This window comes from Anaeromyxobacter sp. SG64 (genome assembly GCF_022690745.1).
GTDB classification, from domain to species: domain Bacteria; phylum Myxococcota; class Myxococcia; order Myxococcales; family Anaeromyxobacteraceae; genus Anaeromyxobacter; species Anaeromyxobacter soli.
The window spans coordinates 1-57,144 of the sequence record NZ_JALCZB010000006.1 but is presented as its reverse complement, the minus strand read 5'-3'; the positions used below and the strand labels follow the sequence as shown (position 1 = coordinate 57,144).

The 57,144-nt window shown below is 72.8% G+C and carries 47 protein-coding genes (1 of these 47 only partly in view); 24 read left to right on the top strand and 23 right to left on the bottom strand.

What is annotated here, in order from left to right:
• The 5 genes from MNZ29_RS03260 to malQ form a co-directional block, all read left to right on the top strand.
• Positions 1-475: the 3' end of a hypothetical protein gene (locus tag MNZ29_RS03260; RefSeq protein WP_242352829.1), read on the top strand. 986 nt of this gene lie to the left of the window's left edge; 475 of the gene's 1,461 nt are visible here — the last part of the coding sequence; its start codon lies off the left edge, out of view; the stop codon is at positions 473-475.
• 129 nt (positions 476-604) lie between these two features.
• Positions 605-3,934 carry a malate synthase A gene (aceB, locus tag MNZ29_RS24825; protein ID WP_374110776.1) on the top strand — a complete coding sequence of 1,110 codons (3,330 nt, stop codon included), beginning with the start codon at positions 605-607 and terminating at the stop codon, positions 3,932-3,934.
• Between the two features lie 88 nt (positions 3,935-4,022).
• Positions 4,023-5,246, top strand: a complete 1,224-nt coding sequence (locus MNZ29_RS03245) for a hypothetical protein (protein ID WP_242335043.1) — start codon at positions 4,023-4,025, stop codon at positions 5,244-5,246.
• A 10-nt stretch (positions 5,247-5,256) separates the two neighbouring features.
• A complete protein-coding gene (locus MNZ29_RS03240; protein ID WP_242334905.1) occupies positions 5,257-5,979 on the top strand; it encodes a hypothetical protein in 723 nt (240 codons plus the stop codon).
• A gap of 12 nt (positions 5,980-5,991) precedes the next feature.
• On the top strand, positions 5,992-7,512 hold the full coding sequence (gene malQ / locus MNZ29_RS03230) for a 4-alpha-glucanotransferase (protein WP_242334908.1): 1,521 nt from the start codon (positions 5,992-5,994) through the stop codon (positions 7,510-7,512).
• 17 nt (positions 7,513-7,529) lie between these two features.
• Here the strand turns inward: malQ and MNZ29_RS03225 are convergent, their stop codons facing one another.
• Both MNZ29_RS03225 and treS read right to left on the bottom strand, forming a co-directional pair.
• Positions 7,530-7,865 carry a hypothetical protein gene (locus tag MNZ29_RS03225; protein WP_242352827.1) on the bottom strand — a complete coding sequence of 112 codons (336 nt, stop codon included), beginning with the start codon at positions 7,863-7,865 and terminating at the stop codon, positions 7,530-7,532.
• 2 nt (positions 7,866-7,867) lie between these two features.
• Complete coding sequence (gene treS, locus MNZ29_RS03220) at positions 7,868-9,529, bottom strand: maltose alpha-D-glucosyltransferase (RefSeq protein ID WP_242334914.1); 1,662 nt, start codon at positions 9,527-9,529, stop codon at positions 7,868-7,870.
• Positions 9,530-9,763: 234 nt separating this feature from the next.
• Between treS and MNZ29_RS03215 the strand changes: the two genes are divergently transcribed.
• Positions 9,764-10,306: a hypothetical protein gene (locus MNZ29_RS03215; RefSeq protein WP_242334917.1), complete on the top strand. Its 543-nt coding sequence runs from the start codon at positions 9,764-9,766 to the stop codon at positions 10,304-10,306.
• A gap of 123 nt (positions 10,307-10,429) precedes the next feature.
• Complete coding sequence (locus MNZ29_RS03210; protein ID WP_242334920.1) at positions 10,430-10,849, top strand: cyclic nucleotide-binding/CBS domain-containing protein; 420 nt, start codon at positions 10,430-10,432, stop codon at positions 10,847-10,849.
• A 95-nt stretch (positions 10,850-10,944) separates the two neighbouring features.
• Here MNZ29_RS03210 and MNZ29_RS03205 read toward each other — a convergent pair whose 3' ends face one another.
• A complete protein-coding gene (locus MNZ29_RS03205; protein ID WP_242352825.1) occupies positions 10,945-11,091 on the bottom strand; it encodes a hypothetical protein in 147 nt (48 codons plus the stop codon).
• Between the two features lie 200 nt (positions 11,092-11,291).
• On the opposite strand from MNZ29_RS03205, the gene MNZ29_RS03200 reads away from it, so the two are divergent.
• The 4 genes from MNZ29_RS03200 (at position 11,292) to MNZ29_RS03185 (ending at position 15,278) form a co-directional block, all read left to right on the top strand.
• Positions 11,292-12,389, top strand: coding sequence for a Re/Si-specific NAD(P)(+) transhydrogenase subunit alpha (locus tag MNZ29_RS03200; RefSeq protein ID WP_242334926.1), 1,098 nt, complete (start codon positions 11,292-11,294; stop codon positions 12,387-12,389).
• A 12-nt stretch (positions 12,390-12,401) separates the two neighbouring features.
• Positions 12,402-12,704, top strand: a complete 303-nt coding sequence (locus MNZ29_RS03195) for an NAD(P) transhydrogenase subunit alpha (RefSeq protein WP_242334929.1) — start codon at positions 12,402-12,404, stop codon at positions 12,702-12,704.
• Complete coding sequence (locus MNZ29_RS03190; RefSeq protein ID WP_242334932.1) at positions 12,701-14,089, top strand: NAD(P)(+) transhydrogenase (Re/Si-specific) subunit beta; 1,389 nt, start codon at positions 12,701-12,703, stop codon at positions 14,087-14,089. Before MNZ29_RS03195 ends, MNZ29_RS03190 begins: the two co-directional genes overlap by 4 nt.
• Before the next feature lie 136 nt (positions 14,090-14,225).
• Positions 14,226-15,278: an NAD(P)-dependent alcohol dehydrogenase gene (locus MNZ29_RS03185; protein ID WP_242352823.1), complete on the top strand. Its 1,053-nt coding sequence runs from the start codon at positions 14,226-14,228 to the stop codon at positions 15,276-15,278.
• A gap of 91 nt (positions 15,279-15,369) precedes the next feature.
• On the opposite strand, the gene MNZ29_RS03180 is transcribed toward MNZ29_RS03185, so the two are convergent.
• A complete protein-coding gene (locus MNZ29_RS03180) occupies positions 15,370-15,828 on the bottom strand; it encodes an ester cyclase (RefSeq protein WP_242334937.1) in 459 nt (152 codons plus the stop codon).
• Between the two features lie 322 nt (positions 15,829-16,150).
• On the opposite strand from MNZ29_RS03180, the gene aceA reads away from it, so the two are divergent.
• Both aceA and MNZ29_RS03170 read left to right on the top strand, forming a co-directional pair.
• A complete protein-coding gene (gene aceA, locus MNZ29_RS03175) occupies positions 16,151-18,403 on the top strand; it encodes an isocitrate lyase ICL2 (RefSeq protein WP_242334940.1) in 2,253 nt (750 codons plus the stop codon).
• A gap of 204 nt (positions 18,404-18,607) precedes the next feature.
• Entirely contained in the window at positions 18,608-19,156 is a 549-nt protein-coding gene (locus tag MNZ29_RS03170; protein ID WP_242352821.1) for a hypothetical protein, read from the top strand.
• 184 nt (positions 19,157-19,340) lie between these two features.
• Here the strand turns inward: MNZ29_RS03170 and MNZ29_RS24820 are convergent, their stop codons facing one another.
• Genes MNZ29_RS24820 through MNZ29_RS03155 form a run of 3 tightly spaced genes read right to left on the bottom strand, consistent with a single transcriptional unit; the run spans position 19,341 to position 23,472 of the window.
• A complete protein-coding gene (locus MNZ29_RS24820; protein ID WP_242334946.1) occupies positions 19,341-20,063 on the bottom strand; it encodes a response regulator in 723 nt (240 codons plus the stop codon).
• Positions 20,060-22,279, bottom strand: a complete 2,220-nt coding sequence (locus MNZ29_RS03160) for a cell wall metabolism sensor histidine kinase WalK (RefSeq protein WP_242334949.1) — start codon at positions 22,277-22,279, stop codon at positions 20,060-20,062. The genes MNZ29_RS24820 and MNZ29_RS03160 overlap by 4 nt, the downstream gene beginning before the upstream one ends.
• Complete coding sequence (locus MNZ29_RS03155; protein WP_242334952.1) at positions 22,276-23,472, bottom strand: ABC transporter substrate-binding protein; 1,197 nt, start codon at positions 23,470-23,472, stop codon at positions 22,276-22,278. The genes MNZ29_RS03160 and MNZ29_RS03155 overlap by 4 nt, the downstream gene beginning before the upstream one ends.
• Before the next feature lie 210 nt (positions 23,473-23,682).
• Between MNZ29_RS03155 and MNZ29_RS03150 the strand changes: the two genes are divergently transcribed.
• Positions 23,683-25,146, top strand: a complete 1,464-nt coding sequence (locus MNZ29_RS03150; RefSeq protein WP_242352819.1) for a sigma-54 dependent transcriptional regulator — start codon at positions 23,683-23,685, stop codon at positions 25,144-25,146.
• 47 nt (positions 25,147-25,193) lie between these two features.
• Here MNZ29_RS03150 and MNZ29_RS03145 read toward each other — a convergent pair whose 3' ends face one another.
• Positions 25,194-25,589: a hypothetical protein gene (locus MNZ29_RS03145; protein WP_242334960.1), complete on the bottom strand. Its 396-nt coding sequence runs from the start codon at positions 25,587-25,589 to the stop codon at positions 25,194-25,196.
• 221 nt (positions 25,590-25,810) lie between these two features.
• Positions 25,811-26,449 (bottom strand): YafY family protein, encoded by a 639-nt coding sequence (locus MNZ29_RS03140; RefSeq protein ID WP_242334965.1) that lies wholly within the window; start codon positions 26,447-26,449, stop codon positions 25,811-25,813.
• Positions 26,450-26,555: 106 nt separating this feature from the next.
• Here MNZ29_RS03140 and MNZ29_RS03135 point away from each other — a divergent pair, with 106 nt between their 5' ends.
• Positions 26,556-26,945 carry a VOC family protein gene (locus MNZ29_RS03135; protein ID WP_242352817.1) on the top strand — a complete coding sequence of 130 codons (390 nt, stop codon included), beginning with the start codon at positions 26,556-26,558 and terminating at the stop codon, positions 26,943-26,945.
• A gap of 176 nt (positions 26,946-27,121) precedes the next feature.
• On the opposite strand, the gene MNZ29_RS03130 is transcribed toward MNZ29_RS03135, so the two are convergent.
• A complete protein-coding gene (locus tag MNZ29_RS03130; protein WP_242334971.1) occupies positions 27,122-28,111 on the bottom strand; it encodes an aldo/keto reductase in 990 nt (329 codons plus the stop codon).
• A gap of 82 nt (positions 28,112-28,193) precedes the next feature.
• Between MNZ29_RS03130 and MNZ29_RS03125 the strand changes: the two genes are divergently transcribed.
• The 3 genes from MNZ29_RS03125 to MNZ29_RS03115 all read left to right on the top strand — a co-directional run bounded on the left by MNZ29_RS03125 (position 28,194) and on the right by MNZ29_RS03115 (position 33,109).
• Positions 28,194-28,808: a TetR/AcrR family transcriptional regulator gene (locus MNZ29_RS03125; RefSeq protein ID WP_242352815.1), complete on the top strand. Its 615-nt coding sequence runs from the start codon at positions 28,194-28,196 to the stop codon at positions 28,806-28,808.
• A gap of 91 nt (positions 28,809-28,899) precedes the next feature.
• Positions 28,900-29,991, top strand: a complete 1,092-nt coding sequence (locus MNZ29_RS03120) for an efflux RND transporter periplasmic adaptor subunit (protein ID WP_242352814.1) — start codon at positions 28,900-28,902, stop codon at positions 29,989-29,991.
• Between the two features lie 25 nt (positions 29,992-30,016).
• Positions 30,017-33,109, top strand: a complete 3,093-nt coding sequence (locus MNZ29_RS03115; RefSeq protein ID WP_242334981.1) for an efflux RND transporter permease subunit — start codon at positions 30,017-30,019, stop codon at positions 33,107-33,109.
• 278 nt (positions 33,110-33,387) lie between these two features.
• Here the strand turns inward: MNZ29_RS03115 and MNZ29_RS03110 are convergent, their stop codons facing one another.
• The 4 genes from MNZ29_RS03110 to MNZ29_RS03095 form a co-directional block, all read right to left on the bottom strand.
• The gene (locus tag MNZ29_RS03110) at positions 33,388-34,671 is read right to left on the bottom strand and encodes an outer membrane protein assembly factor (RefSeq protein ID WP_242334983.1); all 1,284 of its coding nucleotides are present in this window, start codon (positions 34,669-34,671) and stop codon (positions 33,388-33,390) included.
• Positions 34,672-34,899: 228 nt separating this feature from the next.
• Positions 34,900-35,463: a DUF5666 domain-containing protein gene (locus MNZ29_RS03105; protein WP_242334985.1), complete on the bottom strand. Its 564-nt coding sequence runs from the start codon at positions 35,461-35,463 to the stop codon at positions 34,900-34,902.
• Positions 35,464-35,998: 535 nt separating this feature from the next.
• Positions 35,999-37,639, bottom strand: a complete 1,641-nt coding sequence (locus MNZ29_RS03100) for an AMP-binding protein (RefSeq protein WP_242334987.1) — start codon at positions 37,637-37,639, stop codon at positions 35,999-36,001.
• A gap of 78 nt (positions 37,640-37,717) precedes the next feature.
• Positions 37,718-38,689: a quinone oxidoreductase gene (locus MNZ29_RS03095; protein WP_242334990.1), complete on the bottom strand. Its 972-nt coding sequence runs from the start codon at positions 38,687-38,689 to the stop codon at positions 37,718-37,720.
• 119 nt (positions 38,690-38,808) lie between these two features.
• Here MNZ29_RS03095 and MNZ29_RS03090 point away from each other — a divergent pair, with 119 nt between their 5' ends.
• Complete coding sequence (locus tag MNZ29_RS03090; RefSeq protein ID WP_242334993.1) at positions 38,809-40,095, top strand: hypothetical protein; 1,287 nt, start codon at positions 38,809-38,811, stop codon at positions 40,093-40,095.
• A 94-nt stretch (positions 40,096-40,189) separates the two neighbouring features.
• Entirely contained in the window at positions 40,190-40,471 is a 282-nt protein-coding gene (locus MNZ29_RS03085) for a rhodanese-like domain-containing protein (RefSeq protein ID WP_242334996.1), read from the top strand.
• A gap of 170 nt (positions 40,472-40,641) precedes the next feature.
• Here MNZ29_RS03085 and MNZ29_RS03080 read toward each other — a convergent pair whose 3' ends face one another.
• The 4 genes from MNZ29_RS03080 to MNZ29_RS03065 all read right to left on the bottom strand — a co-directional run bounded on the left by MNZ29_RS03080 (position 40,642) and on the right by MNZ29_RS03065 (position 47,639).
• The gene (locus MNZ29_RS03080; protein WP_242334999.1) at positions 40,642-41,685 is read right to left on the bottom strand and encodes a 2-oxoacid:ferredoxin oxidoreductase subunit beta; all 1,044 of its coding nucleotides are present in this window, start codon (positions 41,683-41,685) and stop codon (positions 40,642-40,644) included.
• Position 41,686: 1 nt separating this feature from the next.
• Positions 41,687-43,549 carry a 2-oxoacid:acceptor oxidoreductase subunit alpha gene (locus tag MNZ29_RS03075; RefSeq protein WP_242335002.1) on the bottom strand — a complete coding sequence of 621 codons (1,863 nt, stop codon included), beginning with the start codon at positions 43,547-43,549 and terminating at the stop codon, positions 41,687-41,689.
• A 136-nt stretch (positions 43,550-43,685) separates the two neighbouring features.
• A complete protein-coding gene (locus MNZ29_RS03070; protein ID WP_242335005.1) occupies positions 43,686-44,081 on the bottom strand; it encodes a bacteriohemerythrin in 396 nt (131 codons plus the stop codon).
• A 108-nt stretch (positions 44,082-44,189) separates the two neighbouring features.
• Positions 44,190-47,639: a pyruvate carboxylase gene (locus MNZ29_RS03065; RefSeq protein WP_242352812.1), complete on the bottom strand. Its 3,450-nt coding sequence runs from the start codon at positions 47,637-47,639 to the stop codon at positions 44,190-44,192.
• 543 nt (positions 47,640-48,182) lie between these two features.
• On the opposite strand from MNZ29_RS03065, the gene MNZ29_RS03060 reads away from it, so the two are divergent.
• Positions 48,183-48,536: a hypothetical protein gene (locus MNZ29_RS03060; protein ID WP_242352810.1), complete on the top strand. Its 354-nt coding sequence runs from the start codon at positions 48,183-48,185 to the stop codon at positions 48,534-48,536.
• Positions 48,537-48,808: 272 nt separating this feature from the next.
• Positions 48,809-49,324 carry a transposase gene (locus tag MNZ29_RS03055; protein ID WP_242352808.1) on the top strand — a complete coding sequence of 172 codons (516 nt, stop codon included), beginning with the start codon at positions 48,809-48,811 and terminating at the stop codon, positions 49,322-49,324.
• Positions 49,325-49,386: 62 nt separating this feature from the next.
• Here MNZ29_RS03055 and MNZ29_RS03050 read toward each other — a convergent pair whose 3' ends face one another.
• From MNZ29_RS03050 to MNZ29_RS03030, 5 genes are all read right to left on the bottom strand, one after another.
• Positions 49,387-50,736 carry a TRAP transporter large permease gene (locus MNZ29_RS03050; protein WP_242335018.1) on the bottom strand — a complete coding sequence of 450 codons (1,350 nt, stop codon included), beginning with the start codon at positions 50,734-50,736 and terminating at the stop codon, positions 49,387-49,389.
• The gene (locus tag MNZ29_RS03045) at positions 50,733-51,293 is read right to left on the bottom strand and encodes a TRAP transporter small permease (RefSeq protein WP_242335021.1); all 561 of its coding nucleotides are present in this window, start codon (positions 51,291-51,293) and stop codon (positions 50,733-50,735) included. The genes MNZ29_RS03050 and MNZ29_RS03045 overlap by 4 nt, the downstream gene beginning before the upstream one ends.
• On the bottom strand, positions 51,290-52,318 hold the full coding sequence (gene dctP, locus MNZ29_RS03040; protein WP_242335024.1) for a TRAP transporter substrate-binding protein DctP: 1,029 nt from the start codon (positions 52,316-52,318) through the stop codon (positions 51,290-51,292). The genes MNZ29_RS03045 and dctP overlap by 4 nt, the downstream gene beginning before the upstream one ends.
• A gap of 20 nt (positions 52,319-52,338) precedes the next feature.
• Positions 52,339-53,883 carry an AMP-binding protein gene (locus MNZ29_RS03035; RefSeq protein ID WP_242352806.1) on the bottom strand — a complete coding sequence of 515 codons (1,545 nt, stop codon included), beginning with the start codon at positions 53,881-53,883 and terminating at the stop codon, positions 52,339-52,341.
• A gap of 113 nt (positions 53,884-53,996) precedes the next feature.
• The gene (locus MNZ29_RS03030; protein ID WP_277957204.1) at positions 53,997-54,983 is read right to left on the bottom strand and encodes a bile acid:sodium symporter family protein; all 987 of its coding nucleotides are present in this window, start codon (positions 54,981-54,983) and stop codon (positions 53,997-53,999) included.
• A gap of 92 nt (positions 54,984-55,075) precedes the next feature.
• Here MNZ29_RS03030 and mdcA point away from each other — a divergent pair, with 92 nt between their 5' ends.
• Both mdcA and MNZ29_RS03020 read left to right on the top strand, forming a co-directional pair.
• Positions 55,076-56,740 (top strand): malonate decarboxylase subunit alpha, encoded by a 1,665-nt coding sequence (gene mdcA, locus MNZ29_RS03025; RefSeq protein ID WP_242352802.1) that lies wholly within the window; start codon positions 55,076-55,078, stop codon positions 56,738-56,740.
• A 4-nt stretch (positions 56,741-56,744) separates the two neighbouring features.
• Positions 56,745-57,144 (top strand): triphosphoribosyl-dephospho-CoA synthase (locus MNZ29_RS03020; protein ID WP_242352800.1); only part of this gene is annotated, 400 nt, incomplete at its 3' end.

Genomic DNA, 57,144 nt, shown 5'->3' with positions numbered 1-57,144 from the left:
CGCCGCGACCGCGCCCAACCGGCTCGCCCATGTGGCGCTCCTCGCCATCGTCCCCTTCGCGGGCGCCCTCCTCGTCCGGGTCGCGGGGCGCCTCCAGGCCACCCGCGACGCCGCCCTCGACGCGGCCCTCGCCTGGGATCGCGCCCTCGCCCGCGACGTCTCCGAGCGCGCGCGCCGGATCGAGATCGTCGAGCAGGCCCGCGCCGACCTGGAGCGGATCGAGTCCGACCGCGCCGACGCCCGCCGCCGCATCCGCGCCCTCGAGCAGAGCGCGGTGAATGCCGAGCGGGCCTCGAGCGAGCGCAGCCGGCTCGAGGCGCGGCGCCTCGAGCGGCTCGCCGAGTCGCTCGCGGGCGCGCTCGAGCTCGACCGCTACGCCTTCCTGCGGCTCGCCACCGGCGCGACACACGACGCGCTCGTCCGTCCGGTGCGCCGGCTCGAGCGCTCGTCCGAGCGGTTCGGCGTGGCGGGCTAGCGGGCCCTCGCGGCCTGCTGGCCGCCCCCAGCCTGGCTCGGGCCGTCCGGGCGGCCCGAGCGTCTCGCGCGCTCCGTATTGAGCTTGATCGAAATCAGGACAACCTTTCGATCAGGAGGAGCCTCCCGGATGCCCACCCCCGAGACCCCGCCGCTCGATCTTCCGCCCGGCATGGAGATCCGCGGCGCCCTGCCGCGACGCGCCGAGGAGGTGCTCACGCGCGAGGCGCTCGCGCTCGTCGCGGACCTCGTGCGCCGCTTTCGCCCGCGCGTGGAGCAGCTGCTCGAGCGGCGCCGCGAGCTGCAGCGCCGCTACGACGCCGGCGAGCGGCCGAGCTTCCTCTCCGGCACCGAGCACGTCCGCGCCGGCGACTGGACCGTCGCGCCGCTCCCGGCCGATCTGCAGGACCGTCGGGTCGAGATCACCGGCCCGCTGGACCGCAAGACGATCATCGACGCGCTCGACTCCGGCGCGAACGTCTTCGTGGCGGACTTCGAGGACTCGAGCTCCCCCACCTGGCGCAACGTCGTCGAGGGCCAGGTGAACCTCCGGGACGCGGTCGAGGGCACGATCGAGCACGACGCCCCCGAGACCGCCGAGCGCCACCGTCTCGGGGACCGGACCGCCGTCCTCATGGTGCGCCCGCGGGGCTGGCACCTGCTCGAGAAGCACGTGCGCGTGGACGGGAGGCCCGTCAGCGCCGCGCTGTGGGACTTCGGCATCTACCTCTCGAGCGCCGCGCGGCGGCTCCTCGCGAAGGGCTCCGGCCCGTACTTCTACTGCACGAAGCTCGAGAGCCACCTCGAGGCGCGCGTGTGGAACGAGGTGTTCACCCTGGGCGAGGAACGGCTCGGCCTCCCGAGGGGCTCGATCAAGGCCACCTGCCTCATCGAGACCCTCCCCGCCGCGTTCGAGATGGACGAGATCCTGTGGGAGCTGCGCGAGCGCTCCGCGGGCCTCAACTGCGGGCGCTGGGACTACATCTTCTCGACCATCAAGCGCTTCCGCGCGGACGCGAAGCACGTCATGCCGGACCGCGCGCACATCACCATGGACAAGGGGTTCTTGCGCGCGTACGTGCAGCTCCTCATCCAGACGTGCCACCGGCGCAACGTCCACGCCATCGGCGGCATGGCCGCGCAGATCCCGATCGAGGACGATCCGGCGGCGAACGAGGCCGCGCTCGCCGAGGTGCGCGCCGACAAGCTCCGCGAGGTGACCGACGGCCACGACGGCACCTGGGTGGCGCACCCCGGCCTCGTGCCCATCGCCAGGGCGATCTTCGACCAGCACATGAAGACGCCGAACCAGCTCCACCGCAAGCGCGAGGACGTGCGCGTGACGGCGCGCGACCTGCTCGAGGTGCCGGACGGCCCGCGTACCGAGGCGGGCCTCCGCCACGACATCCGCGTCTCGGTCCAGTACCTCGAGGCCTGGCTCCGCGGGACCGGCTGCGTCCCGATCTACGGCCTCATGGAGGACGCCGCGACGGTGGAGATCTCCCGCTCGCTCGCGTGGCAGTGGATCCACCACGGCGCGACGCTCGACGACGGCGCGCCGCTCACGGTCGAGCGGTTCCGCACCGTGCTCGCCGACGAGATGGATCGGATCCGCCTCGAGGTCGGGGACGCCGCGTTCCAGGGCGGCCGCTTCGAGGAGGCGCGCGCGCTCTTCGAGCGCATCAGCACGCAGGGGGACTTCGTCGAGTTCATCACCCTCCCCTCCTACGAGCTGCTCGAGGCCGAGGGCGAGGAGAAGGCGCGCATGCTCGCCGGCGGCACGGAGGGCCTCGCCGACTCGCCCGCGCCGCACCACCCCGACCCGCGCCGCTGGGAGGGCATCGTCCGCCGCTACACGCGGGAGGACGTCGAGAAGCTCCGCGGCTCCGTGCGCATCGAGTACACGCTCGCGCGGCTCGGCGCGAACCGGCTGTGGGACCTCCTCCACGGCGAGCCGTACGTGAACGCGCTCGGCGCGCTCACCGGCAACCAGGCCGTGCAGATGGTGAAGGCGGGCCTCCGGGCCATCTACCTCTCGGGCTGGCAGGTCGCGGCCGACGCCAACTCCGCCGGTCAGACCTACCCGGACCAGAGCCTCTACCCGGCGAACTCGGTCCCGGAGGTGGTCCGGCGCATCAACCGCGCCCTGCAGCGCGCGGACCAGATCGAGCACTCCGAGGGGAAGGACGGAACGTACTGGTTCGCCCCCATCGTCGCCGACGCCGAGGCCGGCTTCGGCGGCCCCCTCAACGCCTTCGAGCTCATGAAGGCCATGATCGAGGCGGGCGCCGCCGGGGTGCACTTCGAGGATCAGGTCGCCTCCGAGAAGAAGTGCGGCCACCTGGGCGGCAAGGTGCTCGTGCCGACCTCGACGTTCGTCCGCACGCTCAACGCGGCGCGCCTCGCGGCCGACGTCATGGGGGTGCCGACGATCCTCGTGGCGCGCACCGACGCCGAGGGCGCGAAGCTCGTCATGAGCGACGTCGACCCGTACGACGCGCCGTTCATCGAGAAGGGCGAGCGCACCGCGGAGGGGTTCTACCGGATGCGGCCCGGCGTCGACACGGCCATCGCCCGCGGCCTGGCCTACGCGCCGTACGCGGACCTGATCTGGTGCGAGACCCAGACGCCGGACCTGCGCGAGGCGCGGCGCTTCGCGGAGGGGATCCACGCGAAGTTCCCGGGCAAGATGCTCGCCTACAACTGCTCGCCCTCCTTCAACTGGAAGAAGAACCTCGACGACGCGACCATCGCGAGGTTCCAGCGCGAGCTCGGCGCGATGGGCTATCGGTTCCAGTTCGTCACCCTCGCCGGGTTCCACGCCCTGAACCACGGGATGTTCCAGCTCGCCCGCGGCTACCGCGAGCGCGGCATGTCGGCCTACACCGAGCTGCAGCAGGCCGAGTTCGCCTCGGAGCGGCACGGCTACACCGCGACGCGCCACCAGCGCGAGGTCGGCACCGGCTACTTCGACCTCGTCGCGAGCGCGGTGTCGGGCGGCACCGCGTCGACGCTCGCCCTGGAGGGCTCCACCGAGGCGGCGCAGTTCACCGCCGCGGGCAGGACCGGCGCGACCCACGCCGCCGAGCAGGTCCAGGCGGCCCTCCACGAGGACCACGGGCGGATCGAGGCGGTGGTGGACCGGCTCGGCGAGGCGAAGGACGTCGCCGCCATCACCGCCGCCCTCGAGTCGCTGGCGGAGCTCCTCACCGAGCACTTCGCGCACGAGGAGCACCAGAAGGGCTTCTACGGGCTCCTCGCCGCCTCCCCCGAGTACCGCGCCGAGGTGCTGCGCATGACCGACGAGCACCGGGAGCTCATCGCCGCGCTCCAGCAGGTCCGCGAGCGCGCGAAGGGCCAGGCGACGGCGTCGGACCTGGCGCCCCTCACCTGCGCCCTCGGCGGCCGGATCCGCGACCACGAGGCGCGCGAGATGGTGCTCGCCCGGGCGCTACATTAGGGGCCGCCGGCGCCCGGCGTCCGGGCGCCCCTCCGGACGCCCGAACTTGGCGCGCGACGATCCCGCGGGAGGGGTTACCTTGTCTCTCGTGCTCGAGCCGTCGTCGCGCCCCAGCGAGCCCTCCGGGCCCGACGTGGTCGTCGGCGTGCCGGCCGAGCCGGACCGCATGGCGGCCACCGAGGCCGCGATCGCGCTGGAGACCGGGCTCAAGGAGGCCTTTCCCGGGCGTCCCGCGCTGGCCGTCGTCCTCACCGGCGATCCGAGCGGCGCGGCGACGCCGGAGACGGTGCTCGCGCTCGTCGAGCGGGATCACCCCCCGGCGATCTACACGGGGGGTCACACCGGCCCGCAGGCCGCCCTGCCCACCCTGCTCGAGATCGCGGTCGCCCGCGACGCGCCCGCCTGCGCGCTCCTCCAGCCCCTGCCCCGCCCGAGCGACCCGCGGTGGCTCCGCGCGCTGCTCGAGCCGGTGCTCACGGGCGGGTTCGACCTCGTGGTCCCGTCCTACGCGCGCGGCCGGCTCGACGGCGTGCTCGTCACCGGCATCGTCTACCCGCTCACGCGCGCCCTGTTCGGGCAACGCCTGCGGCAGCCGCTCGGGCGCGAGCTGGTGCTCTCGCGCCGCCTCGCCCGGCACCTGCTGGCGGACACCGAGTGGCGGACGGATCCGGCGCACGCGGGCGAGGACCTGTGGTGCGTGACGAAGGCGCTCGCGCGCGAGGTGCGCATCGCGCAGGTGTTCATCGGTCCCCGGCCCCGCCCGGCGCCCCAGCCCTCCGACGTGTCCCAGGCCCTCGCCGGCGTGCTCGACACCCTCTTCCACGAGATGGAGGTGCACGCGCACTACTGGCAGCGGGTGATCGGCTCGCAGGTGGTCGCGACCTTCGGGGAGGAGCGGCTCGCGGAGGAGCCCGCGAACGCGCCGGCGGTGGCGCCGCTCGTGGACGCCTTCGCGCTCGGCTGGCGCGACCTGCGACCGCTGTGGAGCAGCGTCCTGCCGCCGCACACCCTGCTCGCGCTGCAGCGGATCCCGCGCGCGCCCCCGGAGGCGTTCCGCATGCCGGACGCGATCTGGGCGCGCGTGCTGTACGACTTCGCGGTGGCGTGGCGCTTCAAGCTGATGGAGCGCCGCCAGCTCCTGCGCTCGCTCACGCCCATCTACCTGGGCTGGGTCGCGAGCTACGTGAACGAGGTGGGACCGCTCGGACCGGACGCGGCGGACGAGCGCGTCGAGCGGCTCTGCTCCGCGTTCGAGGACGAGAAGCGGTACCTCATCTCGCGCTGGCGCTGGCCGGACCGCTTCAACCCGTGAGGACGAGGCCATGTGGGAACAGGTACGAGCAGTGCTGGGCGAGGCGTTCGAGCGGCTCGGGGCGGTGATCGCGGCGGACCTGCCGGGCATCGTGGCGATGCTCATCGTGCTCGTCTCCACGACCGTCGCGGCGTTCGTCATCCGGGCGATCCTGCGGGCGGTGCTCGGGCGCACCGGCTTCGATCGGCGCGCGCGAGAGTGGGGCGTGACCACCGGCCGCGACCTCGGGCCGCGCCAGGAGCCCTCCGCGATCGTCTCGCGGTTCGCGTTCTGGCTCGTGGTGGTGGCCGGCATCGCCCTCGCGCTCGAGGTGCTCGGCGCGAGCACGGTGAGCGCGTTCGGCCTCTCCCTGCTCGTGTTCCTCCCGAAGCTCGTGGTCGGGGCCATCATCCTGCTCGTCGGGATCGGCGCCGCCCGCTTCCTCGAGCGGAGCACGCTCATCAGCGCGGTGAACCAGCAGATCCGCCAGGCGCGCCTCATCGCGCTCGCGGTGAAGTGGCTCGTCCTCGTCCTCGCGGCGGCGATGGCCCTCGAGCACGTCGGCATCGGCGGAGAGCTCCCCACGCTCGCGTTCGCGCTCGTGGTCGGCGGCATCGTGCTCTCCGTCGCCCTCGCCGTGGGGCTCGGGGCGCGCGACGCCGTGTCGCGCGCGCTCGACCGGGAGACCCGCGGGGAGCCGCGGCCGGGCGAGCCGGGGCCGACCGGCCCCGAGGACAAGGTCCAGCACCTCTAGCCCGAGCGCCCCTTGCCCCGCGACCGCCGCAGCGGAATCCTGCTCCACCCGACCTCGCTCCCCGCCCCGCACGGCGTGGGCGATCTCGGCGCCGGGGCCCATCGCTTCGCCGCCTGGCTCGCCGAGGCGGGCCAGCGGCTGTGGCAGGTCCTCCCGCTCGGCCCGACCGGCTTCGGCGACTCGCCCTACCAGGCGCTCTCGTCGCGCGCCGGCAACACCCTGCTCGTCTCGCTGGAGACGCTCCGCAACGAGGGCTGGCTCGAGGACGGCGATCTCGCCGGCGCGCCCGCCGCCGATCCCGAGCGCGCCGCGTACGACGAGGCGGGGCCCTGGAAGCGCGAGCGGCTCGAGCGGGCCGCGCAGGCCTTCGGGGCGCGCGCGGGCGCGGAGGCGCGCGCCGAGCTCGAGGCGTTCCGCGCCCGCGAGGCGGGGTGGCTCGAGGACTGGGCGCTGTTCTGGGTCCTGAAGCAGGTGCACGAGGGGCGGCCCTGGACCGCCTGGGCGGAGCCGCTCGCCCGCCGCGACCCGCGCGCGCTCGACGCCGCCCGGGCCCGCTACGCGCGGGCGGTCTTCGCGGAGGTGTTCGCGCAGTGGTGCTTCGCGCGGCAGTGGGACGCGCTCCGCGCGCGCTGCCGCGCCCTCGGGATCGCGCTCCTCGGCGACGTCCCCATCTACGTTGCGCACGACTCGGTCGAGGTCTGGTCGCGCCGCGAGCTGTTCCGGCTCGACGCCGCGGGACGGCCCGCCGCCGTCGCGGGGGTGCCGCCCGACTACTTCAGCGCCACCGGCCAGCTGTGGGGGAACCCGCTCTGGGACTGGGACGCCGTCGCGCGCGAGGGCTTCGCGAGCTGGATCGCGCGCGTCCGCGGCGCGCTCGCCCTCGTGGACCGGATCCGCCTCGATCACTTCCGCGGCTTCGAGGCGTACTGGGAGATCCCCGCCGGCGCGGCCACCGCCGAGGAGGGCCGGTGGGTCCCGGGGCCGGGCGCGCGGCTGTTCGAGGCGCTCGAGGCCGCGCTCGGGGCGCTGCCGTTCGTGGCCGAGAACCTCGGCGTCATCACCCCCGAGGTGGAGGCGCTGCGGCGGCGCTTCCGCCTGCCCGGCATGGCGGTGCTCCAGTTCGCCTTCGGCATCGATCCGCAGGCGCCCACGTTCCTGCCGCACAACTACGAGCGCGACACCGCCGCGTACACCGGGACGCACGACAACGACACGGTGACGGGCTGGTGGGCGGGCGGCGCCGGTGACAGCGTCCGCACCCCGGAGGACGTCGCGCGCGAGAAGGCGCACGCGCGCGCGTACCTCGCGACGGACGGTCGGGACATGAGCTGGGTGATGATCCGGGCGGTCCTCTCCTCGGTGGCGGACACCGCGATCGCGCCGATGCAGGACGTGCTCGGGCTCGGCTCGCCGGCGCGCATGAACACGCCCGCGACCCTCGGCGGCAACTGGCGCTGGCGAATGCGGGAGGAGGCGCTCGGGCCGGAGCGCGCGGCGCGCCTCGCGGAGCTCACCCGGCTCTACGGTCGGTGACGCCTCCGCCGCGCCGGCTACCCCGCGCGGAAGGTCCGGACGCCCATGAGCGCCGACACGAGCCAGGACAGGACGGTGAGCGCGAGCGCGACGAGGAGCGCCCGCCAGAACCCGATCCCGTACGCGCCCATGATCACCGCGAGCCAGATCATCGCGTAGAAGAGCCACGGCAGGAGGAGGAACCAGAGGAACTTCGCGAGCGTGACGTAGTACGCGATCGAGAGGACGACCGAGACCGCCACCGCGCGCCCGAAGGTGTTCGCCGGGTTCGCCGGAGACACCCAGGCGACGGCGAGCCAGAGGACGCCGGCGGAGAGGACGAGGCGGAGCAGGAACGCGACGAGGTGGGCCATGGTCAGTGCGGCTTCCTGAGCTCGAACCAGTAGAAGCCGTACGGGCCGAGGGTGAGGAAGTAGGGGAGCTTGCCGATCCGCGGAAACTCCGTGTAGCCCAGCATCTCCACCGGGACGTAGCCCTCGAAGGCCGCGAGGTCGAGCTCCGCCGGCTGCGCGGAGCGGGACACGTTCGCGACGCACAGGATGACGTCCTCCTCCCAGCGCCGGACGTAGGCGAGCACCTTCCGGTTCGCGACCTGCAGGAACTCCATCGTCCCCCGCCCGAAGGCCTTGAAGAGCTTCCGGAGCGCGATGGTGTTCCGCATCCACTGGAGGAGCGAGGACGGATCGCGCGACTGCCCCTCCACGTTCACGGCCTGGTAGCCGTAGACGGCGTCGGAGATGGGTGCGCTGTAGAGGCGGCTCGGGTCGGCGCGCGAGAAGCCGGCGTTGCGGTCGGGGGTCCACTGCATGGGCGTCCGCACGCCGTTGCGGTCGTGGAGGTAGATGTTGTCGCCCATGCCGATCTCGTCGCCGTAGTAGACGACCGGCGTGCCGGGGAACGAGAACAGCAGGCTGTTCAGGAGCTCCATGCGCCGGCGGCTGTTCTCGACGAGCGGCATGAGGCGGCGGCGGATCCCGACGTTGAGCTTCATGCGCGGGTCCTGGCCGTACGCGAGGTACATGTAGTCCCGCTCGTCGCTCGTCACCATCTCGAGCGTCAGCTCGTCGTGGTTGCGCAGGAAGAGCGCCCACTGGGCGGTGTCCGGGATGGGCGGCGTGCGCCGCATGATCTCGACGATCGGCTCCACGTCCTCGAGCCGCAGCGCCATGAAGATGCGCGGCATGAGCGGGAAGTGGAACGCCATGTGGCACTCGTCGCCGTCGCCGAAGTACGGGCGGACGTCGTCGGGCCACTGGTTCGCCTCCGCGAGGAGCATGCGGCCGGGGAAGTGCTCGTCCACGTGGCGCCGGATCTGCTTGATCACCTGGTGCGTGCCGGGGAGGTTCTCGCAGTTCGTCCCGTCCTGCTCGATGAGGTACGGCACGGCGTCGAGCCGGAACGCGTCGACGCCCAGCTCCGCCCAGAAGCTCAGGGCGTCGAGCACCTCCTGGAGGACCGCCGGGTTCTCGAAGTTGAGGTCCGGCTGATGGCTGAAGAACCGGTGCCAGTAGTACTGCTTCGCCTCGGGATCCCAGGTCCAGTTCGACTTCTCGGTGTCGGTGAAGATGATGCGCGCGTCGCGGTACTTCTGATCGGTGTCGCTCCACACGTAGAACGCGCGCTCGGACGAGCCCGGCAGCGCGCGCCGCGCCCGCTGGAACCAGGGGTGCTGGTCCGAGGTGTGGTTCACCACGAGCTCGATGAGGACCCGGATGCCGCGCGCGTGCGCCGCCGCGACGAGCTGGCGGAAGTCGTCCATCGTCCCGTAGTCGGGGTGGACGCCGCGGTAGTCGGCGATGTCGTAGCCGTCGTCCTTGAGCGGCGACGGGAAGAGCGGCAGCAGCCAGAGGCAGTTGATGCCGAGATCCTGGAGGTAGTCGAGCTTCTCCACGAGGCCGCGCAGATCGCCGATCCCGTCGCCGTTGGAGTCGTAGAACGACTTCACGTGCGTCTCGTAGATGACCGCGTCCTTGTACCAGAGCGGATCCTGGCCGCGCCTTCGCTGGAAGATTGCCATCCGGCGTCCGTGACCTCCTGCCAGTTCTAAGATCGCACCGGGCACCCGCAAGCGGAGGATTCCGCGAGGGGTCCCGGCTCCCGCCGCGCTCCCGTGTATACGCCCGGACGGGCGGACGGGCGAGGGACCGCCGTCCCGGTTCTCGGAGCGTGAACGGGGCCGGGGCGCCGGCCGGGCGCGGGCCACGATGGGCCGGGGCGTTCGCGGCGGAGGTGGCGAGTCCTAGCTTCAGACGTGGTCGCTGCGCGGGGCGGGGGCATCGTGCGGATCTGGGCGGCGGCGATCGCGGCGGCGCTGTGCCTCGGCGCGTGCGAGCCTTGGCACTGCGACTTCTACGTCCGCGACGCGTGCATCGAGTTCGTGAACGATCCGGCCGATCTGGCCGACGCGGAGCAGCGGGTCTCCTCCCTGCTCGACCGCGAGCTGCCGTTCTGGGGGCTCGCGAACCTGGGCGGCTGGCGCATCCAGTTCCGCGAGGACGCCGAGTACGCCTGCTACCTCGCGTCGCACAACGACGGCTGCACCGACTACCTGGAGAAGACCCTCTCGGTGCGGGTGCCGCCGGACGCGGAGGGCTGCTTCGAGGCGTCGGAGCTCCTCCACGAGCTCGGCCACTACAAGCTCGGCGACCCCATGCACTCGAACTCGCGCTGGGAGCAGGTGGACGCGCAGTTCGCGCCGATGGTGTGGGACCGTCCCGACGCCGCCCCGTCCTGCGTTCGGCGCTACACCGGGGTCGAGCGCGGGATGTGGCCGGTGCGGATCGACAAGTTCTGAGCGTCACGCACGCGGCGCCGCCCCGGGTCCCTCGCGGGCGGGCCCCGCTTTTTCCACGCTGCGTCGCGGCGCCTCGCCCCGCCCGCTCGTTACGGACCCATCCTCCCCAGAGAGGAGCGGCGCATGGCCTCGATCCACAAGCACGTGACCCGCGACGTCGTGGCGCTCGACGCCACGGCCCCCATCCGCCAGGCGGCGCAGCTCATGGCCGATCGGAGGATCGGCTCCGTGGGCGTGAAGGACGCCGGCGGCGTGGTCGGGCTCGTCACCGAGCGCGACCTCGTCATGACCGTGCTCGCCCGCGGCGGCGACGGCGGCCTCCCCATCCGCGAGGCCATGCGGACGGGCCTGCCACACGTCCCGTCGAGCGCGAGCGAGGCGGAGTGCGCGGCGCTCATGCGCGACCACTACACCCGCCACCTGCTCGTCGAGGAGGAGGGGCGCGTGGTGGGCATCGTCTCGATGCGCGACATCATCCAGCTCATGCTCGACGAGAAGCAGTTCGTGATCGAGCAGCTGCAGGACTACATCACGGGGAGGTAGCCCGGAGCCCGGTCGCGCGAGGTCGCGCCGGCTCGAGGCGGTCCCTCCACCCTGGCCGCCGGGCGTTCCTGCGCCGTCCCGCCCGCCGGGCGCCTTCACTCCCCGGGAGCGTTGGGATCCAGCGGCGCCTCCGGCCGCTCCGGCCGGCGGCCGGGGAGCTCGGGCTCCGGCCGGGGGATGCCCGGCACCTCGCGGTCCGGCTGCGCGCCACGCCCCGGCAGCTCCGGTCGCGGAGGTGGCACGCGGGGGATCTCCGGCGCGTCCTGTCCTGATCTCCGTTCTCCCATGGTGTCCTCCTCGGCGCGGCGCGTCGCTTTGCCCGGGCCTTTGCACCTTGCGCCGCGCCGTTGCCCGGTTAGAGGCTCCCCCGGCGACCGTGCGGCCTCCAGGAGGGGCCGGGCGGCCGCGTGTCGCCGCGGCGGACGCGGCGCGCGAGGAAACCATGCGCATCGCAGTGGCGAGGGAGACGTCGCCGGGGGAGCGTCGCGTGGCGCTCGTGCCGGAGAACGTGGCGCGGCTCGTGAAACAGCAGCACGAGCTCCGCGTCGAGCGCGGCGCCGGGGTGGCGGCCGGCTTCCCCGACGCGGCCTACGAGGCCGCGGGGGCCGTGCTCGCGGACGGCCCCGCCGCGCTCGAGGGCGCCGAGGTGGTGGTGCGCGTGCAGCGGCCGTCGGAGGCGGAGGCGGACCTCCTGCCGCAGGGCGCGCTCCTCGTCGCGCTCCTCGCGCCGCACCAGGGCGGGCCGCTCCTCGCGCGGCTCGCGGCGCGGCGCGTGTCGGCGCTCGCCATGGAGAAGGTGCCTCGCACGACGCGCGCCCAGTCCATGGACGCGCTCAGCTCCCAGGCGACGCTCGCCGGGTACAAGGCGGTCCTCGTCGGCGCGAACGCGCTGCCTCGCATCCTCCCCATGATGACCACCGCCGCGGGCACGCTCGCGCCGGCCAAGGCGTTCGTCGTCGGCGCGGGGGTCGCCGGCCTGCAGGCCATCGCCACCGCGCGCCGGCTCGGCGCGGTGGTCTCCGCCTTCGACGTGCGCCCGGTGGTGAAGGAGCAGGTGCAGTCGCTCGGCGCGTCGTTCGTGGAGGTCCAGGAGGTCGCCGCGGAGGGCGCGGGAGGCTACGCGAAGGAGCTCGGCGCCTCGGAGCAGGAGCGCGTGCTCGGCGCGATCGCGGCGCACGTGAAGGACATGGACCTCGTCGTCACGACCGCCCAGATCCCCGGCCGGCCGGCGCCGCGGCTCCTCACCGCGGACATGATCCGCTCGATGCGGCCCGGCTCGGTGGTGGTGGACCTCGCGGCGGAGTCGGGCGGCAACTGCGAGCTCACGCGCCCGGGCGAGGCGGTGGTCGAGGCGGGCGTCACCGTGCTCGGCCCCCTGAACCTCCCCTCCACGGTGCCGTTCCACGCGAGCCAGATGTACGGCCGCAACGTCACGACCCTGCTGCAGCACCTCGCGAAGGACGGCCGGCTCGTGCTCGACCCGCAGGACGAGATCACCGGCGCCATGCTCGTCGTCCACGACGGGCAGGTCCGCGGCTAGGGAGGATCATCCATGCCAGGCCTGGAGCTCATCGAGATCTACGTCTTCGTGCTCGCCGGGTTCGTGGGGTTCTTCACGATCACCCGCGTGCCCGCCCTCCTCCACACGCCGCTCATGTCGGCGACGAACGCCATCAGCGCGATCTCGCTCGTCGGCTCGCTCGTCATGGCGGGCGCGGACCGCGGCGCCCTCCCGACCGTCCTCGGGTTCATCGCGGTGACGAGCGCCACCATCAACGTCGTCGGCGGCTTCATCATCACCGACCGCATGCTCAAGATGTTCAAGCGGGCCGACCGCGGGGGGCCGCGCAAGTGAGCCCCCGCACCGTCTTCATCGAGGCCGCCTACCTCCTCGCCTCGATCCTCTTCATCCTCGGCCTGCGCAGCCTCACCCTCCCCGATCGCGCCCGGCGCGGCATGCAGCTCGCCGCGCTCGGCATGCTCGTCGCGATCGTGGGCACGCTCGTGAACCACGAGATCGTGCGCTACGAGTGGATCATCGCCGGGCTCGTGCTCGGCTCGCTCGTCGGCTACCCGCTCGGCGTCTACGTGCCCATGACCGCGATGCCGCAGCGGATCGCGATCTCCCACATGTTCGGGGCCGTCGCGGCCACGCTCGTCGGCGTCGCGGAGTACTGGCACCTCGGCAACGGGGCGGAGGTCTCGCGGTCCGTCATGGCCGCGCTGGGCTTCGAGGTGCTGTTCGGCGCGCTCACCATCACCGGCAGCTTCATGGCGTTCGGGAAGCTCCAGGAGCTGCTCCCCTCCCGGCCGGTGACGTTCAAGGGCCAGAACCTCGTCTCGATCGGCATGTTCGCCGCGGCCGCCGCGCTGTTCGCCTGGCTCGTCGCCGACCCGGCGAACCCGGGCGCGTTCTACGCGATGGTCGTGCTCGGCCTCGTCTTCGGCGTCTCCCTGGTGCTGCCCATCGGCGGCGCCGACATGCCGGTCGTCATCTCGCTCCTCAACTCGTACGCCGGCCTCGCCTCCTCGGCGACGGGGTTCGCCATCGGCAACAACGTCCTCATCATCGCGGGGGCGCTCGACGGCGCCTCCGGCTTCATCCTCTCCATCATCATGAGCCGGGCGATGAACCGGTCGTTCGCGAACGTGCTCTTCGGCGCGTTCGGCGCCGCCCCCGAGGCCGCGCAGAAGACCGCGCAGGGGCTCACCGTCCACGCGATCACCCCCGAGGACGCCGCCATCCAGCTCGCCTACGCCCGGCTCGTCATCGTGGTGCCGGGCTACGGCATGGCCGTCGCGCAGGCGCAGCACCAGGTCCGCGAGCTCGCGGCGCTCATCGAGAAGAACGGCGGGACGGTGCTCTACGCCATCCACCCGGTCGCCGGCCGCATGCCCGGCCACATGAACGTGCTGCTCGCCGAGGCGGACATCCCCTACGAGAAGCTGAAGGAGATGGACGAGATCAACGACGAGTTCAAGAACGCCGACGTGGCGCTCGTGATCGGCGCGAACGACGTCGTGAACCCCGCCGCCCGCACGGACAAGGCCTCGCCCATCTACGGGATGCCCATCCTGAACGTCGACGAGGCGAAGCAGGTCATCGTGATGAAGCGCTCGATGAACCCCGGCTTCGCCGGCATCGAGAACGAGCTCTTCTACCGGGAGAACACCGCGATGCTCTTCGGCGACGCGAAGGCGTCGCTCGCGAAGCTCGTGCACGAGATCAAGCAGGCGTGAGCCCTCTTCCGCGGCCGTCGTGAAGAGAAGCTGGATGACGCATGCGGGAATTTGCCGTTTCCTCGCGCGGCGGTCCGGCGCACATTACCTCCCGTTCCCCGGAGCGCTCCTCGCGGAGCCGTCGAAAGGAAGCCCGATGTCGAAGACCCCCGCCTACGCCGCCCCCTCCCCCGGAGCGCCGCTCGCTCCCTTCACCGTCGAGCGCCGCGACCCGGGGCCGCACGACGTGCTCATCGACATCCTGTACTGCGGGGTCTGCCACTCCGACATCCACCAGGCGCGCGACGAGTGGGGCGGCGGGATCTTCCCCATGGTGCCGGGCCACGAGATCATCGGCCGCGTCCGCCAGGTCGGGAAGGCCGTGACGAGGCTCGCGCCGGGCGACGTCGCGGGCGTGGGGTGCATGGTCGACTCCTGCCGCGAGTGCGATCCCTGCCGGCACGACAGCGAGCAGTTCTGCGAGAAGGGCGCCGCCTTCACCTACAACGGGACGGAGATGGACCGGCGCACGCGGACGTACGGCGGCTACTCGACGCGCGTCGTCGTCGACGAGCGGTTCGTCCTGAAGGTCCCGGCCAGCCTCGATCCGGCCGGCGCCGCGCCGCTCCTCTGCGCCGGCATCACCACCTACTCCCCGCTGCGCCAGTGGAACTGCAAGCCCGGCGACCGCGTCGCCGTGGTCGGCCTCGGCGGCCTGGGCCACATGGCCGTCAAGCTCGCGGCCTCCATGGGCGCCGAGGTCACGATGCTGAGCACGTCCGCCTCGAAGGAGGCGGACGCGCGCCGGCTGGGCGCGCACGGGTTCGCGTCCACCAAGGACGCCTCCACGTTCTCCAGGCTCGCGGGCCGCTTCGACCTCATCGTGGACACCATCTCGGCGCCGCACGACTACAACGCGTACCTCGGCCTCTTGCGCCCGAAGGGCGCCATGGTGCTGCTCGGCGTGCCCCCCGAGCCGACCCCCGTCGCCGCCTTCTCCCTCATCTCCGGGAACAAGCGGCTCGCCGGATCGCTCATCGGCGGCATCGCGGAGACCCAGGAGATGCTCGACTACTGCGCCGCGCACGGCATCGTCTCGGACGTCGAGATCATCCCGATCCAGAAGATCAACGAGGCGTACGATCGCATGATGCGCGGCGACGTCCGCTACCGGTTCGTCATCGACGTCTCGAGCCTCGAGCGCGCTTGAGCCGACCCACCCGGGGGTGAGCCGTGGCGGCTGCGCAGCCGCCACGGACCCACCCCGGGCGCGGCCGACGCGCGGCGCTCGGCCAATCCCGTCACGCGTGCGGCCGCTTCTCGGTGGCGCGCGCCCCGGCGCCGGCCTGCGGCGCGGTCGCGACGCCGAGCTGGCGCATGAGCCCGAGCGCGTCCCACTGGGTCCACTCCTCGACGAGCTTCGCGCCCTTGAACTTCCCCACCGTGATCCCCTCGACCGTGCAGCGCGTCCCGGTGGGCTCGATGCCCATGAGCGCCGCGCGGTGCGTTCCCGTCATGCGCCACCGCGTGATCACCGTGTCGTGATCCGCGAAGGAGCCGAGGATCGTCGGGGCCATGTCGGGGAAGGCGTCCCGGTACTGGCGGCACAGCTCGCGCGTCTTCTCGAGATCGGTGTCTCCGGCCAGCGGATCGTGGCTCCGGTACTTGGGGTCGCAGAGCTCGTCGAAGATGCCGAAGTTCCCCTTCCCCCAGGCCTCCTCGAACATCCTGCGGTGAGACTGCTTGATGTCCACGGCCATGACTCGCTCCCTTCCACCTCCCCTGAAGACCTTCGAGGGGGAGGCGGGACTGACGTAGGCAACGGCCCGGTGGGGCGCGCGGTCAACGCTCGCTGACCCCCGAGATCACGGGGCGGTGGAGCCCAGCCGTCGGGGGCACGGCGGATGGACGCCGGTCCCGCGCGGGCGCCGCCCCGCCCGGCTGCTTCACGGCGCGCCCCTCGCGCAGCACCTGACGGAGCCGGCCGCGCCTGCCGCGTGGGCCTCGTCGTCCTCCACACGCAGCACTAAGAAAAGGTTTGCCACGGTCCGCCGCCTCGTTCGCGGCGCGAGGGAGAGAGAGATGGATCTCGAGAAGGAGGTCGCCGAGCTTCGCCGCTGGTTCGAGAGCCCCCGCTTCGCGGGCATCAAGCGGATCCACTCGGCGCGCGAGGTGATCGAGCAGCGGGGCACCATCCGGCCGGACTACACGGTGGCCCGGTCCGCCGCCGAGGCCTTCCACGCGCGCCTGCGCGAGCTGTTCGAGCAGAGGCGGTGCATCACCACCTTCGGCCCGTACTCGCCCGGGCAGGCGGTGGCGATGAAGAAGATGGGGATCGAGGGCATCTACCTCGGCGGCTGGGCCACCTCCGCGAAGGGCTCCTCGCACGAGGACCCCGGCCCCGACCTCGCGAGCTATCCGCTGAGCCAGGTCCCCGACGAGGCGGCGCCGATCGTCCGCGCCCTGCTCACCGCCGACAGGAACCAGCTCCACGCCCGCGCGCGCATGACCGAGGAGCAGCGCAGGGCGACGGCGGCGGTGGACTTCCGGCCCTTCATCATCGCGGACGCCGACACCGGCCACGGCGGTGACGCGCACGTGCGCAACCTCATCCGGCGCTTCGTCGAGGTGGGCGTGCCGGGCTACCACATCGAGGATCAGAAGCCGGGCGTGAAGAAGTGCGGCCACCAGGGCGGCAAGGTGCTCGTCTCCGAGGACGAGCAGCTGAAGCGCCTCTCCGCGGCCCGCTTCCAGCTCGACATCATGGGCGTGCCGGGCATCCTCGTCGCCCGCACCGACGCCGAGTCGGCCACCCTGCTCGACGGGCGCGGCGACGACCGGGACCAGCCGTTCATCCTCGGCGCCAGGAACCTCGCGCTGCCCACCTTCAAGGCCGCCTTCCTCGCCATCCTGCGGCAGTTCCAGCGGGCCGGCGTGGAGGAGCTCTCCGGCCACGAGCTCTACGCGCTCTGCGAGGAGGAGCTCGCGGCCGCCGACGCCTGGCTCGAGCGGACCGGGTTCGCGAAGGGGATCGCCGCCGCGGCCGCAGGCTACCTCCGGGGAGCGATCCGCTCCGTGGACGCCGCGCTCGACGAGGTCTTCGACGCGTTCGTCGACGCCTGGCAGCAGGAGGCGGGCATCTCCACCTACGCCCAGGCGGTGGGCGAGGCGATCGCCTTCCGCGAGAACGAGGGCGACCCGCCGGCGATGAGCAAGGCCGACTGGCTCGCGTTCGCCGAGCGCGCCCCGTTCTACCGGGCGCGGGAGCGGGCGCGCTCGATCGGCCTCGACGTCACCTGGGACTGCGAGCACGCGAAGACCCCCGACGGCTACTACCAGGTGCGCGGCGGCCTCGACTACGCGATCGCCAAGTCGCTGGCCGCGGCGCCGTTCGCGGACCTGCTCTGGATGGAGACCAAGACGGCCGACCTGCACGACGCGAGGCGGTTCGCGGACGCCATCCACGCCGCCTTCCCCGACAAGATGCTCGCCTACAACCTCTCCCCGTCCTTCAACTGGGACACCACCGGGATGGACGACGAGCAGATGCGGCGCTTCCCCGAGGAGCTCGGGAAGCTGGGGTTCGTGTTCAACTTCATCACCTACGGCGGGCACCAGATCGACGGCCTCGCCGCGGAGGAGTTCGCGAGCGCGCTCCGCCAGGACGGCATGCTCGCGCTGGCGCGCCTGCAGCGGAAGTTCCGCCTGCTCGAGTCGGGCTACCGCACGCCGCAGACGCTGGTGGGCGGGCCGCGCGCCGACGCCGGGCTCATGTCGATCTCGGGCCGCACCGCCACCACCAAGGCGATGGGCCAGGGCTCGACGCAGGTCCAGCACCTCGTGCAGACCGAGGTGCCGCCCAAGCTGCTCGAGGAGTGGCTCGACGCGTGGCGCGAGCACCACGGGGTGCAGGGCAAGCTGCGCGTCGCCCTCCGGCCGCACACCGCGGAGTCCGATCTGCTCGAGCTCGCGCTCGTCTCGGCGGACGGGGAGAAGAAGCTCGACGTGATCTTCGCGAGCATCCACGACCGGCGCGGGCGCAGCATCCTGTCGGTGCGCGACCAGAACAACTTCGATCTCGGCCTGCGCAAGAAGCGGCTGATGACGCTCGTGCTCCTGTTCCTGTTCCACCGCTACAAGGTGGACTCGGTGCACTTCGTGACGCCCACCGAGGACAACCAGCGCCAGGCGGAGGGCATGAGGGCGCAGGGGCTGTTCGGCACGGTCGTGCAGGAGGTCGGCGAGATCATCGTCGCCGACGTGAACAAGGCGCGGGTGAAGGAGCTGCTCGCGCCGGACCGGGCGGCGCTCAAGGCGCTCATCGCGAGGCGATAGGCGGGAGACCGGGCGAGCGCCCGTTCCGGATCGAAACGGCTTCCCCTCCCGGATCGGAACGGTCGCACGGGTTCGGAACGGTTCCGGCGCGGCCGCGTGTCGCGATCCGGCGCCGGACCCGCGATCTCGCCGGCGAGCGGGGCGTGGCACGACGCGCGCAATGGCGTCGTCCCGTCTCACTCACGACGAACGACGAAAGGCCCGGTGACGAAGATGACCGTTCAGAATGCCCAGCAGTCCGCTCGCGTCCGCTCCAGCCTCCTCCGCAGGATCTCCTTCGCCCTCGCAGCGCTCGCGCTCGCGGGCTCCGCCGCGGCGGACGTCACGTTCAATCCCGCGACCGGCCAGGGCTTCGTGGGGAAGGGCGACGTGCAGACCCCCTTCGCCTGGAACAACGCCATGCTCCAGTCGTACGCCAACGCCATCGCGTTCAGCTACGAGTCCGAGGCGGTCTACGACGTGACCTGCGAGAAGGAGGGGAAGAAGACCACCCTGACCAAGCAATTCAAGCGGAGCCGCGCCTCGGAGCTGAGCATCCAGTTCGAGACCCGCAACAACAAGAAGCAGGTGACCGGCTTCTTCCTCATCGGCTACGGCGACGAGGTCGAGAGCACCGTCGACGGCAGCGACATCTGCCCGGCCTCGGACAACGACATCGCCTGGGTGGAGGTGCCCGGAACCCGCGTGACGCTCTCCACGACGCCGGCCCGTCTCTACGTGACGTTCGGCGCGTCCCGGGCCCTGCTGTACTGAACGTCGGTTCGTGATTCGCGATCACCTTCGGTGATGAATCACGCTGGTCCCCTGCGCCGCCGCGAGCGGCGTCGCCCCAGCGGGCTCGCTGCACTCGCCGCCGCGCCTTCGCTCGACGCCGCCCCGGCCCGCCAGGCCGGGGCGGCGCTGCGTTCGCCGCGGGCCTCGAGGCCTCCGGCCCAGCTCAGCACGGGCCGAGCAGGCGTTCGCGCAGCCGCGCGACCTCGGCCGCGAGGGAGCCCAGCTCCCTCCCCGCCAGCAGCGCGTCCTCGAGCGCCGCGGCCGCTTCCGAGAGCGCGGGGAGCCCGAACGTCCCGGCGGTCCCCCGCAGCCGATGGGCGAGCCGACCCGCCGCGTCCGCCTCACCCGCGGCCACCTTCGCCTCGAGCTCCTGGGCCACGGCGTCGAGCGAGGAGACGAAGCCGGCGCGCAGCGACGCGACGTCCACGCGCGCGGCGGCGGGACGAGGAGGCGGCGCAGCCGGCTCCGCCGGCTTCTCCGGGAGAGCTCGCGGCGGCGCCGCTCGCTCCCAGATGGCCAGCACCTCGGCCGCGAGCGCCAGCGGATCGAAGGGCTTCGTCACGACGCCCGCCGCACCCATCGCGCCGTAGGCTGCCACCTCCCCCGGCTGCACGCGCGCCGTGAGGAACACCACCACCGGTGCCTGCGTCCCCGCGCACGCGCGCAGCGCGGCCAGCGTCGCCGGACCGTCGGTGCCCGGCATCATCACGTCGAGCAGGATCAGGTCGGGGCGGAGCTCGTCGAGGCGAGCGATGGCATCCGTCCCGCTCGCGCACTCCGCCACCTCGAAGCCGCCCACCGCCTCGAGCGCGATCCGCGCGACCGTTCGGATGTCGCGCTCGTCGTCGACGACGAGCACCCTGCGGAGCGGCCGCGCGGCGCTCACGTGGCCTCCGCGGTCGCGGCGCGCACCGCCGCTGGCTCCGCCGGGAGCTCCACGAAGAACGTGGTGCCCTCCCCGGCGGCGGAGACGTAGTCGATCCGGCCGCGCATGCGCTCCACGAGGGACCTCGCGATGGAGAGCCCGAGCCCGGTCCCCTCGCGCGCGCGGGTGCTCGACGCGTCGGACTGCGAGAAGCGCTCGAAGATGTGCTCCCGGAACGCCTCGGGGATGCCGGGGCCGCGGTCCCGCACCTCGATGCGGACGGTCCCCGCGCCGACGTCGACGGCGCGGACCTCGACGCGGCCGCCCGGGGGCGAGTACTTGCACGCGTTCGACAGGAGGTTCGACATGATCTGCTGGAACCGGTGGCGATCCACCGAGACGACGATCGGGGGGAGCGCACCGACCGTCGCGATCTCCACCTGCAGCCGCTGCGCGAACGCCTGGTTCAGCGCCACGGCCTCTCTCAGGAGCTCCGGGACGGGCGCCGGCTCGAACCTGAACTGCATCGCGCCGGACTCGATCTTCTGCACGTCGAGGAGGTCGTTGATGAGGCGCGACAGACGCTCGCCGTTCTCGTCGGCGATCGTGACGAGCTGGCGCTGCTTCTCGTCGAGCGCGCCGACGACCCCGCCGCGGAGGAGCCCGAGCGCGCCACGGACCGCGGTGAGCGGCGTCCGGAGCTCGTGGCTCACGACCGAGACGAACTCGCTCTTCATGCGCTCGATCTTCCGCCGCTCCGTGAGGTCGCGCACGAGGCCGACGAAGACCGGACGACCCCGCAGCCGCACCTCGCTCACGGACAGCTCCATCGGGAACGGGTCGCCGCTGCGGCGAAGGCCCTCGACCTCGCGGCCGCTCCCGATCACCTTGCGCTCGCCCGTCTCGAGGTACCGTCGAACGTAGCCGTCGTGGTGCGAGCGATCGGGCTCCGGCATGAGGCACGAGACGCTCCGCCCGAGGACCTCCGCGGCGCGCCACCCGAAGATCCGCTCCGCGCCGTGGCTGAACGACTCGATCCGGCCGTGCTCGTCGATGGTGACGAGCCCGTCGAGCATGTGATCCACGATCTCCCGGAGGCGCGACTCCGCGAACTCGAGCTCGAGGGTGCGCTCCGCCACCCGCGCCTCCAGCGACCCCTGCGCCGCGCGCAGGCCGTCCACCATGTGCTGGAGTGTCCGGGCGAGCTGGGCGGGCTCGTCCTCGCCCACGGTCTCGAAGCGCACGTCGTCGCTGCGCCCGCGCTGGACCGCGTCGGCCGCGAGGGAGAGGCGTCGAAGCGGAGCCAGGAGCCGGCGCGCCGAGATCCACGAGGCCGCGCCCGCCAGGACGAGGACGACCGCGCCGCCGATCGCGTACATGAGCGCGAGCCGGGAGAGCGGCGCGAGCGCCGTCGCGCGCTCCGTCTGGACCGAGACCGTCATGTCGAGCGGCAGCGCGAGGCCGGCCGTCCCCAGCGCGACGGCCACCTCCAGGGGATCGCCCGGGCGCGGCGGACCGGGGGCGACGATCTCGTTCAGCCGGTCGCCGCTCGTGACGCGCAGCGCGGCGACGTGGCCCGCCGGCAGCATGCGCGCAGCCCGCCCGAACACCGCCGAGATCGGCAGCTCCAGCACGAGCGCCCCCTCGGGCAGGCGGGTCGCGGGGTACACCACCGGATATGCGAGGACGAGCGTGGGCTCGCCGTGCTCGCCCTCGTCGAGCATGCCGGCGTGCTCCACGCCTCGCTCGACGAGGGCGCTCCACCACGGGCGACCGCCGAACCGCCCCGTCAGCTCGGCGCTCGAGGCGATGACCTTCCCGGTGTGGTCGGCGAGCCCGAGGCGATACGGCGTCACGTCCAGCGGGGCCGGGAGGCGATGGTCCCGAAGGAAGGGCTGGAGATAGCTCGCCCTCCCCGCGGAGTCGACGAGCCCGTTCGCGACGAGCGGGCTCCGCGCCAGCCCCGCGACGTCCGACTGCACTGCGAGCAGATAGCCCTCGAACCGCTGCGCGACGAGCGTCGCCTCGCTGGTGAGCGACGCCCGGACCCCGTCGACGACCACGGCGCGCGTGACGAGGAACGCGAGGGCCCCCGTGACCACGACGAACGAGGCCGCCAGCGCAGCGCCCAGGATCACGATGCGGTTCGCGATGCTCCGCCGGATCCAGCGCGCCGCGCGAGCGGTGACGCCGAGACGCTCCGTGGCGGTCCTGCGAAGGCGACCGGACGCGCTCATCTGACGGGCCCGTCCGAGCGCACGAGGGCGCCATCGGGCGCGAAGCGGGCGAGGAAGACGTCCCCCGGCCCGAGGGCCTCGTGACGGGTGGCCGTGAAGGGGTGGCGGTACGTCTTCACGAGGCCGTCGTACTCTCCGAGCTGCTCGAGGGCCCTGCGTATGGCTTTCCGGTCGGTGCTGCCCGCCCGGTCGATGGCCCTCGCGAGCAGGTGGACGAGGTCGTACGCGTGCGCGACGCCGACCGGGGCCTCCACCGCGCGCGGCCCGTGGACGCCGAACTCGTCGCGCAGCGCCCGCAGGACCCGCCGCGCGTTCGGATCGCGGGCGCCGACGAAGCTGTACGTCTGCACGACGTGGAGGGACACCTGCTGCAGCGCATCGCCCGCGAGCCTGGTGAACTGCCCGCCCGTGAGGCCCCAGTGGCAGAACAGGGGACGCCGCTCGTCCGGCGGGAGGCCCGCCATCTCCTTCACCAGGATCGAGCCCTCCCCCTCGTTCGCGACGAGCACGACCGCCTCCGCCCCGGCCGCGAGCAGCGTGCGGTATGGCGCCTTCAGCGAGGCGTCGCCCCAGTTGTACCAGGCGGTCGCGACCAGCGAGGACCGCCGGCTTCGCTGCGTGTACCGCTCGGCCGCGGCCAGCGAGCTGCGGCCCCAGCTGGTGTTCGGGAGGACGAGCCCGACGCGTTTGAGCCCCTGCCGCTCGATGCCTCGGAACAGCGCCTCCATGGCCCAGGTGTCGTTGAGCGACAGCCGGAACACGTAGTTGGGCGTGCGGCCGTTGTGGACGATCGCGTCCGAGGCGGACCAGGCCGCGAGGAGCGGGATGCCGAGCTCGTGGACGACCGGGATGAGCTCCTCCACGACGGGGCTGAACTTTCCCGTCATCACGGCGACCACGTCCGGGTTGGCCGCCACCTCCCTCACGTTCTCGATCGCGCGCGACGGGACCGAGCGGTTGTCCCGGGTGACGAGCTCGAGCGGACGTCCGTCCAGCACGCCGCCCTTCGCGTTGACCTCGGCCGCGGCGATGAGCGCGCCCCTGCGGATTGCCTCGGCGGAGGTGCTCGTCGCGTGCCCGAACTCGAGATCGAGGGCGAGGAGCACGGGGCGCGTCGAGGGGCCGCCCGCTCCGTGGCCGGGCGTCGTCGCGAGGGCGAGCAGCAACGCCACCACGCGATGCAGAGGAACCATGGCCTGCCTCTGCGCGGGCGAGGTCCCCGCGTCATCGCCACTCTACGCGCCAGGGCGCGCTCGAGCGCGCCAATCCTGGGAACCGGACGGAGTGGGCCGAAGGGGCGGCCACGGCGGACCCGGTCTCCGCGACGGTGACTCCGCGGCATTCAGCGCGGTGGCGGACGCCGGGGCGCCGTGCTGGAATGTCGGTGCGCCGGGGGCGGACCGATGGGCGAGGTTGAGCCGGTCAGGGTGTTCGTGGTCGACGACGACCCGCACCTCCGCGCGCTCGTCGGCGCGTGGCTCGAGGCCGCAGGCCTCTCCCCTGCCCTGGTGGACAGCGGCGAGAGCTGCCTGCTCGCGCTCGCGGACGAGACCCCCGCGGCGGTGCTGCTCGACCTGTCGATGCCGGGGCTCGGGGGGATCGCCACCCTCGAGCGCATCCGCGCCCACCACGCGCACGTGCCGGTCATCGTGCTCACGGCCGCGGCGGACGTCGCGACGATCGTCGAGACCATGCGCAAGGGGGCCTACGACTTCCTGTCGAAGCCCATCGAGCGGACGAAGCTCGTGACCACCGTCGTGAACGCGATCGAGAAGCACGCGATGGAGCTGCGCATCGCCTCGCTCGAGCGGGACGCGGCGGGCGCGATGCCGGGGTTCACCGGCGAGTCTCCGCCGATGCGCCGGCTCTACCACCTCATCGACCGGGTGGCTGCGACGGACATCTCGGTGTTCATCCACGGCGAGAGTGGAACGGGCAAGGAGCTCGTCGCGCGCGCCATCCACGCGCGGAGCGGGCGCGCCGAGGCTCCCTTCGTGGCGCTCAACTGCGCGGCCATCCCGGAGTCGCTCCAGGACTCGGAGCTGTTCGGCCACGAGAAGGGGGCGTTCACCGGGGCGGCCGCGCGCCGTCTCGGGAGCTTCGAGCAGGTGGCGGGCGGGTCCCTCTTCCTCGACGAGGTCGCCGAGCTCTCCCCGGCGACGCAGGCGAAGCTGCTGCGCGTGCTGCAGGAGCGGCGCCTGCAGCGCGTCGGCTCCTCGCAGGAGATCCCCGTCGATTTCCGGCTCATCTCGGCGACGCACCAGGATCTCGGCGCCGCGGCGCGCGCGGGGCGGTTCCGCGAGGACCTGTACTACCGGATCGTCGTGTTCGAGCTCGAGGTGCCGCCGCTGCGGCAGCGAGGGGACGACGTGGTGCTGCTCGCGCGACGGTTCCTGGCGCAGGCGGGCCGCGAGCTGCGGGGGCGCGAGGTGACGATCTCGGAGGAGGCCCTGGCGCGGCTGCGCGCGCACCGGTGGCCGGGGAACGTCCGCGAGTTGCAGAACGTCTGCCAGCGGGCGCTCGTCACGTGCGAGGACGGCGTCGTGCGCCCCGGGGATCTGCCGGGCGGGCTCGGGCTGCCCTCCGCGCCGAACGGCCCGAGCGAGGGCGCCGCGGCGCCGGCCGCGCTCTCCCCGAGCGCGGAAGAGCTCCCGACGACCTCGGCGCCTTCGACCCTCGCGAGGGCTCCCGCGGAGCCCCTCGGATCCGCCGGCGAGGACGCCGGGCTGTCGCTCGCGGGAATGGAGAAGCAGGCCATCGTCGAGGCGCTGCGGCAGTACGGGGGCAACCGGGCGCGCGCCTCGAAGCAGCTCGGCATCGGCCGGACCACGCTCTACCGGAAGCTGCGCGAGTACGGGATCGAGTGATCGCGGGGGCGAGACCGGCCGGTCGTCGCGAGCGCTCCCGTGCACCGTCATCGCCCCGTCGCCCTGGCGACGGCCGGCGTCACGGACCGTGACGCGCCCGGGCGTCGGGCCGTGACGAGGAGCCCGACGGCAAGCAGCGACAGGATCGCCGCGTGGTAGGCGAGGTCGGGCGCGGTGCGGGGGCCGACGCCGACGGCGATGGTGAACAGGCCCACGAGCGTCCCCAGGAGCGCGAACGCCTGGGCCGCGAGCCCGATCGCGCGCGTGCGCGGCGCGCTCGCGAAGGTGAGCGCGAGCGCCGCGAGCAGCACCCCGCCGATCACGCTCTCGGCCGTGCCCGCCTTCTGGTGCTCGTAGCCGCGGGCGAGCACGCCGAAGTGAACGAGCGCCGCGGCCACGAAGCTCGTGCCCTCGAGGACTAGGAGGAGTCGAATCCGTCTCATGATCGTGCCTCGCCCGGGAGTCTGGCGAGCGAGTGCGTCCCGCGCTTTTCGCGATGACGAAGTTTCATTGCGCGCGGCGGCGAGGAGTCCGCCGCGCGGCGCGCTCCCCGCCCCCGGCGGACGCGCCCGCGCCCCCGGGCGTGGCGCAGGCGCATGCCCTGCGGTCAGGTGCCGGGGAGCCGCCCGTGCGCTCACTCCGCGAGCGCCCCGGTGCGCTGCCCCTACGGCCCCCGCTCGAGCGCCGCAGAGTCGATGCGGTCGAGGCGCAGGTGGCGCTCCTCCCCGGTGCTCGAGTCGACGCAGTGGACGAGCGTGGTGTGCCTCTCCATCACCACCCCGACCACCCGCACGACCCGCTCGCCGACGCCGCCGTCCGCGCGCCGGTAGCGGACGCGCAAGGGCCGGCGCGTGAACCACGCCTCCTCGACCGCTGCGCGCACGGGCGCCGGAGCCGGCAGCGCGGGGACGCCCACGAACTTCAGCTCCGCCACCACCGAGAGCAGCTCGCGCTGCGCCGACACCGACAGCGCACCTCGAACCTTGTCGAGCGCGGCCTCGAGCGTCTCGCCGAAGGGGAGCAGCCGCATGGCGCTCGCGTAGGCGCCGAGCGCGACGAGCACGGCCGCCTCGCGCGCGTTGAGGTTGACGGGCGGCAGCGAGTAGTGCCGGTCGAGCGCGTACCCGCCGCCCCGGCCCTGCTCCGCGTGCAGCGGCAGGTCTCCCGCCCGCAGCGCGTCGAGGTCGCGGTAGACGGTGCGGACGGTGACGCCGAAGCGCTCGGCGATCCGCTGCGCGGTCACCCCGGTGCGGCGGCCGCGCAGGTACTCGGCGATGGCGAACAGGCGAGCTTGTCGCGTCACGGGGCCTCGACGTGAAACCTGACATAACGATGACACCCCCGGCGCGCATCTTATAGCCACGACGACGGATTCCTCCGTTCGTCCTTCCAAGGGAGACGAGGCGATGATGAGCGCGATCAACTGGTTCGAGCTGCCGGTCGAGGATCTGGAGCGGGCCCGGAGGTTCTACGAGACGGTGCTCGCCACCCCGCTCGGAGGTGGGGCCCGCGTGAACGACGGTGGCCTGCCGATGGCGTTCTTCCCGAGCTCCGACGGCGTCGGCGGCGCGCTCGTGAAGGACCCGCGCTTCAGGCCGGCCTCGGACGGGGCGGTGGTGTACCTGAACGCCGACGGCGTGCTCGACGCGTGCGTGCGGCGCGTCGAGGCGGCGGGCGGCAAGGTGCTCGTGCCGAAGACGGACATCGGCGAGCACGGCCACTTCGCGCTGCTGCTCGACACCGAGGGCAACCGCGTCGGCCTGCACGACCGGACCCGCCGCGCTCCCGAGCGGGCCTGACCCACGTCGGGCCGCGGCTTCGCGCGGGACGCCGCTCGGTGCCCGATCCCGGAACGCACGCCCCGGCGCCCGTCCGGCGCCGGGGTCTTGCGCCTCGAGAAGGTGAACCCGGCGGCGACCGGCTGAAGTGAAGCTCTCGAAGCCACGTGCGCGCCGGTGAATACGCGACCCGTCGTCTAGCGGTCCACCGTCCGCATGCGCTCCTCGTCGTAGCGCGGCCCCGACACCTTGTCCGGCGGCAGCGCCGCGTCGAGCTCGGCCAGCTCCGCGGGGGACAGGGAGAGCGCCGCAGCGGCGACGTTCTCCTCGAGGTAGCTGCGCCGCTTCGTCCCCGGGATGGGCACGACGTCGTCGCCCCTGCGCAGGAGCCACGCGAGCGCGAGCTGGCCGGGCGTCGCGCCCTTGCGCGCCGCGAGCGCTCGCACCGCGTCGGCGGCGCGGACGTTCGCGTCGAAGTTCGCGCCCTGGAAGCGCGGGTCGCGGCGCCTGAAGTCGGTCTCCGGGTACTCCTCCGCGCGCCGCACCGCGCCGGTGAGGAACCCCCGGCCGAGCGGGGAGAAGGGGACGAGGCCGATGCCCAGCTCGCGCAGGAGCGGGATGATCTCCGGCTCGAGGTTGCGCTCCCAGAGCGAGTACTCGCTCTGCAGCGCCGAGATGGGGTGGACCGCGTGGGCCCGGCGAAGGGTCCGCGCGCCCGCCTCGGAGAGCCCGAGGTAGCGCACCTTGCCTTGCCGCACCTGCTCCGCCATCGCCCCGACGACGTCCTCGATCGGCACCGCCGGATCGACCCGGTGCTGGTAGAGGAGATCGATCCGGTCGGTGCGCAGCCTGCGCAGCGAGGCCTCCACCACCTCCCGGACGTGCTCCGGCCGGCTGTCGAGGCCGACGCTCTGCCCGTCCTCGATCCGGAACCCGAACTTCGTGGCGATCACGGCGCCGTCCCGCCTCCCCGCGAGCGCACGCCCGAGCAGCTCCTCGTTCCGGAACGGCCCGTAGACCTCGGCGGTGTCGAAGAAGGTGACGCCGAGCTCGAGCGCGCGGTGGATCGTGGCGATGGACTCCGCCTCGTCCGCCGCGCCGTACGACTGGCTCATCCCCATGCAGCCCAGCCCGAGCGCCGACACCTCCAGCCCTTGCCGTCCCAGCCTCCGCCTCTCGAGCGCCATGCGTTCCCTCCTCCTGGTCCTGGCGTTCTTATGCCCGTGTTCCCCTTGACACCGGGCCCCGCATGCGCCAAATACGCATTCGGTGGCACCGAATATCAAATCAGCCCGTCGGGCACGAGAGATCGAGCACACCCGCCGCGACATCATCGACGCCGCGGCGCGGGTGTTCGCGCAGGCGGGGTTCCACGAGGCGACCATGCAGGCGATCGCCCGCGAGGTCGGCTTCACGGCGGCGTCGCTCTACACGTACTTCAAGAGCAAGGACGAGATCTACGAGGCGCTCGTGGACGAGTTCAGGGGCGCGTTCCTCGCGACCTTCGACGCCCACCTGCCCGCGGGACTCACCTTCGAGCAGCGGCTCGAGCTCCTCGTCCAGCGCCAGTTCGAGCTCGCCTTCGCGCGCCGCCAGGCGCTCCGCATCATCTTCGACCTGGGCCCCCGCCACCGCTGCCGCAACGACGAGGACGGCCCGCTTCCGCTCCTCCGCCGCATGACCGAGTTCCTCGCCGCGTCCGGGGCCAGGGAACACCTGCGCTTCCCGCCCGAGGAGGCGGCGCGCGTCCTCTTCGGCATCACCCAGGCGCTCTTCCTCCCCTGGATCGTCGCGGGCGCGGCCGCGGCGCCGGACCCGGCACGGGAAGCCGCGCACGCCGTCGAGCTCTTGTTGCGGGGGGCAGGCCGCCCGGCCGGCGGCTAGGGCCCCCACACTCGCTCCCACCGCAGCGCCTTGTCCGACCGGGCGCAGCGTGCTAAACGCCGCTTCAATTTGCCGAATGGAGATTCGGACGATGACTCGTACCCTCCCCCGTCTCGCCGTCCTCGCCGCCCTCACCCTCGCCTGCGGCCGCGGCGGCGGCGCCGCCCTCCCCGCCGCCGCGCCGAGCGACGCGCACCCCGACGCCATCGGCGTCCGGACCGTGAAGCCCCACGCCGGCTCCGCCCAGGTGACGCGCGCGACCGGCGAGCTGCGCGCGCGCCACGAGGCCGTGCTCTCCGCCGAGACCTCCGGCCGCATCCAGCGCTTCCTCGTGGACGTCGGGTCCCGGGTGAAGAAGGGCGACGTGCTCGCCGAGCTCGACGCCTCGACGGCGCGCATCCAGGTGCAGCAGGCGGAGGCCGCGCGCGCGGCCGCCGCCGCGGCCCACAAGGGCGCCGAGTCCGATCTCCGCCGCGCGCGCGAGCTCGCCCGCGGCGACGCGGCCTCGCCCGCGGCGGTCGAGCGGGCGGAGACCGTGGAGCTGCAGACGGCCGCCGCGCTCCAGCAGGCGAGCGCCGCCGTCGCGGCCGCGCAGGACCAGCTCTCGAAGCACGTGCTCCGGGCGCCGTTCGACGGCGTCGTCACCGCGCGGACGAAGAGCGCGGGCGAGTTCGTCGCGATGGTGCCGCCGACCCCGGTGCTCGCGATGGTGGACCTCGGCTCGCTCGAGGTGCGCGCGGGCGTGCCGGAGGCGGTCGCGGACCTCCTCGCGCCCGGCGCCGAGCTCGCCGCCACGGTCAGCCCGTCGGGCAAGCCGTTCAAGGCGCGGATCCGCTCGGTGGGCGCGGTCGTCGAGGCGGGCACCCGCACCGTCGACGTGCGCGCCGACCCCATCGGCGGCCCGCTGAAGGAGCTCCGGGCGGGGGCCATCGTCGAGATCGCGCTCGGCGGGAGCGCCGCCGCCGAGGGGCTCTTCCTCCCCGCGGGCGCGGTGGCGGAGGAGGCCGGCGCGCAGTTCGTCTGGACGGTCGAGGCCGACAAGCTGAAGCGCCAGCCCGTCAAGGTCGAGAAGCTCGGGCCCGGCACGGTCCGCGTCCTGTCCGGCGTCGGTCCCGACGCGCTCGTCGTCGCCGAGAGCGGCGCGGCCCTGAAGGACGGCGCGTCCGTCCGCGTCCTCCAGTGATCCGACAGAGAGCCGAGGCACGCACGTGAGCCCCATCCGAACGTTCATCCGCCGCCCCATCTTCACGAGCATGCTCCTGCTCGCGGTGGTGGTGTTCGGCCTGTTCTCGTACCCGCGCATCGGCGTCGACCAGATGCCCGAGGTCGACTTCCCCATCGTCACCGTCACGACGATCCTGCCGGGCGCCGACCCCGAGACCGTCGAGGAGAACGTCTCCAAGCCGCTCGAGGAGGCGCTCAACACCATCTCCGGCCTCGACACCCTCCGCTCCCAGAACTTCGAGAGCGTCTCGATGGTCGTCCTGCGCTTCGAGCTCTCGAAGCCCGTCGACGTCGCCGCCCAGGACGTGCGCGACAAGGTGCAGGCGACCCTCTCCAAGCTGCCGAAGGAGATCGAGACGCCGGTCGTGCAGAAGCTCGACCTCGGCGCCATGCCGATCGTCCAGCTCGCCCTCTCCGGCCCGGTGCCCATCGAGGAGCTCACCCGCATCGCCGAGGACGAGCTGAAGCCCGGCCTCCAGCGGCTCCAGGGCGTGGGCTCCATCGACGTGGTCGGCGGGCGCGAGCGCGAGGTCAACGTGGTCGTCGACCCGGTCCGGCTCCGGTCCTACGGCCTCGCCGCGACCGACGTGTCCCAGGCGATCCGCGCCCAGAGCATCTCCGTCCCGGGCGGCCGCACGCTCGAGCCCGGCCAGGAGCGCGTGGTCAAGCTCGAGACCGAGGCCCGCTCGGTCGAGGAGATCCGCGATCTCGTCGTGGCGAGCCCCGGCAACCGGCCCATCCGCGTGCGCGACGTCGCGAACGTGGTGGACGGCCCCGGGGAGGCGCGCTCGGCGGCGACCCTCGACGGCCGCTCGGCGGTCGCGCTCGTCATCCGCAAGCAGTCGGGCGCGAACACCGTCGAGGTGGCCGAGCGCGTGAAGGGGGACCTCGCCGCGCTCACCCAGCGCCTCCCGGCGGGCTCCAAGCTCGAGATCGTCACCGACAACTCCAAGTTCATCCGCGGCTCCATCTCGGCGGTGCAGCACGACCTCGTCATCGGCGCGATCCTCGCCGTGCTCGTCGTGCTCGTGTTCCTGCGCGACTGGCGCGCCACCATCGTCTCCGCGCTGGCGCTGCCGACCTCGGTCATCGGCACCTTCGCCGTCATGCACGCGCTCGGCTTCACCTTCAACACGGTGACGATGCTCGCGCTGACCCTCTCGATCGGCCTCCTCATCGACGACGCCATCGTCGTCATCGAGAACATCGTCCGCCACCTCGAGAAGGGCGAGCGGCCGCGCGAGGCGGCGCTGAACGGGACCGGACAGATCGCGCTCGCCGTGCTCGCGGTGACCCTCTCGGTCATCGCGGTGTTCATCCCCGTGGCGTTCATGAAGGGGATGGTCGGCCGCTTCTTCTTCCAGTTCGGCGTGACGGTCGCGGTCGCGGTGGCCATCTCGTACTTCGTCTCGATGACGCTCACGCCGATGATGTCGGCGCGCATCCTGGCGAAGCACGGGCACGGCACGTCGCGGGTGGGCGCCGTGCTCGAGCGGTTCTTCACGGCCATCGAGCGCGGCTACCGCCGCACGCTCGAGTGGGCGCTCGCGCACCGCGCCGTCACCGTCGCGGCGGCGGTCGGCGTGCTCTTCGTGACGGTCGGCCTCGGCAAGTTCCTCCAGTTCACGTTCATCCCGTCGCAGGACCAGGGCGGCGTCACGGTGAGCGTGGAGCTCCCCGTCGGGACGCCGCTCGCGGAGACGCAGCGCGAGGCGGAGCGCATCGCCGGCCAGATCCGCGGCGTGCCCGGCGTCGTGAACGTCTTCTCCCTCGTCGGCGGCGGCGTGGACGAGGCGGTGAACAAGGCCGACCTCACGGTGAACCTCCTCCGGGTGAACGAGCGCCGCTACAGCCAGGAGGAGTTCAAGCAGCACCTCCGGCAGTCGCTCGCGGTGCCTCCGGGCACGGTGCTCTCCGTGGCCGACCAGCAGATGATGGCGGGCGGCGGCTCGCGCCCCCAGCCGGTGCAGTTCAACATCCGCTCGGACGACTGGGACGCGATCCTCGCGGCGGTGGAGAAGACCAAGGCCGCGATGCTGAAGAACCCCGGCCTCACCGACGTGGACACCACCTACCGCGCCGGGCGGCCCCTGCTCTCGGTGCAGGTGGACCGCGACCGGGCCGCCGCGGTGGGGCTCCCGGCGGCGGCCGTCGGCCAGACGCTGCGCGCGTTCCTCGGCCAGGACGCCTTCGGGACGTACCGCGAGAAGGGCAACCAGTACGACGTGAAGCTCCGGCTCCCGGACGAGACCCGCGCTGACCCGGACGCGATCGGCGCGCTCACCCTGCGCACGCCCAAGAACGAGCTCGTCGAGCTGCGCAGCGTGGCGCGGCTCCAGGGCGGCGAGGGCCCGTCGCAGATCGAGCGCCAGGCCCTGAAGCGCCAGGTGACGATGCTCGCGAACCTCAAGGGCTACTCGCTCGGCGAGGCGATCTCGTTCCTGAACGGGATCGCGAAGGAGTTCCCGCCGCAGGTGCAGACGGACTTCGAGGGCCAGGGCAAGGAGCTCGCGAACACCGGGCGCGAGTTCCTCATGGCGCTCCTGCTCGGGATCATCCTCATCTACATGATCCTCGCGGCGCAGTTCGAGAGCCTCCTCGACCCGGTCACCATCATGCTCTCCCTGCCGCTCGCGGTGATCGGCGCCATCGCGGCGCTGCTCCTCGCCCACGAGTTCATGTCGATGCTCGCCATGATCGGCATGATCATGCTCGCCGGCCTCGTGACGAAGAACGGCATCCTCATCGTGGAGTTCACGAACCAGCTCCGCGCCGAGGGCCGGACCACGCTCGAGGCGCTCCTCGAGGCGGGCCCGCTGCGGCTCCGCCCCATCCTCATGACGTCGATCGCGATGATCGCCGGCATGATCCCCGTCGCGTTCGCGCGCGGCGACGGCGCCGAGATGCGCACCGGCATGGCCTGGGCGATCATCGGCGGCCTCGCCGCCTCGACGGTCCTCACGCTCGTCGTGGTCCCGGTGGTGTACGCGCTCCTCGACGGCCTGCGCGGGCGGCTCGTCCGCGCCCTCCCGGCCGCGCCTCACGAGGAGGAGGAGACCGGGGACAAGGCCGCGTAGGACGAGGCACTCGCACGAAAGCGGGCTCCCCGGGATGACCCGGGGAGCCCGCTCGAGGCCCGGGCGCGCCTAAGAGGTTGATCATGATTCGCGAACAGGCGAGCGAAGCGAGCCCGCCGGGGCGAAGCCGCTCGCGGCGGCGCACGGGACCCGGCGAGCAGGGGTGGGGCCCCGACGAGCTTCGCTCGGCGGGGCGGGGGCGCAGCCCCCGTTCGAACATGGCTAAACGACAGCGTGATTCGCGTCACCGAAGGTGATCGCGAAGCACGAACTGTCGTTTAGAACGCTTCCAGCACGAGCACGTACACCTCGACGCCCGTCCGGCTCGCGGCCAGGTCGAGCCGGATGTTGGCGCCCTCCTCCGTGAGCCGGAAGCGCAGGCCGGCGCCGCCGGTGACCTGCACGGTCCGCAGCGAGAGGTCCCGGAGCCCCGGGGCGACGGCGCCCGCCGCCGCGAAGGTGGTGGCGCTGAGCCGCCGCCAGACCGGCACCCGCAGCTCCGCCTGCGCCGCCCAGTCGAGCCGGTCGCGGTAACGGCCCTCCCGGACGCCGCGCAGGAAGTGGGTGCTTCCGAGCTTCGGCAAGAGCGTGAACGGTGGGTCGCCGTGGGCGCCCTCGGCGTAGCCGTCGAGCCCGAGCACGCGCCCGCGGCCGAGCCCCAGGAACCGGCTCACCTCCAGGACCCCGCGCCCGAAGCCGTGGCTCCGGCCGAACCCCTCCGGCGCGTAGACGTACCAGGTCTGCGCCAGGGTCCCCGTGGTGGGCCAGAAGGCGCTGTCCCGCGAGTCCCACCGCGCGCTCGCGCCGAGCGCTGCCGCGGAGTAGCCGTTCCACCCGGTGACGTCGCCTTCCGCGAGCGCGCTTCCCGGCCGCCGGTCGCGGATCTCCTCCGCACGGAGGTCCAGGCGCGGCCCGGCGCTCAGGTGCGCGACGATCGGGAACTCGGCGGCGATCACCAGCTCGGCCGCGCGGCGGGTGAAGTCCTCACGCTGCGCGGTCGTGGTGTGCGGGCCTATCCCGTAGAACACGTCGGGGAAGTGGACGACGCGCGCGCGCCCGGACAGGAGCGCACCGCCCGGGAGGTAGACGTCCCCCGCGACGTCCAGCGAGCCCTGCCGCTGCAGCGTGTAGACGGCGCCGGCGAAGAGGCTGCTCGTCCGCGGAGCGCCGTCGAGGTGGAGGTGGAGGCCGCCGCTCACGCCGAAGCCGAGCCGGGTCTCGGGGAGCCAGAACAGGACCGGCAGCGCGAACCAGCGGCTCCCGCGGTGCGTCGCCTCGGCGGCTGCGACGTGCCCGGACTGATGGGCGGAGGTCTCGGCGGACCGCTCTCCGGGCTCGGTCGGCGGCGCCGGAGGAGGCGGCGGCGGAGCTGCTCGAGGGGGTGACTCCTGCGACGCGGGGTCCGTGGCCTGCGACGCCGGCGCCGCCGGTGCGCTGCGCGGTGCGTCCCCCGCCTGCGCGCCCTCAGCGGGCGCCGCCGCGGCCGAGGGATCCGGCGGGGGCAGCTCGGGCGCGCCGGCGCACAGCGCTGCGGATGCGAGGAGGACCAGGGCGACGCTCATGGGTCGAGAACGAAGCTACCGCCGGGCCAGGCGCTGCGCAGGGCGAGGAGCGGGGCCTCCCTCATGGCGCAGAGAAGGCGTCCTCCGGCGCACGGCCCCCGCGGACACCTGCGAGGAGCGGGTCGAGGAGGAGGCCGCGGAGCCGGCGCTCGCGCCAGGCGCCTCGCAAATGCAAGGGGCTCCCCGGAGACGTCCGGGGAGCCCTTCGAGCAAACGCCTTCTGCGGCGCTACTTCATCTTCTCGGCCTTGATCTCCACGGCCAGCGGCTTGTCGTCCTTGAGGTTGAACGACGCCTTCACGTCCTGCCCCTGCCTGAGCTGGGACGCGGCGACGTGCTGGCCGTCGAGCTCGATCTTCGTGTTGTGATCGACGCTCAGCTTGGCCGCCGGCAGCTCGTCGCGACGGACGGTGATCGAGCTCGCAGTGACGGCCTCGATCTTGCCCTTCACCTCGTAGTTGTCCTTGCCCTCGAACATCGGGTGCTTCCGCTCGTCGCGCGCCGCCATCGAGCCGGTGCCCGTGCCCGCCGCGGTGCCCTGACGCATCTCGTCCCTGCGCGCGTCCTGCACCTTCTCCTGGGCCTCCGCCTTCTCCTTGCGGACGTCCTTCTGCGCCTCGGCGGTCTTCTTCTGCGCGTCCGCCTGGGCCTCTGCGGTCTTCTCGTGCGCCTTGGCCTCCGCCTTCTGGACCTTCTCCTGCGCCTCGGCCTCCGCCTTCGCCGGATCCTCCGCCCGGACGCCCTGCGCCCAGGCGAGCGCGGCCAGCGCGCCCACGATTGCGATCTTTCTCATGGTCAACTCCCCTCCCTGTGGCGGGCGTCGCGCCCGCAAGCGAGAAGGTGCGCACTCTCCCGCCGTCCGGGAAACCTGGCGTCTGCGAGCGGGTCGATGCACGCCAGGGGGCGGAGGCGGACGCAGCGGCGCCCGTCCACCCCTCGGCGTTCCATCCGCCCGCGCGGCGCGCGAGGGAGCGAGCCCCTTCTCCGAGCGTGCACCTTCGACTCGGCTCGCCGCGATCGCGACGGCAGGCGCGGCGCGCCTATTCAAGCGCCCCGCGGGCTCCCTCCGCCGCGGGGCTCGAGGGTCGGAAGGCACTAACCGGCCAATCATGCTTCGCGAACAGGCGAGCGAAGCGAGCCCGCCGGGGCGACGCCGCGGAAGCGGCGAAGCCGCTCGCGGCGGCGCACGGGACCCGGCGAGCCGGGGTGGGGTCCCCGACGACGGCGGTCAGCCGTCGGCGGGGCGGGGGCGCAGCCCCCGTTCGAACATCCCTGAACGACAGCGCGATTCGCGTCACCGAAGGTGATCGCGAAGCACGAACTGTCGTTCAGGCGGTTTCGATCCGGGCGGCCTTCTCGAGCCCGAGCTCCTGGATCGCCTGCTCGCGCATGCGGAACTTCTGGACCTTGCCGGTGACCGTCATCGGGAACGCGTCCACGAACTTGTAGTAGCGGGGGATCTTGTAGGTCGCGATCTTGCCGCGGCAGAGCCGCCGGAGATCGTCGCCCGTGAGCGTCACGCCGGGGCGCAGCTTCACCCACGCCATGAGCTCCTCGCCGTACTTCGCGTCCGGCACCCCGATCACCTGCACGTCGGAGACGCCGGGGAGCGTGTAGAGGAACTCCTCCACCTCGCGCGGGAAGACGTTCTCCCCGCCGCGCAGGACCATGTCCTTGATGCGGCCGACGATCTTCACGTAGCCGTCGGCGTCCACCGTGGCGAGATCGCCCGTGTGCATCCAGCGCCCGGTGTCGATCGCGTCGCGCGACGCGGGCGCGTCGTTCCAGTAGCCGATCATCACCGAGTAGCCGCGCGTGCACAGCTCGCCCGGCGTGCCCCGCGGCACGACGCGCCCGGTGGTCGGATCGACGACCTTGATCTCGACGTGCGGGTGGACCTGGCCGACGGTGGTGACCCGCTTCTCGAGCGGATCGTCCGGGCGCGACTGCGTGGACACCGGCGAGGTCTCGGTCATGCCGTAGCAGATCGTGACCTCCGGCATGTGCATGTCCCGCTGGACCCGCTTCATCACCTCGATCGGGCAGGGCGAGCCCGCCATGATGCCGGTGCGGAGCGACGAGAAGTCGAACGCGGAGAACTCCGGGTGGTCGAGCTCGGCGATGAACATCGTCGGGACGCCGTAGAGCGAGGTGCAGCGCTCCTCCTGCACGGTCCGCATCACCGACTGTGGCTCGAAGCTCTCCGCCGGGATCACCATCGCCGCGCCGTGCGTGGTGCAGGCGAGGTTCCCCATCACCATGCCGAAGCAGTGGTAGAAGGGCACCGGGATGCAGACGCGGTCCTCCTCGGTGTAGCGGAGGTACTGCGCGACGAAGTAGCCGTTGTTGAGGATGTTGTGGTGCGAGAGCGTCGCGCCCTTCGGGAAGCCGGTCGTGCCGCTCGTGTACTGGATGTTGATCGGCTCGTCGAACTGCAGGTCGCGCTCGACGCGCGAGAGCTCCTCCTCGGAGAGGCGGCGCGCGTCCTGCCGGAGGTCGGTCCACTCCTCGTCGATGACGATCGTCTGCCGCAGCTCCGGGCAGCGGAGCCGGACCTCCCGCACCATCGTGACGTAGTCGGCCTGGCGGAACGCGCGCGCGAGCAGGAGCGTCGAGACGCCCGCGTGCCGGAGCGCGTACTCGAGCTCGTGCACGCGGTAGGCGGGGTTCACGTTCACGAGGATCGCGCCCACGCGGGCGCAGGCGTACTGGAGCACCACCCACTCGAACCGGTTCGGCGACCAGAGCCCGACGCGGTCGCCCTTGCGCACGCCGCGGACGAGCAGCGCCCGCGCGATCTCGGAGGTCTGCTCCCAGAGCTCGCGGTACGTCGCGCGGTACCCCTGCTGGACCGAGACGAGCGCCTCGCGCTCCGGGAACCGGGTCACGGTGCGGCGCAGGTTCTCCCCGATGGTCTCGCCGAGGAGCGGCGCCGAGGACGGGCCGCTCAGGTAGGAAGGTGCGTACAAAGAGATGCCTCCCGCGCGCGGTTCGCGCAAAGGTCGGCATCGTATTTCGGCGGGCGAGCGGCCGCTAGACCCTGCGCGTCAGGGCAGGAGCACCACCGACCCGGTGGTCTCGCGCGCCGCGAGCGCCCGCTGCGCGTCGGCGGCCTCCGCGAGCGGCAGGGTCCGGCCGATCTGCACCCTCACCTTCCCGGTCCGCAGCATCTCGAAGAGCGCGGCGGCCCCGCGCTCGAGGTCCTCCCGCCGGGCGATGTACGTGAAGACCGACGGCCGCGTGAGGAAGAGCGAGCCCTTCCGCCCGAGCACGGCGGGGTCGAACGGCGGGACCGACCCGGAGGCGTTCCCGAAGAGGACCATCAGCCCGAGGGGCGAGAGGCAGTCGAGCGATCCGTCGAAGGTGGCCTTGCCGACGGAGTCGTAGACGACCGGGACGCCCGCGCCGCCGGTGATCTCGCGCACGCGCCTCGGGAAGTCCTCGCGCGTGTAGACGATCACGTGGTCGCAGCCGTGGGCGCGCGCGATCTCCGCCTTCTCGTCCGAGCCGACGGTCCCGATGACGGTCGCGCCGAGCGCCTTCAGCCACTGCACCGCGATGAGCCCGACGCCGCCGGCGGCGGCCTGCAGGAGCACCGTCTCTCCCGCACGGACCGCGTGCGTGCGCCGCACCAGCGCGTGCACCGTGAGCCCCTTCGTCAGGACCGCCGCGGCCGTGCGATCGGCGATGTCGTCGGGCAGCTTCACGAGCCGGTCCGCCGGGACGAGCCGCACCTCCGAGTACGAGCCCGGCGGCCCGGTGTAGGCCACGCGATCGCCGGCGTGCACGTGCGTGACGCCGGCGCCGACCGCCTCCACCACGCCGGCGCCCTCGACCCCGACGCCGGACGGGAGCGGCAGCGGGTAGAGCCCGGAGCGGTGGTAGATGTCGACGAAGTTCACGCCGATCGCGGTGTGGCGGACGCGCGCCTCGCCCGCGCCGGGCGCGCCGACCTGGACGTCCTCGAGCCGGAGCACCTCCGGCCCGCCGGTCTCGTGGAAGCGGATGGCCCTGGGCATGCCCGGCTCCTAACCTTGGGCGGCGCGGCACGCCAGGGCCCGCCCGGCGCGGGCGAGGCCGAGAAAATCAGGGGAGCAGGCAGGCGGAGCCCCATCGGCGTGCCGACACTGTCCCCGCCATGCGCCCCGCCAACCACCTCCTCGCACCTCGGCCGTCCGTCCTCCTCCTCGCCGCGTCGGCCCTCGGGGCGCTCCTGGCGTGCGGCGGCGCGGGCGGTCCGCCCTCCTCGGGCGCCACCGCCGGCGCGGCGGGTCCCGATGTGCCACCGCCGCCGTCCTCCAGCCCCATCGCCGCGTCGGGCGCGCCCGGAGCGGCCTCCCTGGACCTCGAGCGGCTCGACGCCGCCGCCGAGTGCGACGCGCTCGTCCCCACCGCTGCGCCCGAGCCGGTGACCGTCCGGCTGACCGCCCCCGCGGGCGGTACCTGCGTCGCCGGCAGCGCCGACGGGACCGGCGCGGTCGCGCTCGGCGTGCGCGACGCGGCGGGTGCGCTCACCTGGCAGGCGCGCTCCCGCGACGGTAGCCCGCTGGGCACCTTCGCGGCCGAGGCGCTCGTCGCCGCGCCGGACGGCTGGCAGGGGCTCGCCGGAGCGGCCGGCACGGTCGAGCACGTCTCGATCGCGCCCGACGGGCGGGTGCGCCGCGCCTCCCCGATCTCGCCGGACCCGGCGCTGCGCACCGGCTTCCGCTCGAGGCTGGCGCAGGATCCCCAGGGCGGGAGCGTGGTGCTGTTCCGCTCGGTCACGGTGGCCGGCAACCACTGGAACGCGCTCGACGCGTTCCGCTTCGACGCGAGCGGGGCGCCCCGCTGGCCCGAGGCGGTGCCGGTGTCGTCCGACCCCGACGCGGCGGAGCCGTACTTCATGGCCGCCGGCGTCTCCATCACCGGCGCCGCGCTCATGCTCTTCCAGGACTCCGCCTACCTCCGCGCGCACTGGGTCGAGCCCTCGGGCGCGGCGGTGGCCGACGCCGGCGAGCCCGAGGCCTCCGCCGCCGTCGTCGGCGAGGGGCTCAGCCACGACGTGGACGTCGCGCCGCTCCTCGACGGCGGGCTCGCGGTCCGCTCGGACGGGAGCTGGCTGCGCCGCTACGCGCCGCTCGCCGCGCGCTCGGAGCCCCTGCCGGCCTGGCTCGCGGAGCGCGCGCGCTGGGGGTACCGCCTCACGCGCGGCAACGCGGGCTACGCCGCCCTGGAGCCCGCCGGCGTGGCCGCGCCCGACTGCGTGCAGCGGATCGAGCTCGTCGCGCCCTCGGGCCGGCTCTGCGGTCGCATCACGATCCGTGAGGGCGCCCAGGGCTGCACGACCGGCGCCCTCGACCAGGGCTGGGACGGGACGGTGGTGCAGCAGTCCGGCAAGGACGCGTGCACGTTCCGCTGGTGGCCCGCGCTGCTCGCCCGCGGCTGAGGGCCCGACGGCCGGCCCCGGCCGAACCCTCCATCCCTCCCGCGGCTCTCATCGGGCGGCGGCCTCTCGCCGCCCCCGCAGCCGGAGGAACGCCGTGCGCTCGAGCCTCATCGCCGTGGCAGCCGTCCTCGCCGCGCTCGTCCTGCCGGGCGCGGCCGGCGCCCAGGTCAGGACCGTCGGCGCCGACGAGGTCCGGGCGCTCGTCTCCGGCGCGCGGAAGGCCGTCCTCGTGGACAGCCGCAGCCCCGAGGAGTACGCCGAGGCCCACCTGCCGGGCGCCATAAGCATCCCGGCGGCGTGGACGAAGGCGTACCAGGGCTCCCTCCCGAAGGACCGCGCGGCGCCCATCGTCTTCTACTGCCGCGGCGGCGGCTGAACGCTGAGCCAGGAGGCCGCCCGTGCGGCGGCCGAGATGGGCTACAAGAACCTCCACGTCTACCAGGGCGGCCTGCCGGACTGGCTCGGCCGTGGATTGCCGGTGGAGCGCGGCGGGCCGGCGGCGAAGCGCGGCTGACCCTCGACGTCCGCGCCGCGGCCGCCGGTGGCTCAGCGGAGCGCGTCCATGAGGGCGTCGAGCACCTCCCGCGGCGGCCGCACCGCCTCCGCGGGCAGCGTCGCGAGCGGCGCGTCCACGAGGTTCAGGAGATCGACGAGGCTCGGCGCCTTCGCGTCCACGAAGAGCACGCCGGTGAGCACGTCGCCGCCCGCCTGCGCCTCGACGAGGCGCGACATCGCCCGGCCGCGGTCGCGCGGATCGTACCCCTCCTCCAGCTTGCGCAGCCGCAGGTGCGAGCCGTCGTGCATCGTCACGTCCACGGTGGTCCCCGGGTCGTACTCGACCGCGAGGTCCTCGAACGCCGGCACGAACTGGAGCTCGTGCAGCGGGACGTCGTGCTCCTTCATGTACGCGTAGGACTTGGTCGAGCCCTCGTGGTCGTTGAACGTGACGCAGGGCGAGACCACGTCGAGCATCGCCGTCCCCCGGTGCGCGAGCGCCGCCCGCAGCATGGCCGAGAGCTGGCGCTTGTCGCCCGAGAAGGAGCGGCCGACGAACGTGGCGCCGAGCTGGATCGCGAGCGTGCAGAGGTCGATGGCGGGCAGGTCGTTCTGCACGCCGGTCTTGAGCTTCGCCCCGAGATCGGCCGTCGCCGAGAACTGCCCCTTCGTGAGCCCGTACACGCCGTTGTTCTCGACGACGTAGAGGATCGGGAGGTTCCGGCGCATGAGGTGCACGAACTGGCCGATCCCGATGGAGGCGGTGTCCCCGTCGCCGGAGACGCCGAGCGCGAGGAGCTCGCGGTTCGCGAGGACCGCGCCGGTCGCGACGGACGGCATGCGCCCGTGCAGCGCGTTGAACGCGTGCGAGCGGCTCATGAAGTAGGCGGGGCTCTTCGACGAGCAGCCGATCCCGGAGAGCTTGGCGACGCGCTCGGGGGGCACCCCCATCTCGTACATCGCCTCCAGGATGCGCTCGGAGATCGCGTTGTGGCCGCAGCCGGCGCAGAGCGTGCTCTTCGCGCCCTTGTACTCGACGACGCTGAGGCCGAGCCGGTTGGTGCGCGGGGCGGCGGGGGTCGCGGGGGTGGCCATGTCAGCGCGCCTCCTCGGCGCGGATCGCGTCGGACACCGTGCGGGCGTCGAGCGGCAGCCCGTCGAGGTGCGGGACGGGGCGGAGCCGCGGGACGAGCGCGGCCGGCAGATCGAGCTTCAGCAGCGCCGCGAGCTGCCCGTCGCGGTTCTGCTCCACCACGTACACCCGCTCGTGCGCCTCCACGAACTCGCGCACCTCGCGCGAGAACGGGTAGGCGCGCACGCGCAGGTAGTCGGAGTCGAGCCCCGCCTCGCGGCGGAGCTGATCGCGCGCCTCGCGGAGCGCCGGATCGGAGGAGCCGTAGGCGAGGAGGCCGAGCTTCGCCTCGCCGGAGCCCTCCCGCACCGGCGCGGGCAGGAGGTCGCGCGCGCCGTCGAGCTTCTTCTCGAGCCGGGCGAGGTTCCGCTCGAACGTGCGCGGGTCCTCGCTGTAGGCGGCCTGCTCGTCGTGGCCCGTGCCGCGCGTGAAGTAGGCGGCCTTCGGGTGCGGCGTGCCCGGCAGCGTGCGCCAGCCGATCCCGTCGCCGTCCACGTCGGCGTACCGCGCGAATCCGCCCAGCCGGTCGAGGTCGTCCTTCCCGAGCACCTTCCCGCGATCGAGCGGGCGCGCCGGGTACGGGAAGGGGTCGGACATCCACACGTTCATGCCGAGATCGAGGTCGGTCATCACGAACACCGGCGTCTGGAGGCGCTCGGCGAGATCGAACGCGTCCACCCCCATCGTGAAGCACTCCTCGACCGACCCCGGGAAGAGCAGCACGTGGCGCGTGTCGCCGTGGGAGAGGAACGCCGTCGAGAGCACGTCGCCCTGGGCGGTGCGCGTGGGGAGCCCCGTCGACGGGCCGACCCGCTGGACGTCGAAGATCACCGCGGGGATCTCCGCGTAGTACGCGAGCCCGGCGAACTCGCTCATGAGGGAGACGCCCGGTCCGGCCGTGGCGGTCATCGCCCGCGCGCCGGCCCAGCCCGCCCCGATGGCCATCCCCACCGCCGCGAGCTCGTCCTCGGCCTGCACCACCGCGAAGGTCGCCTTGCCGTCCGGGCCGATGCGGTACCTGCGGAGGTGGCCGATGAGCGTCTCGACGAGCGAGGACGAGGGCGTGATGGGGTACCAGGCGACGACCGTGACGCCCGCGAAGAGGGCGCCCATCGCCGCCGCGGCGTTGCCGTCCACCAGGATCTTCCCCGCCGTCCGGTCCATCCGGCGCACGACCAGCGGATCGCGCTTCTCGAGCGTCGCCGCGTGGTCGAAGCCGGCCCGCGCCGCCGCGACGTTCAGGTCGCGGGCCCTGGGCTTGCCCGGAAACTGCTTCTCGATGGCGTGCTCCACCTCGCCGAGGTCGAGGTCGAGCAGCCGCGCGAGGACGCCCACGTACGCCATGTTGCGGAGGAGCCGCCGGAGCTTCGGCTCCTTCGTGAGCGGCTCGACGAGCGCGTCGAACGCCACCGGGTAGTACACGAGGTCGGGCCGGAGCTCCGCGAGCGCGAGCGGCGCGTCGTAGACCACCGCCGCGCCGGCGGAGAGCCCGAGCACGTCGTCGCGCGCCGTCTCGGGGTTCATCGCGACGAGGAGGTCCACCTCCTTCTTCCGCGCGATCCAGCCGTCCCGCGAGGCGCGGATCGTGTACCAGGTCGGCAGGCCCGCGATGTTCGACGGGAACAGGTTCTTGCCGGAGACCGGCACGCCCATCTGGAAGATCGCCCGCAGGAGCACGGTGTTCGAGCTCTGCGAGCCCGAGCCGTTCGCGGTCGCGACCTGGATCGAGAAGTCGTTCACCCGCGCGCCACCGTCCGGCCGGGCGGCCGGCAGTGGCGCGACGGAGCTGTCCGGGGACGCCATCGTGCGCTCCTCCATCTGCTTCATAGAGGGAGCGACATCTGGCCGCAGGAGCTTCTGCTGGGCGGGGTCGGCGGGCGGGTCGAGCGGGCAATGCCGCCCGGAGTCCGCCGGGTGCGCGCTCCCTCCGAGGGGCGTCGCGATCGGGCCTCGCCGGGGAGGCCTAGCGCCCGAGATGCAGCGCCAGGTCCCGATCGAGCCCGGCGAGGTGCTCGCGCAGCCAGTCGGAGAGCCAGTTGTGGAGCGCGAGGCCGGCGGCGGCGCTGCCGCCGTCGCGCGCGTGGGCTCGGAGGTGGCCCTCGAGCTCACCCCGGAAGCGGGCGTGCGCGGCGCGGTGCTCCTCGAGGCGCGGGTAGCCGGCGGCGACCATGAGCCGCTCCTCCGCGAGGAAGTGCCGCTCCGCGTAGCCGGCGAGGTACGTGAACAGCGCCTCGACCCCCGCCCGATCGCCCGTGCGCAGCGCGCGCACGAGCCGCTCGGCCCGGTGGAACAGCTCGACGTGGTCGGCGTCGATCTCCGCGACCCCGACCGCGAGCGACGGGCTCCACTCGAGCGGCATGCCCGACGAGTGCGCCCATCGCGACGATCCGTCAACGTCGCGGCCGCGCGCCTTTCGGGCATGCGCCGCGGCGCGCAGCGCGGCCGCCTTCCCGGCCGGCCCGGCCGGTCACGCGAGCACGAGGAGGAGGTCCTCCTTCTCCACCTTGTCGCCCTCCTTGAAGCGGACCTCGGCGACGGTGCAGTCCGCCTTCGCCTTCACGTTCGTCTCCATCTTCATCGCCTCGGTGACGAGCAGCACCGCGCCGGCCTTCACCTGCTCGCCGGCCTTCACGTTCACCTTCACGACCTTGCCGGGCATGGGGGCGCCGACGTGGGCGGGGTTCCCGCGCTCGGCCTTCGGCCGGGCCTGGGCCCCCTGCGCCGCGGACTGGTCGCGCACGGTGATGGTGCGCGCCTCGCCGTTCAGCTCGAAGAAGAGATCGCGCGTGCCGTCCTTCTCGAGCTTGCCGACGGTCACGAGGCGCACGATGAGCGTCTTGCCGGGCTCGATCTCGATCGAGGTCTCCTGCCCCGGCTCGAGCCCGTAGAGGAACACCGGCGTCGGGACGACCGAGGTGTCCGAGAACTCCTCGCGGTGACGCACGAGGTCCGGCCACACGTTCGGGTAGAGCAGCCACGACACGAGCGCCTTGTCGTCCACCGGTACGCCGGCGCGCTCCGCCGCGCGCGCCCGCTCGCGCTCCAGGTCGGCGGGCTCGAGCAGCTCGCCCGGGCGGCGCGTGATGGGCTCCTGGTCCTTCAGGATCACCCGGCGGAGCTCCTCCGGGAAGCCGCCGTGAGGCTGGCCGAGCATGCCCCTCGCGAGGCCGACCACCGACTCCGGGAAGGCGAGATCCCTGCCCTTCTCCGTGAAGAGGTCCTCGGGCTCGAGGCCGTTCTTCACGAGGAACATGGCCATGTCGCCCACGACCTTGGACGACGGCGTCACCTTGACGATGTCCCCGAAGAGCAGGTTCACCTTCCGGTACATGTCCTTGCACTCCTCCCACCGGTCGAGGAGGCCGAGCCCGGCCACCTGCGGCTTGTAGTTGGAGTACTGGCCGCCGGGGATCTCGTGGCGATAGACCTCGGCGGTCCCGCTCCGCAGCCCGGACTCGAAGGGCGCGTACCACTCGCGCACCGTCTCCCAGTAAGCGGCGAGCTCCTGCAGGCCGCCCTCGTCGAGCGCCGGGTCCCGCTCCTCGCCGCGCAGGACGGCCGCGAGCGAGTTCAGGTTGGGCTGGGCGGTGAGGCCGGAGAGGGGCGCGAGCGCCGCGTCCACCACGTCCACGCCCGCCCGCGCCGCCTCGAGCAGCGTCGCGGACGCCACGCCGGAGGTGTCGTGGGTGTGCAGGTGGACGGGGATGCCCACCGCCTCCTTGAGCGCCTTCACCAGCTTCGCCGCGGCGAAGGGCTTCAGGAGCCCCGCCATGTCCTTCACCGCGAGGAAGTGTGCGCCCATGCGCTCGAGCTCCTTCGCGAGCTTCACGTAGTAGTCGAGCGGGTACTTGTCGCGCCGCGGATCGCTGATGTCGCCCGTGTAGCAGAGCGCCGCCTCCAGCACGGCGTTCTTCTGCCGCCGCACCGCCTCGCAGGCGACCGTCATGCCCTTCGTCCAGTTGAGCGAGTCGAAGACGCGGAAGACGTCCACCCCGCTCCTCGCGGCCTCCTCCACGAACCGCTCGACCACGTTGTCAGGGTAGTTCGTGTACCCGACCGCGTTCGAGCCGCGGAGCAGCATCTGGAAGAGGACGTTCGGGATCGCGGCGCGGAGCTTGTGGAGCCGCTCCCAGGGGTCCTCCTTGAGGAAGCGCATCGACACGTCGAACGTCGCGCCTCCCCACAGCTCGAGCGAGAAGAGCCCTGCGGCGAGGCGGGCGGTGGCGGGGGCGATGCGGACCAGGTCGTCGGTGCGCACGCGCGTCGCGAGCAGCGACTGGTGCGCGTCGCGCATGGTGGTGTCGGTGAAGAGCAGCCGCCGCTCCTCGAGCGCCCAGCGCGCGAGCCCCTCCGGCCCGCGCTCGAGGAGGAGGTCGCGCGATCCCTTCGGCGGGCGGCCCGACATCTCCACCTTCGGCAGGCGCGGCTCGCGGAGCTCCGCCGAGCGGAGCGGCTTCGCCACGCCGGGCGAGCCGTTCACGATCACCTCGCCGAGGTAGCGCAGGAGCTTCGTGCCGCGGTCCTTCTTGACCTTGGCCTGCATGAGCTCCGGGTGCCCCTCGATGAACGATGTGTCGCAGTCGCCCGCCAGGAACACGGGGTGGCGCGCGACGTTCTCGAGGAAGGCGATGTTGGTCTTCACCCCGCGGACGCGGAACTCCTGGAGCGAGCGGTCCATCACCCGCGCCGCCGCGCCGAGCGTCAGCCCCCAGGTGGTGATCTTCACGAGCAGCGAGTCGTAGTGCGGCGTGATAACCGCGCCGGTGAAGGCGCTGCCCGCGTCGAGCCGCACGCCGAACCCGCCCGGCGAGCGGTACGCCTTCAGCACCCCGTAGTCGGGCGCGAAGCCGTTCTGCGGGTCCTCGGTGGTGATGCGGCACTGGATGGCGAAGCCTCGGCGCTGCACGTCCTCCTGCCGCGCGATGCCGATCTCCGGATCGGAGAGCTTCTTCCCCTGGGCCACGAGGAGCTGCGCCTGCACGAGGTTGCGGCCGGTGATGCTCTCCGTGACCGTGTGCTCCACCTGGATGCGCGGGTTCACCTCGATGAAGTAGTGCCGCCCCTCGCGGTCCACGAGGAACTCCACCGTGCCGGCGTTCCGGTACGCCACGCTGCGCGCGATCTTGAGCGCGTCCTCGCAGATCGCCGCGCGCTGCGCCTCGGAGAGCGCGAGCGAGGGCGCGAACTCGACGACCTTCTGGTGCCGGCGCTGGATCGAGCAGTCACGCTCGAACAGGTGGACGAGGTTCCCGTGGTGGTCGCCGAGGATCTGCACCTCGATGTGCTTCGGCCGCTCGATGTACCGCTCGAGGAAGACGGCCGGGTTGCCGAACGCCGCGCCCGCCTCGCTGCGCGCCGACACGAGCCCCTCGACGAGCTCGCGCTGGTTGCGGGCGACGCGCATGCCGCGCCCGCCGCCGCCCGCGCTCGCCTTGATGATGATGGGGTAGCCGTGCTCGCGCGCGAAGACGAGCGCCTCCTCGTCGTGCGCGATCGGCTCGGCGGTGCCGGGCACGACCGGTACGCCCGCCGCCTGCGCCGCCTTGCGGCCCGCCACCTTGTCGCCCAGCCGGCGCTGCATCTCCGGCGTCGGCCCCACGAAGACGATGCCGGCCCGCTCGCACGCCTCGGCGAACTCCGCGTTCTCGGAGAGGAAGCCGTAGCCGGGGTGGATCGCGTCCACCTCGAGCCGCTTCGCGAGCGCGACGATCTCCTCGATGCCGAGGTACGCGTCGATGGGCTTCTTGCCCTTGCCGACGAGGTACGCCTCGTCCGCCTTGTAGCGGTGCAGCGAGAGGCGGTCCTCCTCCGAGTAGATCGCGATCGTCTGGATCCCGAGCTCGGTGCAGGCGCGGAAGATGCGGATGGCGATCTCGCCACGGTTGGCGGCCATCACTCTCTTGAACGGGACGGGCATGTGCGGCTCCTCGAAGCGAACGGTGGACGCCCACCCGTCGCGGCGGCGCGGGCGTCGGGGTCTCGGGTGTCGTTCGCTGCTGGCCGCCCGGCCTGCCGGAGCAGGCGCGGTTGCGAGGAGGATCAAGTCGGGCTTGGCGAGCCTCGGCTCGGTCCAGCGCGTCCTACGTGCGGCAATGGAGCACAGTTCGACGCGACGTGTCGAGGGGTCCGTGAGCCACGCGGACGTGATTCTGGAGTCGAGCGGCGGGGGATGGGCGGGGCCGCCGCGCCGGCGGCCCGAGGACGGGGGAAACGGGCCGGCGAGCGGTGATTCCGGGCTTTGTCCGGGGATTTCGAGGCCCTGGGGCGGCCGGATGGCGCGGCGTCGGCCCCGCGGGCCATCGAAAGCCGGACGACGAATCTTCACCCATCGTGACTTGATTGAGCGGACGTCGACCGCCACCGTGCGCCGCCACCCTCGCGGCGCTCCGCGGGCAGCGCAGCTCTTTGCCGCACGACACGGCTGCACGGGCCTGACGGAGCGGCGTGGCAGGATCGCGCAGTGGGCAAGATCTCCGCTGCGATTCTCGACACCGCCGAGCCCTTCATCACGGCGCTACCAGATCACGCCTCGGCCGTGGCGCGCGAGGACGCCATCCGCCTCGGCGTCCTCATCTGGAATGCGCTCGTGTGCCAGCGCCTTGGCGATCCCGAGCCCTTTCGAGAAGCGCTCGCGCGGTTCCGCGCGCTGCCCGAGCCGCAGTGCACGGTGATGGCCACGCTCGTGGCCCAGGTCGTCGAGCGCAAGGTGGAGCGATACGCCGACGACGTACGGATGGTGCGCGACTGGAAGCTCACCCAGCGCGAGAACGGCGAGGCGACGCTCTGGGCCGAAGCCGTCACGTCACGTCCGTAGCCTGACCCCGCGCACAATCGCATCGAGATGGGGCGCGCGGCGGGGGGCGAGCTCTTCGATGCCGAACGTCAGGGGCACGTGGCAACGTTCGCCCAATCAAGTTGCTCAGGGTGAACCCCATGGCCTCCCGCACCCCTCAGCTGCCCCTCCTGCTCCCGCCCCGGCCAGGCTGGGGCGGTGCGCGTCCGAACGCTGGGCGGAAGCCACGCGGTGAGAAGCCGGGGCTGCCGCATCGGACGCGCGTTCAGGTCGACCCGCGCACGCCGCTCCACGTGACGCTTCGCACGCGAGCGCACGTGTGGAACCTGCGGAGCCGGCGCTGCTACGCGATCTTCGCGGGTGCGCTTCGCGCCGTCGCCGGACGAACGGACTTCCGCGTCGTGCACTTCTCCGTCCAGGGGAACCACCTGCACCTCGTCGTCGAGGCGGACGACGCGCGAGCGCTCGCGGGCGGGATGAAGGCGGTCTCGGGACGGGTCGCGCTGGGGCTCAACGCGCTCATGGAGAAGCGCGGGCCCGTCTTCACGGATCGCTATCACGCGCACGCCCTCCGCACGCTGGCCGAGGTCCGAAACGCGCTCCGGTACGTTCTCGGCAACTTCTCGAGTCACGCGTTGCGGCGCGGGAAGGCGGTGCCGGCGAGCTACGTGGACGCCTACTCGTCCGCCGCGGCGCGCTGCCCCGACGGCGAGCCGCCGCCGGTGGCGGCGCCGCGCACGTGGGTGCTGCAGGTGTGCGGCGGGCCGAGTTCCGCGCGGAGCCGGGCCGGCCTCGCGGCCGGCTCGTGAGGCGGAGGGAGGCGAGCGCGTCGCCCCCCTCCGCCCGAGCACGGCGCGCGGGCGCGGCCGCGTCAGCGCATCCCCATCACCGCGTCCGGGAGCCAGGTCGCGATCCCGGGGAAGACGCACAGGAGCACGACCGCCACCACCATGAGGCCCACGAACGGCATCACGCCCCAGACGACGTCGCGGAGCGGGATGTCCGGCGCGACGTTGTTGATGACGAAGATGTTGAGGCCGACCGGCGGGTGGATGAGCCCCATCTCCATCACCACGGTCATCACCACGCCGAACCAGACCAGGTCGAACCCGGCCGCCTTGAGGGGCGGCAGGATGATCGGCGCGGTCATGAGGATGATCGAGACCGGCGGCAGGAAGAAGCCGAGCACCACCACGAACACGAGGATGGCCGCGAGGAGCACCCAGCGCGAGAGGTGCATGGCCACGATCCACTCGGCGGCCGACTGGCTGATGTGCAGGTAGCTCATCACGTACGAGTACAGGAGCGACATGCCGATGATGAACAGCAGCATGGTCGACTCCTTGAGCGTCCCCGCGAAGATCGGCTTCAGGTCGCGCGGGCGCCACATGCGGTAGATGATCCCCACCAGCACGAGCGCCAGGATCGCGCCGAGGCCCGCGGTCTCGGAGGGCGTGGCGAAGCCGCCGTACAGCGCGACCATGACGCCGACCAGCAGGACCACGAAGGGGAGGACCTTCGGCAGCATCCGCGTCTTCTCGGCGAGCGAGAGCTCCGGCTCGTCGAGGTGCGCGGCGCGGACGCCGGTGCGCTCGTAGGTGGCGAGGGCGGCGCGGTACTCCTTCTTGAAGCGGAACACCGTGTAGCCCGCGAACAGGAGCACGAGCAGCGCGCCCGGGCCGATGCCGGCCAGGAAGAGCCGCCCGAGCGACTGCTCCGACGCGACCGCGAAGAGGATCATGGTGATCGACGGCGGCAGGAGGATCCCCAGCGTCCCGCCCGCGGCGATGATCCCCGCCGCGAGCCGGGGGGAGTACCCGCGGGACCGCATCTCGGGGATGCCGGAGCTGCCGATGGCGGACGCGGTCGCCGGGCTCGACCCGGCCATGGCCGCGAACAGCGCGCACGCGAACACGTTGGCGATGCCGAGGCCGCCCGGGATGCGCCGGATCCAGGCGTGGATGGCGGAGTAGAGGTCCGCCCCGGCGCGCGACTTGCCGATGGCCGCGCCCTTCAGGATGAAGAGCGGGATGGAGAGGAGCGTGATGCTCGACATCTCCTCGTAGACGTTCTGGGTGACGGTGTCGAGCGCCGCGCCGGGCATGAAGAAGTACATGAAGACGACCGCCACCATCCCGAGCGCGAAGGCGACCGGCACGCCCGAGAACATCACGAGCAGGGTGGCCGCGCCGTAGAGACCGCCGACGACGGAGACGCTCATTCGGTTGCTCCTTCCGGCGCGAGGCGATGCAGGACCTGCAGCACGAGCTGGAGGGTGAGGAGGGTCATCCCCACCGTCATGAGCGAGTACGGGATCCACATCGGCGGGCCCCACGACGAGGACGACGTCTGGCCGTCCACGACCGCCTCGTGGAGGAGCGCCCAGGACTTCCAGGTGAAGAACGTGCAGAACAGGAGCGACACCAGGTCCGCGACGAGCGCGCGGGCCCGGTTCACGCGGGGCGGCAGGATCGAGGCGAGCGCCGCGATGGCCACGTGCCCCCGCTGCGCCTGGACCTGCGCCGCCGTCAGGAAGGTCGCGCCGACCATGAGGAACACGGCCGCCTCGTCCTGCCAGTCGGTCGGGACCTTGAAGAAGTAGCGGGTGACGACGCTGCCCGTGAGGACGGCCGCCGCGCCGAGGATCGCCAGGGCGGAGACGATCACGGTGTGGCGGTTCAGGGCGGCGAGCGCGCGCATGGCCACGCCGAGGGCGCCCGCGCGCGGCAGCGCCGGCAGCTCGGCTGCCCTGGCCTCGAGCTCGAATCCGTGGCTCACAGGGTCTTCTCCGCGAGCGAGAGGAGCCGGGCGCAGCGCTCGTTGCGCGCGGCGAAGTCCTTCCAGGCGGTGGCGCGGGCGATGTCCTGCCAGCGACGGACGGTGGCCTCGGACAGGTCCACGGGCTTCGCGCCCGCCTTCGCGAACGCCGCCGCGACGAGCTGGTCGTCCGCCTTCGCGGAGTTGACGCCGAACGACTCGAGCTCCGCGCCGACCGTCATGATCACCGACTGCAGGTCCTTCGGCAGCCCGTCGAAGATCGCGCGCGACATGATGAGCGGCTCGAGCATGAACCAGTAGGCCTTCCCGCGACCCGTGACGAGCTGCTTCGCGACCTCCTCCAGGCGGAAGGAGATGAGGCTCGTCGACGAGGTCATGGCCGCGTCGAGCGCCCCCGTCTGCATGCCCGCGTAGATCTCGTTCGAGGGGAGCGAGACCACGGTGGCCCCCGCCTCCTTGAGGACCATGTCCATCTCGCGGCTGCCGCCGCGGACCTTCTGCCCCTTCGCGTCCTGGGGCTCGACGATGGCGCCGCTGCGGCAGGCGACGCCGCCCGCCTGCCAGACCCAGCTCACGATCACGATGCCCTTGTCGGCGAGGAGATCGGTGAGGTACTTGCCCACCTCGCCGTGCTTCCAGGCCATGCCCTGCTCGTACGAGGTCACGACGCCCGGCATGAGGCCGATGTTGAGCTCGGGGACCTCGCCGCCCGCGTACGAGAGCGGGAAGAGGCTCATGTCGAGCGCGCCCTTGCGGGCGGCGCTGAACTGCGCGTTGACCTTCATGAGCGAGGAGCTCGGGTAGACCGTCCCGGTCAGCGCGCCGTTCGTCCGCTTCGCGATCTCGGCCGCGAACCGGCGGCACAGGCGGTCGCGGAAGTCGCCGTCCGTGAGGGTGCCGCCGGGGAACTGGTGCGAGATCTTGAGCTCCGTCGTGCCCGCCGCGAGGGCGCGCCGGCCGACGAGCGCCAGCGCCGGCGAGGCCAGCATTCCGAACAGCAGGTTCCTGCGGGTGAACTGGTGCACGATCGCCTCCGCGCTGCGGGTCAGTGGGTTGGGACGACGGGACGGGACGCTTCGACGGCATACGTTTCGCGCAGCGCGCTCTTCAGGACCTTCCCCATCGCGTTGCGGGGGAGGTGGTCGACGAAGTGCACGTGCTTCGGGACCTTGTAGGAGGCGAGCCGGGCCTTCAGCGCGCCCACAATCCGGCCGGCGTCGAGCGCCGGATCGCGCCGGACCACGACGGCGGTGACCGCCTCGCCGAGGTCGCGGTGGGGCACGCCGATGACGGCCGACTCGACGACGCCGGGGAGCGCGTCGAGGGCGAGCTCGACCTCCTTCGGGTAGACGTTGAACCCGCCGGAGATGACGAGATCGCTCGTCCGACCGACGAGCGTCACGTACCCGTCCTCCGCCACGGTGCCGAGATCGCCGGTGCGGAACCAGCCGTCGGCGGTGAAGGCCTCCGCCGTCTTCTCCGGCTGGCGCCAGTAGCCCTTCATCACCGCGGGGCCGCGGATCTGGAGCACGCCCACCGCGCCCCGGGAGAGCGGCCGGCCCTCGGCGTCGGCGACGCGCAGCTCGACCCCTTCGATGGCCCTCCCGACGCTGCCCGGACGGCGCTCGCCGTCGAGCGGGTTCGAGGTGATGACGACGGCCTCCGTCATGCCGTAGCGCTCGAGCACGGCGTGCCCGGTGCGCTCCGCGAAGGCGCGGCTCGTCTCCGCGAGCAGGGGCGCCGACCCCGAGGTGAAGAGCCGCACGGACCGGCACGCCTCCGGGCCGAACCCGGGCAGATCCAGCAGGCGGGTGTAGAACGTCGGGACGCCCATCATCGCGGTGGCGCGAGGCAGGAGCTCCGCGACGCGCTCGGCCGAGAACCTGGCGAGGAACAGCATCGCGCTGCCGGAGAGCAGCGCGCAGTGCGCGGCGATGAAGAGGCCGTGGGCGTGGAACAGCGGCAGCGCGTGCAGCAGCCGATCGCGTTCGGTGAACCCCCACAGGTTCGTCAGGGCCCGGGCGTTGCTCGCCAGGTTCCCGTGCGTGAGCATCGCGCCCTTCTGCCGCCCGGTCGTCCCGGACGTGTAGAGGATCGCGGCGACGTCGTCGCGCCCGCGGGGCGCGGTGGGGAACGCGTCGTCCTCGGCGGCGGCGCGCTCCGCGAGCGTCCCCTTCCCCGCGGCGTCCAGCGTGAGGCAGGCCGGGACGCCGCACGCGGCGGCCAGCGGCGCCTTGCCCGCCGCGTCGGCCGGATCGAACACGAACGCGGCGGGCGCGGCGTCCTCGAGGAAGTACCGGAGCTCCGCCACCGTGTAGGCGGGGTTCAGCGGGACGTAGATGCCGCCGCGCCGGAGCACCGCCAGGTACAGGCAGTAGGCCTCTGGCGACTTCTCGACCTGGACGGCGACCCGGTCGCCGGGCTCCACCCCGTGCGCGGCGAGCGCGTTCGCGTACCGCCCGATGAGCGACCGCAGCTCGGCGTACGTGAGCCGCCGCCCGCCGTCCGTCTCGATGAAGGTCGCGTCGTCGCGCCCGCGCTCCGTGAGGACGTCGAACAGGTTTTCGCTAGGTGCGTCCGTTCGTCGCATCGTCCCGTCCGTTCGGTCGGCATCGTGCATTCTGTACGCTGTATACAAAGCAACCTGCGACAAAGCGGTCAACCCCCCGTCCGCCCCCTTGTTGGGGCGGGCGGACGAGCGACTCAGGTCGGGATGGCGGGAGGGGCCGCGGCGGCGCGGCGGGCGTAGCGCTCGGCGAGGGCCGAGCACGCGAAGAGCTGAAGCTGGTGGTAGCACATGACCGGCAGCACGATCAGGCCGAGGCCGGGCTGCGCTCCGAACAGCACCTTCGCCATCCCCACTCCCGAGGAGAGCGCCTTCTTCGAGCCGCAGAACACCGCCGCGATCTCGTCCTCCTTCGCGAGCCCCACCCAGCCCGCCACCGCCGTCGTGAGGGCGAGCACGAGGGCGAGGAGCACGGCCGCGCCGGCGAGCGTCAGCGCGAGGACCCCGGGGCCGTGGTGCGACCAAAGGCCCGAGCTCACCGAGTCGCAGAACGCCACGTAGACGATGACGAGGATCACCGCCTTGTCGAGGCGGTGCGCCTGGCGCTCGTGGCGCGCGTAGAAGCCCCCGAGGAGCGGGCGGAGCGCGAGGCCGACGGCGAGCGGGACGAGGATGAGCACGCCGACGGTGAGGATGGAGCGCGCGAGCGGCGGCCGGCCGCCGCCGGACGCGCTCCCGGCGAGGGACACGAGGAGCGGCGTCACGAAGACGCCGAGCACGTTCGACGCGATGGCGTTGAAGATCGCGCCGGGGACGTTGCCGCGCGCGATGCCCGTCATGGCGACGGAGGACGAGATCGTGGACGGCAGCACGCTCAGGTAGAAGAAGCCGAGCAGGAGCGGCCGCGGGAGGAAGCGGCCGAACGTGGCGCCGAGCGCGAGGTACAGGACCGGGAAGACACAGAACGTGAACGCCTGCACGACGGCGTGGAGCCTCCAGCGCAGGAGCCCGGCCTTCAGGCGAGCGGTGTCGAGCCCGAGCCCGTGCAGGAGGAAGATGGCGAAGATCCCGGCGTCGGCCACGCGATCGCCGTGCATCGGACCGCCGGTCCTCCCCGCCCCCGGGAGCGCCGTCGCGAGCACCACCGCGCCGATCATCCCGGCGAGAAACCCGTGTCGCCGCAGCGCGTTACGCTGGCGACCCCCACCTGAGCTCCCGCCTGTCCGCCCGTTCTCCGGTTGAGCTGGCATGTTCTCTGTTGTATACAGCATGCAGAATGCTGAATACCACCACGCGCGCGCCGGTTCCCGCTTCGCCCTGGAGAACACGCCCCGCCGAGAAGGCCCGCCGGCTCGGGCGCGTCGCTCCCTTCGTGGACGGAAAGGCGCTCCGCGCCGACCGGCTGGTGGAGGCGCTCGAGGCGCTCGTCTCTCCCGGCGACCGCGTGGCGCTGGAGGGCGACAACCAGAAGCAGGCGGACTTCCTGTCGCGCTCGCTCGCGCGGGTGGACCCCGCGGCGGTGCACGACGTGCACCTGCTCATCTCCAGCATCAGCCGGCCCGAGCACCTCGCCCTGTTCGAGCACGGGATCGCGCGCAAGGTGGACTTCGCCTTCGCCGGACCGCAGAGCCTCCGGCTCGCGCAGCTGCTCGAGGACGGCAAGCTCGAGATCGGCGCCATCCACACCTACGTCGAGCTCTACGCGCGGATGTTCGTGGACCTCACGCCGAACGTGGCGCTCGTCTGCGCGGACAAGGCGGACGCGCACGGCAACCTCTACACGGGACCGAACACCGAGGACACGCCCACGATCGTGGAGGCGACCGCGTTCCGCCACGGCGTGGTCGTCGCGCAGGTGAACGAGATCGTGGACGAGCTGCCGCGCGTGGACGTCCCGGGCTCCTGGATCGACCTCGTCGTGGTCGCCGACAGGCCCTACGCGGTCGAGCCGCTCTTCACGCGCGACCCGCGGCACATCAACGAGCTGCAGATCCTGATGGGGATGATGGTCATCCGCGGGATCTACGAGCGGCACGGCGTCACCTCGCTCAACCACGGCATCGGGTTCGACACCGCGGCGATCGAGCTCCTCCTGCCGACCTACGGCGAGTCGCTCGGGCTGCGCGGCCGGATCTGCCGGAACTGGGCGCTGAACCCCCACCCCACCCTCATCCCCGCCATCGAGCGCGGCTGGGTGGAGAGCGTCCACTGCTTCGGCAGCGAGGTCGGGATGGAGGACTACGTGCGGGCGCGCCCCGACGTGTTCTTCACCGGCAAGGACGGCAGCCTGCGGTCGAACCGCGTGCTGTGCCAGCTCGCCGGGCAGTACGGCGTGGACCTCTTCATCGGCTCGACGCTCCAGATGGACGCGGACGCGAACTCCTCCACGGTCACGCTCGGCCGCCTCGCCGGGTTCGGCGGTGCGCCGAACATGGGCCACGATCCGCGGGGACGCCGTCACGCGAGCGCGCCGTGGCTCGACCTCATCACGGCGGAGGGAGACGTCGTCCGCGGGCGCAAGATCGTCGTCCAGCTCGCCGAGACCTACCAGAAGGGCGGCCAGCCGGTCTTCGTCGAGTCGCTGGACGCGGTGCAGGTCGGGAAGGCGAGCGGGATGCCGGTCGCGCCCGTGATGATCTACGGCGACGACGTCACGCACGTCGTGACGGAGGAAGGGATCGCCTACCTCTACCGCGCGGACGGGCCGACGGAGCGCCGCGCGGCCCTCGCGGCGGTCGCCGGGGCGACGCCCGTGGGGCTCGGAGCCGACGCCCGGCGGACCGAGGGGCTGCGCCGGCGCGGCATCGTCGCGTTCCCCGAGGACCTCGGCGTGCGCCGCCTCGACGCGAGGCGCTCGCTCCTCGCGGCCCGCAGCATCGACGACCTCGTCGCCTGGTCGGGCGGGCTCTACCGGCCGCCCGCCCGCTTCCGGTCCTGGTGAACGCATGATCGCGATCGCGCACGCGCCGCCCCCTCACGCCTCGCGGCGGGCCGACCGGCTCGCGGACCTGGCGGTGTCGGCGCTCCTCGACGAGGCGGAGCTCACGCCCAAGCCCGGCCTCGTCGACCGTCGCGGCAGCGGCGCGCACGCGGACCTCGACCTCCCGACGATGCGCCGCTCCGCCCACGCGCTCCGCGGCGCCTTCGCCGAGATGGCCCAGGCCGCCCACGGCGCCCGCCCGGCGGACGCGCTGCGCACCACGCTCGGCGCGATCGGCCGCGAGGGCGAGGCCGCCATGCTCGCCGCCACCGGCGGCGCGAACGCGCACCGCGGCGCGATCTGGGCGCTCGGCCTCCTCGTCGCCGGCGCCGCCATCGAGGGCGCCCGCGGCGGGCCCGCGGCGA

What these genes read in the sequence shown, in the direction of transcription:
- aceB (WP_374110776.1), top strand. Translation starts at nt 605, where the DNA reads ATGCCCACCCCCGAGACCCCGCCGCTCGATCTTCCGCCCGGCATGGAG.
- MNZ29_RS03240 (WP_242334905.1), top strand. Translation starts at nt 5,257, where the DNA reads ATGTGGGAACAGGTACGAGCAGTGCTGGGCGAGGCGTTCGAGCGGCTC.
- MNZ29_RS03225 (WP_242352827.1), bottom strand. Translation starts at nt 7,865, where the DNA reads ATGGCCCACCTCGTCGCGTTCCTGCTCCGCCTCGTCCTCTCCGCCGGC.
- treS (WP_242334914.1), bottom strand. Translation starts at nt 9,529, where the DNA reads ATGGCAATCTTCCAGCGAAGGCGCGGCCAGGATCCGCTCTGGTACAAG.
- MNZ29_RS03210 (WP_242334920.1), top strand. Translation starts at nt 10,430, where the DNA reads ATGGCCTCGATCCACAAGCACGTGACCCGCGACGTCGTGGCGCTCGAC.
- MNZ29_RS03200 (WP_242334926.1), top strand. Translation starts at nt 11,292, where the DNA reads ATGCGCATCGCAGTGGCGAGGGAGACGTCGCCGGGGGAGCGTCGCGTG.
- MNZ29_RS03195 (WP_242334929.1), top strand. Translation starts at nt 12,402, where the DNA reads ATGCCAGGCCTGGAGCTCATCGAGATCTACGTCTTCGTGCTCGCCGGG.
- MNZ29_RS03185 (WP_242352823.1), top strand. Translation starts at nt 14,226, where the DNA reads ATGTCGAAGACCCCCGCCTACGCCGCCCCCTCCCCCGGAGCGCCGCTC.
- MNZ29_RS03180 (WP_242334937.1), bottom strand. Translation starts at nt 15,828, where the DNA reads ATGGCCGTGGACATCAAGCAGTCTCACCGCAGGATGTTCGAGGAGGCC.
- aceA (WP_242334940.1), top strand. Translation starts at nt 16,151, where the DNA reads ATGGATCTCGAGAAGGAGGTCGCCGAGCTTCGCCGCTGGTTCGAGAGC.
- MNZ29_RS03160 (WP_242334949.1), bottom strand. Translation starts at nt 22,279, where the DNA reads ATGAGCGCGTCCGGTCGCCTTCGCAGGACCGCCACGGAGCGTCTCGGC.
- MNZ29_RS03155 (WP_242334952.1), bottom strand. Translation starts at nt 23,472, where the DNA reads ATGGTTCCTCTGCATCGCGTGGTGGCGTTGCTGCTCGCCCTCGCGACG.
- MNZ29_RS03150 (WP_242352819.1), top strand. Translation starts at nt 23,683, where the DNA reads ATGGGCGAGGTTGAGCCGGTCAGGGTGTTCGTGGTCGACGACGACCCG.
- MNZ29_RS03145 (WP_242334960.1), bottom strand. Translation starts at nt 25,589, where the DNA reads ATGAGACGGATTCGACTCCTCCTAGTCCTCGAGGGCACGAGCTTCGTG.
- MNZ29_RS03135 (WP_242352817.1), top strand. Translation starts at nt 26,556, where the DNA reads ATGAGCGCGATCAACTGGTTCGAGCTGCCGGTCGAGGATCTGGAGCGG.
- MNZ29_RS03130 (WP_242334971.1), bottom strand. Translation starts at nt 28,111, where the DNA reads ATGGCGCTCGAGAGGCGGAGGCTGGGACGGCAAGGGCTGGAGGTGTCG.
- MNZ29_RS03120 (WP_242352814.1), top strand. Translation starts at nt 28,900, where the DNA reads ATGACTCGTACCCTCCCCCGTCTCGCCGTCCTCGCCGCCCTCACCCTC.
- MNZ29_RS03110 (WP_242334983.1), bottom strand. Translation starts at nt 34,671, where the DNA reads ATGAGCGTCGCCCTGGTCCTCCTCGCATCCGCAGCGCTGTGCGCCGGC.
- MNZ29_RS03105 (WP_242334985.1), bottom strand. Translation starts at nt 35,463, where the DNA reads ATGAGAAAGATCGCAATCGTGGGCGCGCTGGCCGCGCTCGCCTGGGCG.
- MNZ29_RS03095 (WP_242334990.1), bottom strand. Translation starts at nt 38,689, where the DNA reads ATGCCCAGGGCCATCCGCTTCCACGAGACCGGCGGGCCGGAGGTGCTC.
- MNZ29_RS03090 (WP_242334993.1), top strand. Translation starts at nt 38,809, where the DNA reads ATGCGCCCCGCCAACCACCTCCTCGCACCTCGGCCGTCCGTCCTCCTC.
- MNZ29_RS03080 (WP_242334999.1), bottom strand. Translation starts at nt 41,685, where the DNA reads ATGGCCACCCCCGCGACCCCCGCCGCCCCGCGCACCAACCGGCTCGGC.
- MNZ29_RS03075 (WP_242335002.1), bottom strand. Translation starts at nt 43,549, where the DNA reads ATGAAGCAGATGGAGGAGCGCACGATGGCGTCCCCGGACAGCTCCGTC.
- MNZ29_RS03070 (WP_242335005.1), bottom strand. Translation starts at nt 44,081, where the DNA reads ATGCCGCTCGAGTGGAGCCCGTCGCTCGCGGTCGGGGTCGCGGAGATC.
- MNZ29_RS03065 (WP_242352812.1), bottom strand. Translation starts at nt 47,639, where the DNA reads ATGCCCGTCCCGTTCAAGAGAGTGATGGCCGCCAACCGTGGCGAGATC.
- MNZ29_RS03050 (WP_242335018.1), bottom strand. Translation starts at nt 50,736, where the DNA reads ATGAGCGTCTCCGTCGTCGGCGGTCTCTACGGCGCGGCCACCCTGCTC.
- MNZ29_RS03035 (WP_242352806.1), bottom strand. Translation starts at nt 53,883, where the DNA reads ATGCGACGAACGGACGCACCTAGCGAAAACCTGTTCGACGTCCTCACG.
- mdcA (WP_242352802.1), top strand. Translation starts at nt 55,076, where the DNA reads ATGCTGAATACCACCACGCGCGCGCCGGTTCCCGCTTCGCCCTGGAGA.